This is a genomic window from Streptomyces sp. F63, assembly GCF_018070345.1.
In the GTDB taxonomy this organism is placed as follows: Bacteria; Actinomycetota; Actinomycetes; order Streptomycetales; family Streptomycetaceae; genus Streptomyces.
The window spans coordinates 55,584-113,254 of sequence record NZ_JAGPXX010000012.1; the positions used below are offsets into that span (position 1 = coordinate 55,584).

General features: G+C 74.7%; 48 protein-coding genes (2 of these 48 cut by a window edge). 30 read left to right on the forward strand and 18 right to left on the reverse strand.

The window, feature by feature from the left end:
• A protein-coding gene (locus tag KBZ10_RS15060; RefSeq protein WP_210988141.1) for a LysR family transcriptional regulator crosses the window boundary here: on the forward strand, window positions 1-790 show its 3' portion. The gene continues 95 nt to the left of window position 1, outside the view; 790 of the gene's 885 nt are visible here — the last part of the coding sequence; its start codon lies off the left edge, out of view; it ends in the stop codon at window positions 788-790.
• A 227-nt stretch (window positions 791-1,017) separates the two neighbouring features.
• Here the strand turns inward: KBZ10_RS15060 and KBZ10_RS15065 are convergent, their stop codons facing one another.
• Together KBZ10_RS15065 and KBZ10_RS15070 are read right to left on the reverse strand one after the other, a co-directional pair.
• Window positions 1,018-1,299, reverse strand: coding sequence for a CDGSH iron-sulfur domain-containing protein (locus tag KBZ10_RS15065; protein ID WP_374223357.1), 282 nt, complete (start codon window positions 1,297-1,299; stop codon window positions 1,018-1,020).
• Complete coding sequence (locus KBZ10_RS15070; protein WP_210988142.1) at window positions 1,283-1,936, reverse strand: HemK2/MTQ2 family protein methyltransferase; 654 nt, start codon at window positions 1,934-1,936, stop codon at window positions 1,283-1,285. Before KBZ10_RS15070 ends, KBZ10_RS15065 begins: the two co-directional genes overlap by 17 nt.
• Before the next feature lie 307 nt (window positions 1,937-2,243).
• Here KBZ10_RS15070 and mmpA point away from each other — a divergent pair, with 307 nt between their 5' ends.
• The 7 genes from mmpA (at window position 2,244) to KBZ10_RS15105 (ending at window position 10,352) form a co-directional block, all read left to right on the forward strand.
• Window positions 2,244-2,441, forward strand: coding sequence for a morphogenic membrane protein MmpA (gene mmpA, locus KBZ10_RS15075; RefSeq protein ID WP_210988143.1), 198 nt, complete (start codon window positions 2,244-2,246; stop codon window positions 2,439-2,441).
• A 228-nt stretch (window positions 2,442-2,669) separates the two neighbouring features.
• Window positions 2,670-3,377, forward strand: a complete 708-nt coding sequence (locus tag KBZ10_RS15080) for an endonuclease V (RefSeq protein ID WP_210988144.1) — start codon at window positions 2,670-2,672, stop codon at window positions 3,375-3,377.
• Between the two features lie 254 nt (window positions 3,378-3,631).
• Window positions 3,632-3,931, forward strand: a complete 300-nt coding sequence (locus tag KBZ10_RS15085) for a YciI family protein (RefSeq protein ID WP_210988145.1) — start codon at window positions 3,632-3,634, stop codon at window positions 3,929-3,931.
• Window positions 3,932-4,138: 207 nt separating this feature from the next.
• Window positions 4,139-5,338, forward strand: a complete 1,200-nt coding sequence (locus KBZ10_RS15090; RefSeq protein ID WP_210988146.1) for a CaiB/BaiF CoA-transferase family protein — start codon at window positions 4,139-4,141, stop codon at window positions 5,336-5,338.
• 244 nt (window positions 5,339-5,582) lie between these two features.
• Entirely contained in the window at window positions 5,583-6,725 is a 1,143-nt protein-coding gene (locus KBZ10_RS15095) for an acyl-CoA dehydrogenase family protein (RefSeq protein WP_210988147.1), read from the forward strand.
• 158 nt (window positions 6,726-6,883) lie between these two features.
• A complete protein-coding gene (locus KBZ10_RS15100) occupies window positions 6,884-8,098 on the forward strand; it encodes an acetyl-CoA C-acetyltransferase (protein WP_210988148.1) in 1,215 nt (404 codons plus the stop codon).
• A gap of 73 nt (window positions 8,099-8,171) precedes the next feature.
• A complete protein-coding gene (locus KBZ10_RS15105; RefSeq protein ID WP_210988149.1) occupies window positions 8,172-10,352 on the forward strand; it encodes a 3-hydroxyacyl-CoA dehydrogenase NAD-binding domain-containing protein in 2,181 nt (726 codons plus the stop codon).
• A 76-nt stretch (window positions 10,353-10,428) separates the two neighbouring features.
• Here the strand turns inward: KBZ10_RS15105 and KBZ10_RS15110 are convergent, their stop codons facing one another.
• From KBZ10_RS15110 to KBZ10_RS15120, 3 genes are all read right to left on the reverse strand, one after another.
• Window positions 10,429-11,916, reverse strand: a complete 1,488-nt coding sequence (locus tag KBZ10_RS15110; protein ID WP_210988150.1) for an ABC transporter substrate-binding protein — start codon at window positions 11,914-11,916, stop codon at window positions 10,429-10,431.
• A gap of 123 nt (window positions 11,917-12,039) precedes the next feature.
• Window positions 12,040-14,052 carry a hypothetical protein gene (locus KBZ10_RS15115; protein WP_210988151.1) on the reverse strand — a complete coding sequence of 671 codons (2,013 nt, stop codon included), beginning with the start codon at window positions 14,050-14,052 and terminating at the stop codon, window positions 12,040-12,042.
• 238 nt (window positions 14,053-14,290) lie between these two features.
• A complete protein-coding gene (locus KBZ10_RS15120) occupies window positions 14,291-15,019 on the reverse strand; it encodes a MerR family transcriptional regulator (protein WP_210988217.1) in 729 nt (242 codons plus the stop codon).
• A gap of 446 nt (window positions 15,020-15,465) precedes the next feature.
• On the opposite strand from KBZ10_RS15120, the gene KBZ10_RS15125 reads away from it, so the two are divergent.
• The gene (locus KBZ10_RS15125; RefSeq protein WP_210988218.1) at window positions 15,466-17,253 is read left to right on the forward strand and encodes a BCCT family transporter; all 1,788 of its coding nucleotides are present in this window, start codon (window positions 15,466-15,468) and stop codon (window positions 17,251-17,253) included.
• A 186-nt stretch (window positions 17,254-17,439) separates the two neighbouring features.
• Entirely contained in the window at window positions 17,440-19,119 is a 1,680-nt protein-coding gene (locus tag KBZ10_RS15130) for an ABC-F family ATP-binding cassette domain-containing protein (protein ID WP_210988152.1), read from the forward strand.
• On the opposite strand, the gene KBZ10_RS15135 is transcribed toward KBZ10_RS15130, so the two are convergent.
• The 5 genes from KBZ10_RS15135 to KBZ10_RS15150 form a co-directional block, all read right to left on the reverse strand.
• Complete coding sequence (locus KBZ10_RS15135; protein ID WP_210988153.1) at window positions 19,106-20,077, reverse strand: DMT family transporter; 972 nt, start codon at window positions 20,075-20,077, stop codon at window positions 19,106-19,108. The genes KBZ10_RS15130 and KBZ10_RS15135 overlap by 14 nt on opposite strands.
• A gap of 541 nt (window positions 20,078-20,618) precedes the next feature.
• Window positions 20,619-23,012, reverse strand: a complete 2,394-nt coding sequence (locus KBZ10_RS15140) for a Tex family protein (RefSeq protein WP_210988154.1) — start codon at window positions 23,010-23,012, stop codon at window positions 20,619-20,621.
• 111 nt (window positions 23,013-23,123) lie between these two features.
• Complete coding sequence (locus tag KBZ10_RS30050; protein WP_307847443.1) at window positions 23,124-23,249, reverse strand: LPFR motif small protein; 126 nt, start codon at window positions 23,247-23,249, stop codon at window positions 23,124-23,126.
• A gap of 417 nt (window positions 23,250-23,666) precedes the next feature.
• Window positions 23,667-24,536 carry a hypothetical protein gene (locus KBZ10_RS15145; protein WP_210988155.1) on the reverse strand — a complete coding sequence of 290 codons (870 nt, stop codon included), beginning with the start codon at window positions 24,534-24,536 and terminating at the stop codon, window positions 23,667-23,669.
• 110 nt (window positions 24,537-24,646) lie between these two features.
• Window positions 24,647-25,471 carry an enoyl-CoA hydratase/isomerase family protein gene (locus tag KBZ10_RS15150; RefSeq protein WP_210988156.1) on the reverse strand — a complete coding sequence of 275 codons (825 nt, stop codon included), beginning with the start codon at window positions 25,469-25,471 and terminating at the stop codon, window positions 24,647-24,649.
• Window positions 25,472-26,344: 873 nt separating this feature from the next.
• Here KBZ10_RS15150 and KBZ10_RS29450 point away from each other — a divergent pair.
• Window positions 26,345-26,761: an ATP-binding protein gene (locus KBZ10_RS29450; protein ID WP_307847445.1), complete on the forward strand. Its 417-nt coding sequence runs from the start codon at window positions 26,345-26,347 to the stop codon at window positions 26,759-26,761.
• A gap of 226 nt (window positions 26,762-26,987) precedes the next feature.
• Here KBZ10_RS29450 and idi read toward each other — a convergent pair whose 3' ends face one another.
• Both idi and KBZ10_RS15165 read right to left on the reverse strand, forming a co-directional pair.
• On the reverse strand, window positions 26,988-27,614 hold the full coding sequence (gene idi, locus KBZ10_RS15160) for an isopentenyl-diphosphate Delta-isomerase (protein ID WP_210988158.1): 627 nt from the start codon (window positions 27,612-27,614) through the stop codon (window positions 26,988-26,990).
• A 326-nt stretch (window positions 27,615-27,940) separates the two neighbouring features.
• Window positions 27,941-28,885, reverse strand: coding sequence for a cation diffusion facilitator family transporter (locus tag KBZ10_RS15165; protein WP_210988159.1), 945 nt, complete (start codon window positions 28,883-28,885; stop codon window positions 27,941-27,943).
• Between the two features lie 416 nt (window positions 28,886-29,301).
• Between KBZ10_RS15165 and KBZ10_RS15170 the strand changes: the two genes are divergently transcribed.
• From KBZ10_RS15170 to hpnH, 14 genes are all read left to right on the forward strand, one after another.
• Window positions 29,302-31,209 carry a DUF5941 domain-containing protein gene (locus KBZ10_RS15170; RefSeq protein WP_210988219.1) on the forward strand — a complete coding sequence of 636 codons (1,908 nt, stop codon included), beginning with the start codon at window positions 29,302-29,304 and terminating at the stop codon, window positions 31,207-31,209.
• Window positions 31,206-31,958, forward strand: a complete 753-nt coding sequence (locus KBZ10_RS15175) for a sugar phosphate nucleotidyltransferase (RefSeq protein ID WP_210988160.1) — start codon at window positions 31,206-31,208, stop codon at window positions 31,956-31,958. The genes KBZ10_RS15170 and KBZ10_RS15175 overlap by 4 nt, the downstream gene beginning before the upstream one ends.
• On the forward strand, window positions 31,946-33,007 hold the full coding sequence (locus KBZ10_RS15180; RefSeq protein WP_210988161.1) for an iron-containing alcohol dehydrogenase family protein: 1,062 nt from the start codon (window positions 31,946-31,948) through the stop codon (window positions 33,005-33,007). Before KBZ10_RS15175 ends, KBZ10_RS15180 begins: the two co-directional genes overlap by 13 nt.
• Window positions 32,985-33,764, forward strand: coding sequence for a CDP-alcohol phosphatidyltransferase family protein (locus KBZ10_RS15185; RefSeq protein ID WP_210988162.1), 780 nt, complete (start codon window positions 32,985-32,987; stop codon window positions 33,762-33,764). Before KBZ10_RS15180 ends, KBZ10_RS15185 begins: the two co-directional genes overlap by 23 nt.
• Window positions 33,765-33,775: 11 nt before the next feature.
• Entirely contained in the window at window positions 33,776-34,657 is an 882-nt protein-coding gene (locus KBZ10_RS15190; protein WP_210988220.1) for a glycosyltransferase family 2 protein, read from the forward strand.
• Window positions 34,658-34,767: 110 nt separating this feature from the next.
• Window positions 34,768-35,709 (forward strand): ABC transporter permease, encoded by a 942-nt coding sequence (locus KBZ10_RS15195; RefSeq protein ID WP_210988163.1) that lies wholly within the window; start codon window positions 34,768-34,770, stop codon window positions 35,707-35,709.
• The gene (locus tag KBZ10_RS15200) at window positions 35,702-36,505 is read left to right on the forward strand and encodes an ABC transporter ATP-binding protein (RefSeq protein WP_210988164.1); all 804 of its coding nucleotides are present in this window, start codon (window positions 35,702-35,704) and stop codon (window positions 36,503-36,505) included. Before KBZ10_RS15195 ends, KBZ10_RS15200 begins: the two co-directional genes overlap by 8 nt.
• Window positions 36,506-37,152: 647 nt before the next feature.
• Entirely contained in the window at window positions 37,153-38,049 is an 897-nt protein-coding gene (hpnC, locus tag KBZ10_RS15205; protein ID WP_374223358.1) for a squalene synthase HpnC, read from the forward strand.
• Entirely contained in the window at window positions 38,046-39,047 is a 1,002-nt protein-coding gene (gene hpnD / locus KBZ10_RS15210; protein ID WP_307847446.1) for a presqualene diphosphate synthase HpnD, read from the forward strand. Before hpnC ends, hpnD begins: the two co-directional genes overlap by 4 nt.
• On the forward strand, window positions 39,047-40,543 hold the full coding sequence (gene hpnE / locus KBZ10_RS15215) for a hydroxysqualene dehydroxylase HpnE (RefSeq protein ID WP_210988165.1): 1,497 nt from the start codon (window positions 39,047-39,049) through the stop codon (window positions 40,541-40,543). The genes hpnD and hpnE overlap by 1 nt, the downstream gene beginning before the upstream one ends.
• Window positions 40,544-40,847: 304 nt before the next feature.
• Complete coding sequence (locus KBZ10_RS15220) at window positions 40,848-41,906, forward strand: polyprenyl synthetase family protein (protein ID WP_307847447.1); 1,059 nt, start codon at window positions 40,848-40,850, stop codon at window positions 41,904-41,906.
• A gap of 177 nt (window positions 41,907-42,083) precedes the next feature.
• Window positions 42,084-44,267, forward strand: a complete 2,184-nt coding sequence (shc, locus tag KBZ10_RS15225; RefSeq protein WP_247702407.1) for a squalene--hopene cyclase — start codon at window positions 42,084-42,086, stop codon at window positions 44,265-44,267.
• The gene (locus KBZ10_RS15230; protein WP_210988167.1) at window positions 44,267-44,923 is read left to right on the forward strand and encodes a 1-hydroxy-2-methyl-2-butenyl 4-diphosphate reductase; all 657 of its coding nucleotides are present in this window, start codon (window positions 44,267-44,269) and stop codon (window positions 44,921-44,923) included. Before shc ends, KBZ10_RS15230 begins: the two co-directional genes overlap by 1 nt.
• Window positions 44,924-44,928: 5 nt before the next feature.
• On the forward strand, window positions 44,929-45,951 hold the full coding sequence (hpnH, locus tag KBZ10_RS15235) for an adenosyl-hopene transferase HpnH (RefSeq protein WP_210988168.1): 1,023 nt from the start codon (window positions 44,929-44,931) through the stop codon (window positions 45,949-45,951).
• A 66-nt stretch (window positions 45,952-46,017) separates the two neighbouring features.
• Here the strand turns inward: hpnH and KBZ10_RS15240 are convergent, their stop codons facing one another.
• Both KBZ10_RS15240 and KBZ10_RS15245 read right to left on the reverse strand, forming a co-directional pair.
• A complete protein-coding gene (locus tag KBZ10_RS15240) occupies window positions 46,018-46,833 on the reverse strand; it encodes a tyrosine-protein phosphatase (protein WP_210988169.1) in 816 nt (271 codons plus the stop codon).
• A gap of 267 nt (window positions 46,834-47,100) precedes the next feature.
• The gene (locus KBZ10_RS15245) at window positions 47,101-47,559 is read right to left on the reverse strand and encodes an ATP-binding protein (protein WP_307847448.1); all 459 of its coding nucleotides are present in this window, start codon (window positions 47,557-47,559) and stop codon (window positions 47,101-47,103) included.
• A 137-nt stretch (window positions 47,560-47,696) separates the two neighbouring features.
• On the opposite strand from KBZ10_RS15245, the gene KBZ10_RS15250 reads away from it, so the two are divergent.
• The 4 genes from KBZ10_RS15250 (at window position 47,697) to KBZ10_RS15265 (ending at window position 51,447) form a co-directional block, all read left to right on the forward strand.
• Complete coding sequence (locus KBZ10_RS15250; protein ID WP_210988170.1) at window positions 47,697-48,563, forward strand: helix-turn-helix transcriptional regulator; 867 nt, start codon at window positions 47,697-47,699, stop codon at window positions 48,561-48,563.
• Between the two features lie 3 nt (window positions 48,564-48,566).
• Complete coding sequence (locus tag KBZ10_RS15255) at window positions 48,567-48,812, forward strand: DUF397 domain-containing protein (protein WP_210988171.1); 246 nt, start codon at window positions 48,567-48,569, stop codon at window positions 48,810-48,812.
• Between the two features lie 100 nt (window positions 48,813-48,912).
• Window positions 48,913-49,779 carry an SAM-dependent methyltransferase gene (locus KBZ10_RS15260; RefSeq protein WP_210988172.1) on the forward strand — a complete coding sequence of 289 codons (867 nt, stop codon included), beginning with the start codon at window positions 48,913-48,915 and terminating at the stop codon, window positions 49,777-49,779.
• 402 nt (window positions 49,780-50,181) lie between these two features.
• Entirely contained in the window at window positions 50,182-51,447 is a 1,266-nt protein-coding gene (locus KBZ10_RS15265) for an MBL fold metallo-hydrolase (protein WP_210988225.1), read from the forward strand.
• Here the strand turns inward: KBZ10_RS15265 and KBZ10_RS15270 are convergent.
• Window positions 51,390-53,294 (reverse strand): TerD family protein, encoded by a 1,905-nt coding sequence (locus tag KBZ10_RS15270; RefSeq protein WP_210988173.1) that lies wholly within the window; start codon window positions 53,292-53,294, stop codon window positions 51,390-51,392. The two genes, KBZ10_RS15265 and KBZ10_RS15270, sit on opposite strands and share 58 nt — an antisense overlap.
• 69 nt (window positions 53,295-53,363) lie before the next feature.
• The gene (locus KBZ10_RS29455) at window positions 53,364-53,576 is read right to left on the reverse strand and encodes a hypothetical protein (protein WP_247702408.1); all 213 of its coding nucleotides are present in this window, start codon (window positions 53,574-53,576) and stop codon (window positions 53,364-53,366) included.
• Window positions 53,577-54,299: 723 nt separating this feature from the next.
• On the opposite strand from KBZ10_RS29455, the gene KBZ10_RS30575 reads away from it, so the two are divergent.
• Window positions 54,300-54,578 carry a transposase gene (locus KBZ10_RS30575; RefSeq protein ID WP_374223360.1) on the forward strand — a complete coding sequence of 93 codons (279 nt, stop codon included), beginning with the start codon at window positions 54,300-54,302 and terminating at the stop codon, window positions 54,576-54,578.
• Window positions 54,579-54,810: 232 nt separating this feature from the next.
• Here the strand turns inward: KBZ10_RS30575 and KBZ10_RS15285 are convergent, their stop codons facing one another.
• On the reverse strand, window positions 54,811-55,563 hold the full coding sequence (locus KBZ10_RS15285; RefSeq protein ID WP_210988175.1) for a uridine kinase: 753 nt from the start codon (window positions 55,561-55,563) through the stop codon (window positions 54,811-54,813).
• A gap of 282 nt (window positions 55,564-55,845) precedes the next feature.
• Window positions 55,846-57,671, reverse strand: the 3' portion of a protein-coding gene (locus KBZ10_RS15290) for an amidohydrolase family protein (RefSeq protein ID WP_307847449.1). The gene runs 1,327 nt beyond the window's last position; 1,826 of the gene's 3,153 nt are visible here — the last part of the coding sequence; its start codon lies off the right edge, out of view — the gene reads right to left on this strand; the stop codon is at window positions 55,846-55,848.

Below are 57,671 nucleotides of genomic sequence, written 5' to 3' on the forward strand. Positions count from 1 at the left end.
GTCCCGGCAGATCCGTCAGCTGGAACGCGAGCTCGGGCTGACGCTCTTCCGCCGCGGGGAGGGCGCCCTGCGGCTCACCCCCGCCGGCCGGGCGTTCCTCCCCGTCGCCCGGGACCTGATCGCCCGCAGCCGGCTGGCCAGGGACACCGCCCGGTCCATGGCCTCCGGCGCCGGTATCCCGCTGACCGTCATCGCGCCGCCCACCACGGTCACCGACGTGGTCGCCCCGTTCGTCGTCGCCAGCGGCCCGGCCGGGCAGATCGTGGACGTGGTGGAGGCCTCGCCGCACGGCGTGTACGCGGCACTGACCATCGGTCAGGCCGACTTCGCCATCGGCACGAGACCGCCCGGGTCCGACCTGGAGTACACCGTTCTGGGCCAGGCCCCCGTCTGGGCCCAGATGGCCCCGGACCACCCCTGGGCCGGCCGTGAGCACGTGGACCTGTCCGACATCAGCACCGGCCGTGTGATCGTGATGGACGAACTGCACGGGGTGCGCCGTGTCCTGGACGAGGCGGCAGCCAGGGCAGGGCTCGGCTACGACGCGGCCTACGTCGCCCGGGCACCGGCCGTCGCGCAGGCCCTGGCGGCGGCCGGCAAGGGCGTCTGCATCCTCTCCGACGACCCCCGCTTCGGCCTGCGGTCGCTGCCGATCCGGCTCACCGACGGGCCGCTGCACGTCACCCTCTTCGGCGCCTGGGACCCCACCCACTACGCGGCCTCACAAATCCGCGCCTGCCTGGACGACCTCGCCGGGTTCTGCCGCGGCCTCTTCGCCGCCGTCGGCTGACTCCTTCCCGGGCAGGCAGGACGAGTTGTCCCCGTCCCCGTCCCCGTCCCCGTCCCCGGCGGCCGGCGGGACCGGCGACACGGCCCGGTCCGCTGAGCGCGGCCGTCCCCCGGCGGGCGCGCGCCGGCCGGGCCCGCCCCGCATGCCCCGCGCGCCCGGCACGCCCGGCACGCCCCGCTCCGGGAGGTTCCATGGTGCCGCGGCCCTGCTCGCCGCCGGCGCCGTGCTCATCCCCCGGAGCCGCCGCGCCCCCCGGCCGGGGAGCCGGAGCACGCCGTGCCGGGGGAACCTCCCCGGCCGTCCGGGGCGCTGCGGACGCGGCGGCGGTGACTGGTGTCGCACCAGGGGAAGCGGCGGCTGCGGCGGCAGGTGCACAGCGCCACGGTGAACCGGTCCGACCGCTCCGTGCCGCCGTCCTCCAGCACCACCTCCACCGGGCCCTCCACCAGCATCGGGCCGCCCCGCACCAGCCTCACCCGGCGCGCCTCGCGCTCAGAGGGCGGCTTCACCGCGGATCACCACCAGCTCCTCCTTGTCCTCGCCGGGCGGCAGCAGCCCCCGCCGGCGCAGCCAGTCGGCCCGCTCCCGCAGCCGCGGCCCGAACGGGACGTACCGGCGCTCGGCCACCTGCGCGTCGAGACCGGCACGCACCAGCGCGTCCAGCGTGGGGGTGACGCCGCTGAGCGCCGACTGGACGAGGAGCAGGACGCCGCCGGGGCGCAGCCGCCGCGGCGCCTCCGCGCAGATCCGGTCGAGCAGCGCCCGCCCGTCGTGCCCCGCCTCCCAGGCCCGTGCCGAGCCGCGGCGGGGCAGCCGCGGACGCGGCGACGGCACGTACGGCGGATTGCTGAGGATGACGTCGAACCGCTCCCCTCCCACGGCCGACAGCAGATCGCCCCGGACCGCCCGGATCCGCACGCCCGCCAGCCGGGCGTTGAGGCGGCAGGTGAGCACCGCGCGGACCGAGGTGTCGACGGCGGTCACGCGGGCCCCGCGCCGGGCCGCCGCCACGGCGAGGGCCCCGGTGCCCGTGCACAGGTCGAGCACCCGGGCGCCCGGGGCGAGGGCCTCCTCGCGGAGAGCGGCGCTGAGGAAGGACGTATCGTCCTGCGGCGCGTAAACCCCTGGGGGCTTCAGAAACAACACGGCCACCGGGTACCCCAGCCGTTACGGCTAAACGTCAGGACGGGCGGGTGGCCGGTGGCCGGTGGCCGGTTCGCCGGACCCCGGACGACCTGGCCGTCCACCCGGACCGGGAGCACGCCCCCGCCGTCACGGTGGCACCGCCCTCCGTCGTCACCCGGCACGGAGCCCCCTTCCGCAGCCCGGTGACCGGGACCGCTCGCAGAGCCGTCCGCCCCGCGCGGGCACGTCCGGGCAGCCGCGGCTGAGTACCCCCGCTGAGTACGCGCACTCAGGTGTGTTGTCAGTGGCAGGGGACAGGATGTGGGGCATGGAGAAGATCGCGAACACCCGGGTCCAGCAGTTCCAGCCGCAGTGCCGAGCACAGGGCGGCGACGCCCTTCCGTACGCCGGCGGGCAGGCCGTCGCGGGCGCCATGAAGGCGGCCCTGGCGCTCGGCGGGGCCGCCGCGGTGCTCTGGGTGATCTCCATGGTCTACACCGTCACGCTGTGGACCCTGGGCGGCTGAGCGGCACACCCCGCCGCCCGCGGCGCGCCCCCGGCTGTACCGCGTCCCGCCCGCCCCGCCGCCCGCGCCCCGGCCGGACCGCGGCGCGCGCGCCCTGGCAGGATGCGGGACGGCGGACGGCGGACGGCGGACGGCCCCGGGGCGGGTCGCACCGTCCGTGCGGCCCCGCCGGGAACAGCCCCCGCCACAGGCCCGGCCGTGCCGGAGAACGAGCCGGAGGAGGGACCCATGCGAACAGCCACGACAGCCGGGAACTGGCCCGCCACGGAGGCCGAGGCGGTGGCCGAGCAGAACCGGCTGCGGGAACTGGCCGACACGGCCGGCCCGGGCCCGGCGCCGGGCGAGGTCCCGACGGTCGCGGGCGTCGACGTCGCCTATGACGAGGCCACCGGCCGGCTCGCGGCGGCAGCCGTGGTCCTGGACGCGGAGACGCTGGAGCCCGTCGCCGAGGCGGCGGCCACCGGGCACGCCGCGTTCCCGTACATCCCCGGCCTGCTGGCCTTCCGCGAACTCCCGCCGGTTCTGGAGGCGCTGGAACGGCTGCCGGAACCGCCCGCCCTGGTCGTCTGCGACGGCTACGGCCTGGCGCATCCCCGGCGGCTGGGTCTTGCCGCGCACCTCGGCGTGCTGACGGGCATCCCGGCCTTCGGCGTCGCCAAGACCCCGTTCGGCTTCGCCTGCGAGCCGCCCGGACCCGCGCGGGGCGCGAGTTCGCCGCTGCTCGACGGCGAGGAGGAGGTGGGACGCGCGCTGCGCACCCGGGAGGGCGTCAAGCCGGTCTTCGTCTCCGTGGGCCACGGGATCGGCCTGGAACACGCCGTCGCCCACACCCTCCGGCTGACCCCGCGCTACCGGCTTCCGGAGACCACCCGGCGGGCCGACTCGCTCTGCCGCCGCACGCTCGCCGCCGCCCTCGCGGGGGCCGGCCGGGGCTGAGCGCGGCCGCGGGCCCGCCCCCGCCCCGCCGCTCCACCCGGGCCGGCACGTCCCGCCCGCCGGGGCCGCCGCCTCCCCGGGCCTCACCGGTGCGGCGTCGCCGGGGCCGCCGTGCCCGCACTGCCGTCCGGGGGGCCGTCGGCCCGGGACGCCGGGACGCCACGGGACCGTCCCCGGCCCGCCGCCCCCGACCCCGCCCGCCGGCCCGCCCGGGGCACACCGTCGACCTGCCGCGGCGTGCGTAGGGTGAGTCCATGTTCGTACTGGAATTGACCTACTGCGCGCCCGCCGACCGGATCGAGGCCCTCCGCGAGGCCCATATGGCCTGGGTGGACGAGCAGTTCGAGGCGGGGGAGTTCATCGCCTCCGGGCCCAAGAAGCCGCGCGACGGCGGGGTGATCCTCGCGGTGGGGGCGGACCGCGACCGGGTGGAGGCCATCGCGGCGAGTGACCCCTTCGCCCAGGAGGAGGTCTGCGCGTACCGGATCACCGAGTTCACCGCGTCCCGCACGGCGCCTCCCCTGCGGGAGTACCGGCAGCCGGCGCGGAGCTGAGCCCGGTCCGCGCGGACCGGAGCCGGGTGCGGGCGGCGTGGGGCCGCGAGAGTTTTTCGTGGCCCGGAGGGCTTGTGCGAACTGGAACGTGTTCTTAGCATCGGTGGTGTTACATCGATGGTGTCACGTCAGCCGCCGCTCCGGTCACGACACCGCCGTGGCGGCACACCAGGGCGGCATCACCAAGGTTTGGGGTCTGAGGTCTCGATGGCAGTCACCGGGAACGGTCCGCTGGCGGGCGTGCGCGTGGTGGAGCTGGCCGGCATCGGCCCGGGCCCGTTCGCCGCCATGCTCCTCGCCGACCTCGGCGCCGACGTCGTGCGCGTCGACCGCCCCGGCGGTGCCGGGATCGGCATCGACCCGGCCCGCGACCTCACCAACCGGAACAAGCGCTCGGTCCTGCTCGACCTCAAGACCGAGGCCGGGCGGACGGCCGTGCTGGACCTCGCCGCCCGCGCGGACATCCTGCTGGAGGGCAACCGGCCCGGCGTCACCGAGCGCCTCGGTGTCGGCCCGGAGGACTGCCTCGCCCGCAACCCCCGCCTGGTGTACGGCCGGATGACCGGCTGGGGCCAGGACGGACCGCTCGCCCCGCGCGCCGGGCACGACATCGGCTACGTCGCCGTCACCGGAGCCCTCGGCATGATCGGCCCGGCCGGCGGCCCGCCCGCCGTGCCCGCCAACCTCCTCGGCGACTACGCGGGCGGCTCCCTCTACCTCGTCGTCGGCGTCCTCGCCGCCCTCCAGCACGCCCGGACCACCGGAACCGGGCAGGTCGTGGACGCGGCCATCACCGACGGGACCGCCCACCTCACCACGATGATCCACGCCCTGCTGGCCGCCGGCGCCTGGCAGGACCGCCGCGGCGCCAACCTGCTCGACGGCGGCACCCCCTTCTACGGCGTCTACGAGACCGCCGACGGCGGCTGGATGGCCGTCGGCGCCCTGGAGGAACGCTTCTACGAGGAGTTCACCCGCCTCCTCGGCCTCGGTGAGGACGCCCCCGACCGCGCCGACCCCGGCGCGTGGCACGCACTGCGCGCCGCCGTCGCCGACCGCTTCCGGACCCGCACCCGCGAGGAGTGGACGGCCGTCTTCGCGGATTCCGACGCCTGCGTCGCCCCCGTGCTGTCCCTGCGGGAGGCCCCGAACCACCCGCATCTCGCCGCCCGCGGCACCTTCACCGACCACGGCGGCATCACCCAGCCCGCCCCCGCGCCGCGGTTCTCGGCCACCCCCGGCGCCGTCCGCACCCCGCCCGCCCTGCCCGGCGCCGACACCGCCGGGGTGGCCGCCGACTGGGACCTGCCCGGCCTCACCGCCGCGGCCGCGCCGGCCGCCCCGGGAGCCCCGGGAGCCCCGGGAGCCACGGGGCACACCGCGGCCCCCGCCGGCACCACCGGCTGATGGAGCCGCGTGCCGTGCGGTCCGCCGCCGCCCCGGACCACACCGGGGGGCCGGCGGACGGCCGCTCCGCCCGGGACGGCGGGGCGGCGGCCCGGACCGTCCCGGCCGCGCCCCGGCCGTCCGCGCCGGCTCCCGGCCGTCTCCGCGGGCCGGCCCGTTCCCGCGTCCCCCTCCGCGGCCGTGGTGCCGCACGCGCCCGTGCCACCGCCCGTCCCGCTCCCACCATCCCGTCAGGAGGCGCGAGTTGAAGCGCACCGTCTTCACCGCCGAGCACGAGGCGTTCCGCGAGACCGTCCGCACCTTCCTGCAGAAGGAGGTGGAACCCCACCACGAGCGCTGGGAGCGGGAGGGCGTCGTCGACCGCTCCGCCTGGCTCGCGGCCGGCCGGCAGGGGCTGCTCGGCCTCGCCGTTCCGGAGGAGTACGGGGGCGGCGGGACCGCCGACTTCCGCTACAGCGCCGTCCTCACCGAGGAGTTCGCCCGGGCCGGTGCCTCCGGTCTGGCGGTCGGCCTGCACAACGACATCATCGGCCCGTACCTCACCGCCCTCGGCACCGACGAGCAGAAGCGGCGCTGGCTGCCCGGCTTCTGCAGCGGCGAGACCATCACGGCCATCGCCATGACGGAGCCCGGCGCCGGCTCCGACCTCCAGGGCATCCGCACCACCGCCACCGACGCCGGCGGCCACTGGGTGCTCAACGGCTCCAAGACCTTCATCTCCAACGGCATCCTTGCCGACCTCGTCATCGTGGTGGCCCGCACCACCCCCGAGGGCGGCGCCAAGGGCCTCAGCCTGCTGGTCGTCGAACGCGGCATGGCGGGCTTCGAGCGCGGCCGGAACCTCGACAAGATCGGCCAGAAGGCGCAGGACACCGCCGAGCTGTTCTTCCGTGACGTCCGCGTCCCCAAGGAGAACCTCCTCGGCGAGGAGAACGGCGCCTTCCTCCACCTGATGACCCATCTCGCCCAGGAGCGGATGAGCATCGCCGTCGCCGCCATCGCCGGCGCCGAGGAACTGCTGGAGATCACCAAGGCCTACGTCAAGGAGCGGGAGGCCTTCGGCCGGCCGCTGGCGAAGCTGCAGCACATCCGCTTCGAGATCGCCGAGATGGCCACCGAGTGCGCCGTCACCCGCGCCTTCCTCGACCGCTGCATCGAGGAGCACACGGCGGGGCAGCTCGACGCCGTGCACGCCTCGATGGCCAAGTGGTGGGCCACCGAACTCCAGAAGCGGGTCACCGACCGCTGCCTCCAGCTCCACGGCGGCTACGGGTACATGACCGAGTACCGGGTCGCCAAGGCGTTCACGGACGGCCGCATCCAGACCATCTACGGCGGCACCACCGAGATCATGAAGGAGATCATCGGCCGGTCGGTCCTCGGCTGAGGGCGGTGCCGTGCGGCAGCACCGCACGGCACCGCCCGGAACGCGCAGCGTGCCCCCGGCACCACCCGTACTACCCGTACCACTCGTACCACCCGCACCTCCCCACCGCCGTCCGCCCGGGCGGCACGGCAACGAACAGCACGGAAAGGCTGCCGACGTTGAGCACCGAAGCGTACGTCTACGAGGCGATCCGCACCCCGCGCGGCCGCGGCAAGGCCAATGGCGCCCTGCACGGCACCAAGCCCATCGACCTGGTCGTGGGCCTGATCCACGAGCTGCGCCACCGGTTCCCCGAGCTGGACCCGGCGGCCATCGACGACATCGTGCTCGGTGTCGTGAGCCCCATCGGCGACCAGGGCTCCGACATCGCCAAGATCGCCGCCATCGCCGCCGGGCTCCCCGACACCGTGGCGGGCGTGCAGGAGAACCGCTTCTGCGCCTCCGGCCTGGAAGCCGTCAACCAGGCCGCCGCCCGCATCCGTTCCGGCTGGGAGGACCTCATCCTCGCCGGCGGCGTCGAGTCGATGTCCCGGGTCCGCATGGGCTCGGACGGCGGCGCCTGGGCCATGGACCCGATGACGGCCTACGAGACCGGCTTCGTCCCGCAGGGCATCGGCGCCGACCTGATCGCCACCGTCGAGGGCTTCACCCGCCACGACGTCGACTCCTACGCCGCCCTCTCCCAGGAGCGCGCCGCCGAGGCCTGGAAGGACGGCCGCTTCCAGCGCTCCGTCGTCCCCGTCCGCGACCGCAACGGCCTCACCGTCCTCGACCACGACGAGCACATGCGTCCCGGCACCACCGCCGAGTCCCTGGCCGCCCTCAAGCCGTCCTTCGCGGGCATCGGCGAGATGGGCGGCTTCGACGCCGTGGCGCTGCAGAAGTACCACTGGATCGAGAAGATCGACCACGTCCACCACGCGGGCAACTCCTCCGGCATGGTGGACGGATCCGCGCTCGTCGCCATCGGCGGCGAGGAGGTCGGCCGCCGCCACGGCCTCACCCCGCGCGCCCGCATCGTCTCCGCCGCCGTCTCCGGCGCCGACCCGACGATCATGCTCACCGGGCCGGCGCCCGCCGCCCGCAAGGCGCTCGCCAAGGCCGGGCTGACCATCGGCGACATCGACCTGGTCGAGATCAACGAGGCCTTCGCGGCCGTCGTCCTCCGCTTCGTCCGGGACATGGACCTGGACATCGAGAAGGTCAACGTCAACGGCGGCGCCATCGCCATGGGCCACCCGCTGGGCGCCACCGGCGCCTTGATCCTCGGCACCCTCATCGACGAACTGGAGCGCCGCGGGCAGCGGTACGGGCTCGCCACCCTCTGCGTCGGCGGCGGCATGGGCATCGCCACCATCGTCGAACGCCTCTGAGCGCCGCCCGGCGCCCCGGGCGCCGCGGAACCGGCCCTCCCCGACCCCCTTCCACGGAGACTGCGAAAACACCATGAGCGAGCCCACCACCATCCGCTGGGAACAGGACGGCGACGGTGTCGTCACCCTCGTCCTGGACGACCCCCGGCAGTCCGCCAACACCATGAACGCCGCCTTCCGCGACTCCCTCACGGCCGTCGCGGACCGCCTGGAGGCCGAGCGCGACGCCGTCCGCGGCGTGATCGTCACCTCCGCCAAGAAGACCTTCTTCGCCGGCGGCGACCTGCGCGACCTCAGCCGGATCACCCCCGAACTGGCCCAGCAGGCCTTCGACTCCGGGATGCGCATCAAGCGCGACCTGCGCCGCATCGAGACCCTCGGCAAGCCGGTCGTCGCGGCCCTGAACGGCGCCGCGCTCGGCGGCGGCCTGGAGATCGCCCTCGCCTGCCACCACCGCGTCGCGCTCGACAACCCCAAGGCCAAGTTCGGGCTGCCCGAGGTGACCCTGGGCCTGCTGCCCGGCGGGGGCGGTGTCGTCCGCACCGTGCGGCTGCTCGGCATCACCGACGCCCTGCTGAAGGTGCTGCTGGAGGGCCGCCAGTACAACCCGGCACGGGCCCTGGAGGCCGGCCTCGTCCACGAGGTGGCCGGCAGCGAGGAGGACATGCTCGCGCGGGCCCGGGCCTTCATCGACGCCCACCCCGAGTCGCAGCAGCCCTGGGACGTCAAGGGCTACCGCATCCCCGGCGGAACCCCCTCCACGCCGAAGTTCGCCGCCAACCTGCCCGCCTTCCCGGCCAATCTGCGCAAGCAGCTGAACGGCGCGCCCTACCCGGCGCCGCGCAACATCATGGCCGCCGCCGTCGAGGGCGCCCAGGTCGACTTCGAGACCGCCCAGGTCATCGAGGCCCGCTACTTCACCGAGCTGGCCACCGGCCAGACCGCGAAGAACATGATCCAGGCGTTCTTCTTCGACCTCCAGGCCGTCAACTCCGGGGCCAGCCGCCCCGACGGCCCCGAGCCGCGCACCGTCCGCCGGGCCGCCGTGCTCGGCGCCGGGATGATGGGCGCCGGCATCGCCTACTCCTGCGCCCGCGCCGGCATCGAGGTCGTCCTCAAGGACGTCTCACTGGAAGCGGCCGAGCGCGGCAAGGCGTACTCCGCCAAGCTGCTGGAGAAGGCCGTCGCCCGCGGCCGCACCTCCGAGGCCGAGAAGGACGCGCTGCTGGCGCGGATCACCCCCGCCGCCGACCCGCAGGCGCTGGCCGGCTGTGACGCCGTCATCGAGGCCGTCTTCGAGAACCCGGAGCTCAAGCACCGGGTCTTCCAGGAGATCCAGGACGTCGTCGACCCCGGCGCGCTGCTCTGCTCCAACACCTCCACCCTCCCCATCTCGCTGCTCGCCGAGGGCGTGAAGCGCCCCGAGGACTTCGTCGGCCTGCACTTCTTCTCGCCCGTCGACAAGATGCCGCTGGTCGAGATCGTCAAGGGCGAGCGCACCGGCGACGAGGCCCTGGCCCGCGCCTTCGACCTCGTCCGGCAGATCCGCAAGACCCCGATCGTGGTCAACGACTCCCGCGGCTTCTTCACCTCCCGGGTCATCGGCCACTTCATCAACGAGGGCGTCGCGATGGTCGGCGAGGGCATCGACCCGGCCTCCGTCGAGCAGGCCGCGGGCCAGGCCGGCTACCCGGCCCGGGTGCTCTCCCTGATGGACGAGCTGACCCTCACCCTGCCCCGGAAGATCCGCGAGGAGACCCGCCGGGCCGTGGAGGAGGCGGGCGGCAGCTGGGAGTCCCACCCGGCGGACGCCGTCATCGACCGCATGGTCGACGAGTTCGGCCGCACCGGCCGCAGCGGCGGAGCGGGCTTCTACGCCTACGAGGACGGCAAGCGGGCCGGTCTCTGGCCGGGCCTGCGCGAGCACTTCACCCGGCCGGACGCGGAGATCCCCTTCGCGGACATGAAGGAGCGGATGCTCTTCTCCGAGGCCCTGGACACCGTCCGCTGCCTGGAGGAGGGCGTGCTCACCTCGGTGGCCGACGCCAACATCGGCTCCATCATGGGCATCGGCTTCCCCGCCTGGACCGGCGGTGTGCTCCAGTACATCAACGGCTACGAGGGCGGGCTCCCCGGCTTCGTGGCCCGCGCCCGGGAACTGCGGGAGACGTACGGCGAGCGCTTCGCGCCGCCCGCGCTGCTGCTGGAGAAGGCGGAGAAGGGCGAGACCTTCACCGACGGCCCGCGCGACTGAGCCGGCGCCGGTCCCGGGCAGGGGAGCGGCGCGGCCGGCGGGCCCGGTGGGATCCCCACCGGGCCCGCCCGGCGGTTCAGCGGGCGTCGCCGCGGATGACCTCGTCCAGGACGAAGTGCCCGTTCGGCCCCAGCTTCAGGACGGGGACGGCCCGGTCGATCGGATCGCCGTTGTTGCGGAAGGACAGGAAGCCGCTGGCCCCCTCCACCCCCTGGTCCCGGCCGCGCAGCTGACGGAACCGCCGCGCCACCGCCTCGCCCGTGAGCACGCTGCCGTCGAGTGAGGTCATCCGGATCGCGGTGATCGCGGTGAGCACCGCGTCGTGGGCCACCATCGCCTGGGCGTCGTCGCGCCGTTCGGAGGGGAACAGCCCGCTCAACAAGCCGCCCTCCTGGAAGAACGCGGCCGACGACCGCGACACCGCGGTCCGGTCCTTCTCCCACATGTCCGGGTGGGCCAGCCCCGTGTAGTACACCACGACGCCCTTCCCGGCGGCCTCCCGGAGCTGGTCGGTGGTGAGGTTGGTGGTGTCGTCCCCCGTCATCACCGTGAAGTCCCGCTGCTGGCACTTGCGGTTGGCGAGCTTGTTGATGAACGACATGAGGTGCTTGCCCCGGCCGGCGAAGTAGACCACGTCGGGTTCCTCACCGCAGAGGTTCTGGACGACCCAGCGGAGTTCGCCCTCCCAGCTGTCGGGCTGCGAGGCGTCGTACCCGGAGTTCTCCTCGGGCAGGGTGTGCTTCCTGTCGGGGAACACCGCGCGGAACTCCTCGGCGAGCGTGCGGGCGTAGAGGTTTCCCTCCGCCTCGTCCTGCACGATGACGGCGTCCTCGTAGCCCCGCTTCTTGAGGAACGCGGAGGCGGCCCTCGCCTCGTCCCGGTTGGTCGGCGCCACCCGGACGAGCCCGGGGATGTCGGTGAGGTTCGTGGCGCTCATGGTGCTGGCCACCATGGCGATCCCGTGCCGGGACAGCTTGAGCATGGCCGCCCGGTTCCGGCCGGTGCTGGGGCCGAGCCCCGTCACCGCCAGCAGCCGGTCCCCGCGCCGCTCGGACCGGCTCAGCGCGATGAGCCGGTCCACCGTGTACTCCCAGTGCTCGGCGCCGCTGCCGGTGTTGGCCACCAGCAGCCGGATCTTGGGGGAGCCGGAGAGATCGTCCCGGTTGGCCCGGTACTGGGCCAGATACGCACCCTGGAGCTGCCGCCGGACGGCGTCCTCGGAATTGCTGTCGTCCTTCTCGACGGTCAGCGAGGTCATGTAGGCGACGGTGACGTAGTTCTTCTCCTCCTTCATCACCCGCCGGTTCTCGGCACCGATCTTCCGCTGGATGCCTGTCAGATGCCCCGCGAAGGCGAACTTCGGGTCCGTCGCCCCGTCGGTCGCGCCGACGCACTCCTCGTCCGGGCCGCGCTTCTCCACGCCCTCCGCGCCCTCCAGGCACTGGGCCTCCCGCCGTTGCCACCAGCCGTACAGCTGCGGAACCCCGAGCCCCAGGAGCAGCGCCGCCACCAGGACGCCGACGGTCCAGTGCACCACCGGGCGGGTCGGCCGCCACATCTCCATGTTCCCACTCCCCGTCGTCCCCGTTGTCTTCGCCGTCCCCGCCGGCCCCGCCGTCCTCCTCGTCCCGCCGCGTCCCCGCCCGTGACGGCCGGCGGCGGGCCGCCCGCCGCCCCGGGGCGGGTGTCACTCGTCGCGCCACTGCCGGTAGCGCACCGCCTCGTCGTAGAGCGGGACGATCCCGGAGCTGCGCATCGCGGCGAGATGGTCGAAATTGCTGGCGATCACGGCGTTGAGCCGCCGGCCCGGGTCGCTCAGCGGATCGCTCCAGATCCACCGGGCCACCACCAGCCGCCGGACCACCGCCTCCGGGGACATGGCGGGGGCGTGGCTCCCGGTGGTGAGCGAGTCCAGCAGCCGCAGCGGCGGGACCGTCTTGTCCAGCCGGTTGGGCGCGGAGGTCACCAGGTCGAGGTCCCGGATGAAGTCCTCGCTGCCGCTCTCCGCGAACCGGCGGGCCAGCAGGCCGGCGACCGGTTCCGTCTCGCCCAGCGCCAGCCGGTGGTACATCTCCTCCAGCTCCGGGTCCCCGCCGGGCGTCCGCTCCGCGGTCCGCTCGCGCACGGTCCGGTAGTGCGCGGCCAGCCGTGCGTGACTGTCCCGCCACATCTCCTCGTCCGCGGCCAGCTCCCACAGCAGCAGCCGGCGCAGCCAGGGGTGGAGGACGAGCCGGCCGTCCTCGGCGGCGAGCAGCCAGCGTTCCCGGAGCAGGCCCGGCAGCGGCTCGCCGTGATCACCGGCCCCCGTCCCGAACACCTGGGCGCAGACGGAGAGATCACGGGCGGCGGACCAGCGCACGAGCGTGGCGCGGCGGTCGCTCCCCGGCTCGTCCGCCAGGTCCTCCAGGAGGTAGCCCAGCGACGCCCGGGCGAGAGTGGGGGCCCCGGGATCGGGGCCGGGCACCGGGGGAGCCGGCGGCAGCCCCGGCACCCGGCGCAGCAGGGCGTAGGGGTCCTCCTCGGGCGCGGGGTGCTCCCGGGCGGCGCGGAGCAGGGCGCCCACCGCGTGCCGGACGGCCCACGGCAGCCCGCCGGTCAGCCGCTGCACCCCGGGGACGATGTCGGGCCGGCGGGGCGCCCCGGCGCAGAGCACCCGGGTGTCGGCGAGCCGCAGCGGCCGCAGCTCCAGGGGGTACCACCAGAACTCGTCGGAGCTCTCACCGCCCCGTCCCGCCTCCCAGTGCGCGAGCGAGGCCAGATCGGAGTCCTGCGGGCGCAGCGCCCACTGCACGCCGGTGGCGGGGCCCCACTCGGGCAGCCAGCGGTGCACACTGGCGAGGGTCACCAGCGGATCGCAGCCGCGCCGGGCGGCCTTGTCCTCGTGCCGCGCCTCCAGCAGCAGTTCCAGGAACCTCCGCCCGGTCTCCGTATGGCAGTTGTCGAGCAGCAGCAGGAAGGCGCGGTGGTTGAGCCACCCCTTGGCGTGCTCCCGCAGATCGGCCAGGAAGGCGCGGAAGAGGACGCGCTCGACGTCCCGCGGGCCGTTCTCCCGGCCGTCGTCGGAGCGGTGCTGCCACGAGTTGAGCTCGACCAGCGCGTCCGCCGGGTCCGCGCAGGGCGGGATGCGCCCGTCGCCGTACCAGCCGATGCCGCGGTTGAGGGCCCGCCACGGGAGCTGGCCGGTGCGCGGGGTGACGGAGGACAGCACGGCGGCGGCGGCGTCGGAGACCCCGGGCGGGGCGTCCAGCGCCTCCGCCAGGGCTTCCGCCAGCTGGCCGAGGAAGCTGCCGTAACGGCCCTCGAGGGTGCGGAGTTCGTCGCGGATCAGCCGGGGCAGCCTGCGCCGCGAGTGGGCGCGGAGCAGGTCCTCCATCGGTGTGCCGGTCGTCAGCAGGCCGACGATGAAGCGCGGGAAGCCCGGCTCCTTGTAATTCGTCAGCTTCCGTTCGAGTTCCCGGGCCAGACCGCCCAGGACGGTCCGGATGTCGAGTCCGGCCGCCGCGTCGAAGTTGAGGTACGCGCACGGGGTGTCCGGGGCGAACCTCTCCTTGACGTAGGCGTGCAGATCGGTGGCGCCGATCCCCGTCGGCCCCAGCAGTACGGTCACCGGCCGGTCCGCACCGGGAGGCAGCGCCAGGCAGTCGTGGATGAGTTCCCGCACCGGTTCGCGGCCGCGCAGACCGCCCGGCAGTTCCGGCATGTGCGTCCCCCGTGTGTCGGCGCGTGTCCCACGGCTCTGCCCGCGTCGTGCCGACGGCAGTCTTTCCCGCCCGCACCACCCGGCGACCGCGGAACGGGAAGGTCGTAACGCAACGGATATGAACTGTGCGACCGCGTGAGCGGATCCGGACGCCTGTACGGGCCCGGCCGGCCCGGCCGGGCCGGTGGGGTCGGTGCGGGGTGCCCGGGCGGGAGGAGGCGGCCCCGGAGCACCCGCCTCACTCCTCCGGGAAGGAGTCCCGCAGTTCCTCCCGCATCGACCGCTGAAAGGCCGTCACCAGGGCCTGCACCACCATGGGCTGCATATGGGCGGACAGCGCGCGCACCGTCTCCACCCGCTCCGGGTCCTCCTCCCGCTCCCGGTACGGCTCCCAGACCTCGTCCCGGAAGAGCCGGCTCAGCTCCCGCGCCGCCTCCCGGGTGTGCTCCAGGACGACGGAGCGGGCCGCGAGGATCGTCTCCAGGCTGATCGGCACCTCGAGCAGCCGGACGCCGAGGTGCAGCATCGGGGGGTCGACCCGGAAGACGTCCGGGTCCTCCGTCCGCACCGCCACGTTCATCGCGGCGAGCCGGTCGATGTCGTTCTCCTCCAGCGGCCGGCCCGCACGCCGCTCCAGCTGCTCGCGGGTGGCCTCCTCCGCGGTGTCGGGGGCCCAGGACGCCACCAGCGCCCGGTGGATGGCCAGGTCCTGGGCGCTGAGGTCGTCCGGGAGCCGGCGCAGATAGCGCTCGATGGCGGCCAGCGTCATGCCCTGGTGCTGGAGTTCCTCGATGAGCGCCAGCCGGGACAGATGCTCCTGGCCGTACCGCCCCACCCGGCGCGGGCCGATCTCCGGGGGCGGCAGCAGCCCGCGGGTGCTGTAGAAGCGGATGGTGCGGACGGTCACCCCCGCGCGGGCGGCCAGCTCGTCGACCGTCAGTCCGTGGGCGGTCAGCTCCTGGGGCATCGGCGGCGCCTCGCTCTCTCGTTCCTCCGTGGCCAACGTGTTCAACAGTATTGCTGTCTCACCGTTCGTGTGGAACCTCGGCGGCGTCGCCGCTTCGGACGGGGCCTGAGAGATCTGTGGTGCGGGAGGTGTCACCGTCCCGGCCGCCGGGCCGTGGCCCCCGTTCCCGGAGCGGTCCCGCTGTCCGCCCCTGGCGCGCGGCGCGCCGCGCCGCCCGGCGGAACGCCCGGCGCCGGGCGCGGCACGGTACCTGACCGGCCTGACCTCCGGTGCGGGAGAGGCCACGGGGAGTCATACCGCCGCCGGGATGACTGCGACGGGCGCCGGGCGGGTAGCGGACACCGCGTTCGCCCCGTGGGGAAAGCCGAGGAAAGGTGCAGCCGGTGCCGGAGAAGGAACAGGGCGCGGAGGAGGCCAACGGAGCCCACCCCGCTCCCGTGCACGAAGTGGTGGCCCTGCTGCCGGGCAGCCCCCACCTCACCCGCCCCCCGCGGACCGACCGCTTCGTCTTCGGCGTCAGCGCCGTACTCGCCCTCGCCTTCGTCCTCTGGGGCTCGCTCGCCACCGAAACCCTGAAAAGGGTCTCGGGCTCGATGCTGGACGGGCTGATGCACAACGCGGGCTGGGCGTTCGTCCTGGCCGCCTCCGGCTTCGTGGTCTTCGCCCTGTGGCTGGCCGTCAGCCGCTACGGCCGGATCCCGCTCGGTGCCGAGGACGAGGAACCCGAGTTCCGCACCGTCTCCTGGGTCGCGATGATGTTCAGCGCGGGCATGGGCATCGGCCTGATGTTCTACGGCGTGAACGAGCCGCTGGCGCACTTCACCGACCCCCCGCCGGGCACCGACCCCGCCGACGCGGCCGCCGCGATGCGCACCGCGATGTCCACCACCCTCTTCCACTGGACGCTCCACCCCTGGGCGATCTACGCCGTCGTCGGCCTGGCCATCGCCTACAGCACCTTCCGGCGCGGCCGCCGGCAGCTGATCAGCTCCGTCTTCAAGCCGCTGATCGGGTCCCGGTACGCGAACGGCTGGGGCGGCCGGATCATCGACATCCTCGCCATCTTCGCCACCCTCTTCGGGTCGGCCACCTCCCTGGGCCTCGGCGCCCTGCAGATCGGCAGCGGCCTCACCGAACTCGGCTGGATGGGGCAGGTGGGCACCGGCCTGCTGGTCGCGATCATCGCCGTGCTGAGCGTGGCGTTCATCGCGTCCGCCGTGTCGGGCATCGCCAAGGGCATCCAGTGGCTGTCGAACATCAACATGGTGCTGGCCGTGGTGCTGGCCCTCTTCGTCTTCGTGGGCGGACCGACCGTCCTCATCCTCGACCTGGTGCCGACCTCCGTCGGCGGCTACCTCCGCGACCTGCCGCAGCTCGCCGGGCGGACGGAGGCCGCCAGCGGCGAGGACGTCGCCGGCTGGCTGTCCTCCTGGACGGTCTTCTACTGGGCCTGGTGGATCTCCTGGACGCCGTTCGTGGGCATGTTCATCGCCCGCATCAGCCGCGGCCGCACCATCCGGCAGTTCATCGGCGGGGTGATCCTCGTCCCCAGCACCGTCAGCCTGGTCTGGTTCGCCGTCTTCGGCGGCACGGCCATGCGGTTCCAGGAACTCGGGCGGCTCGGGGACGAGAAGACCCCGGAGGGCCAGCTCTTCGCCGTGCTGCGGGAGTTCCCCCTCGCCACGGCGGCCGCCGTGCTCGTCATGGTGCTCGTCGGCATCTTCTTCGTCTCCGGCGCGGACGCCGCCTCCGTGGTGATGGGCACCCTCTCCCAGAGCGGATCCATCGAACCCCACCGGATGGTCGTGATCTTCTGGGGTGTGGTCACCGGGGCCGTCGCGGCCGTCATGCTGCTCGTGGGCGGCGGGGGAGGCGACGCGCTCTCCGGCCTCCAGCAGATCACCATCCTGGCCGCCGCGCCCTTCACCCTCGTCATGATCGGTTTGTGCGCGGCCCTGCTGCGCGATCTGCGCCGGGACCCGCTGATCGTGCGCGGGGAACGGGCCGAAGCCGCCATCGAGACAGCCGTGATCGCCGGCCACGAGCAGTACGCCGGGGACTTCGCCCTCCACATCGGACCGGGCGAGGGCGAGAGCGGCGCGGCCGCCGAGGACGGTCCGCGCGGTGCGGACGGTACGGCGGGCGGTGCCGCGGGCCCGGCCGGTTCCCCCGCGCCGGACAGCGCCCCGCACCGCCCCGGCGGCTCCCCGCAGAAGCCCGCTGACGGGACCTGAGTCCCCGGGCGGCCGGGACCGGGGGCCGGCCGGGACCGGGCGGGCGGGGGCGGCCGGGACCGGGCGGGCGGACGGGGGCGGCCATCCGCCGGACGGGCCGCGCGGCCCCGGGCCGTCCGGCGGACGACTGCCACCGCCCCGGCGGGCCCGGCCCGCGCCGTACCGGCCCCTAGAATCGGCACCCTCATGAACGCCACCCTCGTCGCCAAGAATCTCGCCGCCGGCCACGGCGAACGCTCCCTGTTCTCCGGGCTCGACCTGGTCGTCGCCCCCGGCGACGTGATCGGCCTCGTCGGCGTCAACGGCGCGGGCAAGTCCACCCTGCTCCGGTTGCTCGCCGGGCTCGACACCGCCGAGGACGGGCAGGTGCGGCTCAGCCCGCCCACCGCGACCGTCGGCCACCTCCCGCAGGAGCCCGAGCGCCGGCCCGGCGAGTCGGTACGGGACTTCCTCGCCCGCCGTACCGGCGTCGCGGCCGCCCAGACCGCGCTGGACGCCGCGACGCAGGCCCTCGTCGAGGAGAAGCCCGGCGCCGACGACGCCTACGCGACCGCTTTCGACCGCTGGCTCTCCCTCGGCGCGGCCGACCTCGACGAGCGCGCCGGGGAGGTCACCGCCTCCCTCGGCCTCGACACCGGCCTCGACCGGCCCATGACCACCCTCTCCGGCGGCCAGGCCGCCCGCGCCGGCCTGGCCTCCCTGCTGCTCAGCCGGTACGACGTCTTCCTGCTCGACGAGCCCACCAACGACCTCGACCTGGACGGACTCCAGCGGCTGGAGTCCTTCGTCCGCGGCCTCCGCGCCGGCACCGTCCTCGTCAGCCACGACCGCGAGTTCCTCACCCGCACCGTCACCAAGGTCCTCGAACTCGACCTGGCGCAGCAGCAGGTGAACCTCTTCGGCGGTGGCTACACCGCCTATCTGGAGGAGCGGGAGACCGCCCGCCGCCGGGCCCGCGAGGCGTACGAGGAGTACGCCGACACCCGCGCCGGCCTGGAGGCCCGGGCCCGGACCCAGCGCGCCTGGATGGAGAAGGGCGTCAAGAACGCGCGGCGCAGGATGAGCGACAACGACAAGATCGGCCGCAACGCCCGCACTGAGACCACCGAGAAGCAGGCCGCCAAGGCGCGGCAGACGGAGCGGCTCATCGAGCGCCTGGAGACGGTGGAGGAGCCGCGCAAGGAGTGGGAGCTGCGGATGGAGATCGCCGCCGCGCCCCGCTCCGGTGCCGTCGTCGCGACCCTGCGCGCCGCCGAGGTGCGGCGCGGGGACTTCCGCTTCGGCCCGGTCGATCTCCAGATCGACTGGGCGGACCGGGTCGCCATCACCGGCGCCAACGGCTCCGGCAAGACCACACTGCTCGCCGCCCTCCTCGGCCGCCTCCCGCTCGACGCCGGGCAGGCCGCGCTCGGCCCGGGCGTCGTCGTCGGCGAGGTGGACCAGGCCCGCGGACGGCTCTTCGGCGGCGCGGACGGCGCGGGCGGCGCGGGTGACACGGACACGGGCGGCGCCCCGCTGCTGGAGACCTTCCGCGCCGCCACCCCCGAACTGGACCCGGCCGGGGCCCGGACGCTGCTCGCCAAGTTCGGCCTCGGCGCCGCCCACGTCCTGCGCCCCGCCGTGACCCTGTCGCCGGGGGAGCGCACCCGCGCGGCCCTCGCCCTTCTCCAGGGCCGGGGCGTCAACCTGCTGGTCCTGGACGAGCCGACGAACCACCTCGACCTGCCCGCCATCGAGCAGCTCGAATCGGCCCTCGCCTCGTACAACGGCACGCTGCTGCTCGTCACCCACGACCGCCGGATGCTCGACGCGGTCCACGTCACCCGGCGGATCGAGGTCGCCGCCGGGCGCGTCACGGAGCGCTGACGGGCGGCGTGCGCGAGGCGCTGACGGGCGGGGTGCGCGGCGCCGGGGGAGTGAGCACCGCGCCGATGCTGGCCGCCACCACCAGCCCGATGGCCAGCCCGGTGACCGGCGACAGGGCCTGGCCGAGGACCAGGAACCCGGCCGCGGCCGCCACCGCGGGCTCCACGCTCATCAGCACGGCGAAGGTCGCGGCGGGCAGCCTGCGCAGCGACGCCAGCTCCAGGCTGTACGGCAGCACCGACGAGAGCAGGGCCACCGCCGCGCCGAGCCCCAGCGTCACCGGGTCCAGCAGCGTCCGTCCCGCACTCGCCGCACCCAGCGGCAGGCTGAGCACGGCGGCCACGACCAGGGCCAGCGCCAGCCCGTCGCTGCCGGCGAAGCGGCGGCCGGTGCGGGCCGACAGCAGGATGTAGAGGACCCACATCGCGCCCGCGCCCAGCGCGTACGCCACTCCGGCGGCGTTCAGTTCGTCGAAACCGCCGCGTCCCAGCAGCAGGACGCCGCCGAGCGCCAGCACCGCCCAGAGCCAGCTGACGGCACGCCGGGACGCCACCACGGACAGCACCAGCGGGCCCAGCACCTCCAGGGTCACGGCCGCGCCCAGCGGGATCCGCTCGATCGCCTGGTAGAACAGCGTGTTCATCCCGCCGAGGGCCAGCCCGAACGCGGCCACCAGGCCCCAGTCGGCCCGGCTGTGGCCACGCAGCCGGGGCCGGCACAGCACCATCAGCACCACGGCCCCGAACAGCAGCCGCAGCGTCACCACCCCCAGCGCGCCCGCGCGCGGGAACAGCAGGGCCGCCACGGCCGCGCCGAACTGCAGCGACAGGGCACTGCCCAGGACGAGCCCCGATGCCCGGACTCTCCCGCCGGCCCGCGGCCCGGACGGGGGCCGGCCGGTGCCGGTGGCTGCGGCGGGCCTGGGGGAGGTGTCGTGAACTGCGAGGTCGTCGGGCATGAGCCCACGCTAAACGGCCACCGCCGTCCTCCCGAAACCGGATTCCGGAGCCGGCGCACCCGGTCCGCCGCGGCGTTCGGCGGCCGAGCGCGGACCCGCGCGAGATCCGCCGCGCCGCGGCGCGAGTCCGGTCTCGCGGGTTCCCGCGCCGGTCCGCGCGCCGCTCTGCCGGCGGACGGGCGGGTCACGGTGCCGCTCCGGGCGCCGCCGAACCGGACGGCTCCGGCGGGCACGGACGATCCCCACGCCCCGGAGCCGCCGTCCGCCCCGGGCGGCGGGCGACGTCCGCGATGTCGGCGTCGTCGGGCCGGCCGAGGGGCGGACCGGCGGGCACATCCGGCCGGGGCGGCCGAGCGGTTCACCGGGCCGCCCTTCCGGACCGCACGGCGGACGGCCGAGGACCCGGCACGATCGTCGCGGGAGCCGCGGGAGCCGCGGGAGCCGCGGGAGCCGCGGGAGTCGCGGGAGTCGCGGGAGTCGCGGGAGTCGCGGGAGTCGCGGGGCCGGGGCACGGCGGCCGGGACCGCCGTGCCCTCGGCCGCTACGAGCGGCCGCCGCCCTCAGGCTTCAGCAGGCCCGCACGGCGCAGGGCGTCGGCCATCGCGCCGTTCGCCGGGGCCGCCTCGCGGGCGCCGCCCCGGTTCCCGCCCCGTCCCGCGCCGCGCCCGCCCTGACCCGGCCGGCCCTGCCGGGGCTGGGGCGCGCGCCCGGTCCGCCGCTCCCCGCCGGCCCCGGCGGGGGCCGCCGCGCCGGGCGCCGGCACCTCGTCCTCCAGCCGCAGCGTGAGCGAGATCCGCTTCCGCGGGATGTCCACGTCCAGCACCTTCACCCGGACGATGTCACCGGGCTTCACCACGTCCCGCGGGTCCTTGACGAAGGTCTTCGACATCGCCGAGACGTGCACCAGGCCGTCCTGATGGACGCCGACGTCCACGAACGCGCCGAACGCGGCGACATTGGTGACGACGCCCTCCAGCAGCATCCCCGGCCGCAGGTCGCCGATCTTCTCGACGCCCTCCTTGAACGCGGCCGTGCGGAACGCCGGCCGCGGGTCGCGCCCCGGCTTCTCCAGTTCCCTGAGGATGTCCGTGACGGTCGGCAGCCCGAAGGCGTCGTCGACGAACTCCTCCGGACGGAGCCCGCGCAGCACGGCCGTGTTGCCGATCAGGCCCCGTACGTCGCTGCCCGCCGACCGCACGATCCGGCGCACCACCGGATACGCCTCCGGGTGCACGCTGGAGGCGTCCAGCGGGTCGTCCCCGTCCTGGATCCGCAGGAAGCCCGCGCACTGCTCGTACGCCTTCGGCCCCAGCCGGGCCACGTCCTTGAGCTCCTTGCGGGTCGTGAAGGGGCCGTGGGCGTCGCGGTGGGCGACGATGTTCTCGGCGAGCCCGGCGCCGATGCCGGAGACCCGGCCGAGGAGCGGCGCGGACGCGGTGTTGACGTCCACGCCGACGCCGTTGACGCAGTCCTCCACGACCGCGTCCAGCGAGCGGGAGAGCTTCACCTCGGAGAGGTCGTGCTGGTACTGGCCGACGCCGATCGACTTGGGGTCGATCTTCACCAGCTCCGCCAGGGGGTCCTGCAGCCGGCGGGCGATGGACACCGCCCCGCGCAGCGATACGTCCAGCTCCGGCAGCTCCTGCGAGGCGAACGCGGAGGCCGAGTACACGGACGCGCCGGCCTCGGAGACCATCACCTTCGTGAGCTTCAGCTCCGGCTCGCGCGCGATGAGGTCGGCCGCCAGCCGGTCCGTCTCCCGTGAGGCCGTGCCATTGCCGATGGCGATCAGCTCGACGCGGTGCTCGCGGGCCAGCCGGGCCAGGGTGGCGAGGGAGGCATCCCACTTCTGCTGCGGGACGTGCGGGTAGATCGTCTCGGTGGCGGCGACCTTGCCGGTCGCGTCCACCACGGCCACCTTCACGCCGGTACGGAAACCGGGGTCGAGCCCCATGGTGGCGCGGGAACCGGCCGGCGCGGCCAGCAGCAGATCGCGCAGGTTCGCCGCGAACACCCGCACGGCCTCGTCCTCCGCGGCCTGCCGCAGCCGCAGCCGCAGATCGATGCCGAGGTGGACGAGGACCCGGGTGCGCCAGGCCCAGCGCACGGTGTCGGCCAGCCAGCGGTCCGCCGGGCGGCCGCGGTCGGCGATCCCGAACCGCCGGGCGATGGCGGCCTCGTAGGCCGTCGGCGCCCCGGCCGGCTCCGGCTCCTCCGGTTCCAGGACGAGGTCGAGGACGTCCTCCTTCTCGCCCCGGAACATGGCGAGGACCCGGTGCGAGGGGAGCTCGGTGAACCCCTGGGAGAAGTCGAAGTAATCGGCGAACTTGGCGCCCGCCTCCTCCTTGCCCTCCCGGACCTTCGCCGTCAGCCGGCCCCTGGTCCACATCCGCTCGCGCAGCTCGCCGATGAGGTCGGCGTCCTCGCTGAAGCGCTCGGTGAGGATCGACCGGGCGCCGTCCAGCGCCGCGGCGGCGTCCGCGACGCCCTTCTCCGGGTCGGCGAAGGCCGCCGCCGCGGCCTGCGGTTCCACGGAGGGGTCGGCCAGCAGGCCGTCCGCCAGGGGCTCCAGCCCGGCCTCGCGGGCGATCTGCGCCTTGGTGCGCCGCTTCGGCTTGAAGGGCAGATAGATGTCCTCCAGCCGGGCCTTGGAGTCCGCGGCCAGAATGCGCGCCTCCAGGGCGGCGTCGAGCTTGCCCTGGCTCCGCACCGACTCCAGGACGGCGGTGCGCCGCTCCTCCAGCTCGCGCAGATAGCGCAGCCGCTCCTCGACGGCGCGCAGCTGCGCGTCGTCGAGCGTCTCGGTCGCCTCCTTGCGGTAGCGCGCGATGAACGGCACGGTCGAGCCGCCGTCGAGCAACTCGACGGCCGCTCTGACCTGCCGTTCCCGTACGCCGAGCTCCTCGGCGATCCTGCCCTCAATCGACGTCGTCACGATCCCGTTCCGCCTTGTCGTCGTGCTGGAGACTGCATTGTGGCAGGCGGCACGGACAGCGGGGCCGGTGACTCGTCGGGCGGGCGCGGACGAGCGGCGCGGCGGGCCGCGTCAGACCCGGCGGGTGGAGCGGGAGGCGCCGCCGAACAGCTTGCCCAGGACCCGGAAGGGCAGGGTGACGACGGTGGCCAGGGCGCCGCCGACGGCCCGGAGTGCGTCTGCGATGGCACGGAACACGTGGTCCTCCTCTGGTCGGGCGTGCTCGGACGGCGGTGTCCGCCGCACGGACGTGTGCCCGGATCCTCCGGATCCGCGCTGCCGTACACCGCGTCTGACCGGACGCGGCCGGTCCAAACGAGCCGCCGGGGAACCGCCGGCCGGAGCGGGGAGCGGGCACCGGCCGGCCCCGGCGCCCGGGAGGGGCGCCGGCACCGGCCGGCGCGTGCGCCGGCGCGGGAGGAAAGGCCGGGGGCCGATGGGCTGTGGCGGAGCCGGGGGGCGCGTTCCGGCCGGAGGTCCGCGCCGGGCGCGCGACGGCCCGTCCGGTGTTCCGCCTCCGCCGCCCCGCGCTTCCCCGCGTGGCCCGTGCACCGCCGGGTCCGCGGGCGCTCACCCCTTGCCGGATCAGCCCTTGCCGGACCACCCCTTGCCGGATCAGCCCTTGCCGAAGAGGTCCGGCGGGTAGGCCCCGGCCATGACAGCCTTGTTCCGCCACTCGGTCGCCAGGGCGGTCAGCCGCTCGACACCGGCCGCGCCCAGATGCTCGTACGGGGCCCGGTCCAGCCGGTCCGTCTCGTCCTCCAGGGTCTTCCGCAGCTCGGTGCCGGCGGCGGTCAACTCCCCGGCCGCGTCGAGCAGTTTGCGCTCCCGCAGCCGGTCCTGGGCCGCCGACCAGTCCGCCTCCGTCCAGCCGCGCGTCCGCAGGGCCCAGGCGGGCGTCATGCCCCGCCCGCTGGCCGTGTGGCTGACGAGGGCCTCCAGCGGGTCCAGTTCGGCGCCGACGAGCAGCGCGATGTGGCCGTCGCCCCGGTGCTCGCGCAGCAGGGTGGCCGCGTGCCAGAAGGCGAGGTGCGGCTCCTCCGGTACGGGAAGGTCGGCGTGCGCCGCGTACAGCGGCCGCCCGGACCGCCCGCAGGCCTCCGTGGCGCGCAGCGCCAGCTCCGCGCCCTCGGCCATCTCCGGTGAGGCGAGGACGTCCTCGCCCAGCAGCCGGCGCAGGGTCGCGTCGACGGCCCGCAGCCGGGCGTCGAGCACGGCCGCGGGAGAGGCGGTCCCCCAGACGGCGGGGACGTGCCGGGCGACCAGTTCATGGCTGAAGTTGTGGAAGGTGGCGGTGACGGTGCCCGCTCCGACGGCGCCCATCGGGGCGGAACGGCCCGCGAAGTAGGCGGCGCGGGGATGGGTGAGGCCGAGAGCCTCCATCTCCCGGCCGAGGTCCGGGGAGAAGTAGAGGGCCGAGTGGAGCGGGTTGACCGCGTTGTGGCAGTGCCGTCCGGCGCGCGGGGGCAGGGTGGTCGTCGTCATGCCCGGCAGGCTACGTGCCGGTAACGACGCCGGGGAAGGGAGGCCGTCCACGCTGCCCGGCCGACCGGGCGGTGTGCCCCGACGGTCCGCCGGCCGGCGGCCGCGGGCGTTCAGCCCGGCCAGGTGAAGCGCGGCGGGCGGCGTTCCAGGAAAGCGGTGACGCCTTCGGCGGTGTCGGCGCTGCCGCGCGCCTGCTCCGCCCAGTGGGCCACCCGCTCCGGCCCGGCCGGGCCGTTCGCGAACTCCTTGGCGGCGGCCTGGGTCAGCAGCGACCGGGAGGCGAGGGTCCGGGCGAAGTCCGCGACCCGCGCGTCCAGGTGCTCCGGCGGCAGCAGTTCGTCCACCAGACCGGTGCGCAGGGCGCGGCCCCCGTCGATCAGCTCGGCGGAGAACAGCAGGAACTTGGCGGTGGCCGGGCCGACGAGACCGGTCAGACGGCGGGTGGACGTCGCCGGGTAGACGATGCCCAGCCGGGCCGGGGTGACGCCGAAGGAGGATCCCTCGGCGGCGAAGCGCAGATCGCAGGCCGCGGCGAGCTGGCAGCCGCCCCCCACGCAGTAGCCGCGGACGGCGGCGAGGGTCGGCCGGGGGAAGGCGGCCAGGGCCTCCTCGGCGGTGACCGCCAGGCTCTGCGGTCCGTCTCCGTCGGACCCCCGGTGCCCGTCCCCGGCGCCGCTCAGCTCGGCGATGTCGGCGCCCGCGCAGAACGTGCCGCCCGAGCCCGTCAGCACCAGGACGCGCACGGAGGCGTCGGCCGCGAGCCGCTCCAGCAGGACGGGCAGCTCGCGCCACATGGCGGCGGTCATCGCGTTGCGCTTCGCCGGATGGTGGATGGTGACGGTGGCGACACCGTCGCGGACGTCGCACAGCAGGGTGCCGGCGGGGGCCGCGGGGCCGGTGCCCGCGGCGGAACCGGCGGAGGGGGAGAGCGCCATGCGCCGGATGCTATCCGGGTCCTCCGGGCCGGCGGACGAGGAGGTGGCCGAACGGTGCCGGGACGCCCGAGCCGCCCGGGACGGCGGCCTCCCCCTCCGCTGCGCGGCTTCCTCCGTCCGGCGTTCCCGGGCGGGGGCGAGGGCGCGGGGATGCGGGTGCGGCCGCCGGGACTGTTCGTAGCGGACGAGAGCGCTCAGATTCCGTCGATAGACGCACACTTCCGGGCAGCCGACCGGATCGGACCGTTCCGTTGCCAGCATCGGTCCGGCGAGCGGGAGCGGGAGCAGCCGTGACGCGGGTGCGCTCGCTGTCCCGGCAGAGGAAGCGGGACCAGCCGGAAAGCTGCACGAACCGGAGGGGGCGGACAGATGGAGAACCGGGGGGACGGACCGCCGGACCGGTCCGGAACCGCCGACGGGCGGCCGGCCGCGGACGGGCCGGCCCCCGGGCCGCGGCACCGGAAGTCCCCGGAGACCTTGGCCGCTCCGGGCCCCGGAGCACCGCACGAGCGACCCGCCGGCCACCCCCGGCCCGGGCCCGGACGGTCCTTCGGAGGGCCGGAGCACCAGCGGGCCGGGGAGACACCCGCCGCCTCGCGCCCCGCGGTGCCCTCCGTCCCCTCGGCCGCCCGGCCCCCGGGTCCGCGGCACGAGCCGTCCCCGGGGGCGGGGAACGGCCCGACGCCGGAGAGGCCGCGGGAACCGGAGGCGGGACGGGGGCGCCCGGCGCCGCCGGAGCCGGGACCGCCGCGCCGGCGGGTCCCGGGCGGGCCCCGGGAGGAGCAGCCGCCGCAGCCGCCGCGGACGGAGCGGGAGAGGGAAGAGCCGGAGGAGCCCCCGTACGCGGGCGTCTGGCGCTTCACCGCACCGTGCGTGGAGTCCACGGCGCCCCGGGCCCGGCACGCGGTCCGCGATCTGCTGGTGCGCCGCGGAGTGCCTTTGCGCGGTGAGCTGATGGACACCGTGCTGCTGATCGTCACCGAACTGGCCGCCAACGCCGCGCGGCACGCCGCCCTGCTGTCCCCGGAGATCGGGATCGAGGTGTCCGCCGGCGCGGGGTGGGTCGAGGTGGCCGTCGAGGACGGTCATCCCTATCAGCCGGCGGCCCTGCCGGCCGGCCCGCACGACACCGGCGGGCGGGGCCTGCTGCTCGTCACGGCCCTCACCCGGGAGGCGGGTGGCCGCTGGGCCGTCGACCGGACCGCGAACGGCGGCAAGACGGTCTCGGTCAGGCTGCCGCTCGGTGGCGGTGGCGGTGGCGGGGAGGGACGCCGGGCGCCGGGCGGCTGAGCCCCGCCCGCGGGGACCCGGGGCCGGCCGCCCGGAGCGCCGCTCCGCGGAGTCCGGCCCGGGGGGAGCGGTGCGGGCTGCGGTGCGGGCGGCACGGGCGGCCCCCGAAGCTCCCGCCGCCGTCCGCCGTCCGCCGCCCGCCGTGCGCCGCCAAGGGAGGGGAGCTGCCTCCGGGACCGGGGCTGCCCCCGTCCCGGGCCCGGGCGGGGGTCGCCGCAAGGCGGCCCTACCAGCCGGCCGACGGCCCGGTCAGCTCCCGTACGGCCGGACGGGCGGTGTCGAGAACGGTGGGGAACCAGGCGGAGAACGTCCGCTCCCGGTGCAGCCGTTCCAGTTCGGCCGCGGTGACGAACGCCGTCTCGCCGACCTCCTCCGGGTCCGGCCGGAGCTCGTCCCGGACGAGGCCGACGAAGAGGTGGTTGAACTCCTGTTCCACCAGGCCCGAGGCCGGGTCCGGGTGGTTGTAGCGGACCGTGCCCGCCGCGCACAGCAGCGACGGGGAGACTCCCAGTTCCTCGGCCGTGCGCCGGGCGGCCGCGGCGAACGGCGACTCCCCGGGGTACGGGTGGCCGCAGCAGGTGTTCGACCACACGCCGGGGGAGTGGTACTTCCCCAGCGCCCGCCGCTGGATGAGCATCCGCCCGGCGGAGTCGAAGAGGAAGACCGAGAAGGCCCGGTGCAGCCGGCCGGGCGGCAGATGCGCGGAGAGCTTCTCCGCGGTGCCGGTGGTCACGCCGTTCTCGTCGACCAGTTCAAGCATGATCGGTTCAGCGGCGCCCCCCGGTACCGGTCCCGCTTCCCCGGCGGGGAGCGGGGAGCGGGTGTCCGCCGTCGTGGCTGGTGTGGTCGGCATGGCCATCCTTCGGTTCGGCTACGACGAACCAGTCTGCCGTACGGACCGGGTGGCCCGCTTCGCCGGATATCGGGAGGTACACCCGAATGGTGCCCACAAGAAATACCTGGGTGTCCTCTGGTGCGGAATGCCGGCATGAGGTGTGCGCTTCCGGCGCCGCTGAACACGGCACCGGCCCGGAGACGGGAAAGCCCCCGGCCCCCGCCGCCCCCGGCAGCCGACGCACCCGGACCGGACCACACCGGGCGTGGCGCGGCCGGGCAGGACGGAGTACGGCGCGCCCCGCCGGAACGGGCGCCCTCCGCCGCGGCGGACCGGCGGCGGCCTCAGTGGCACAGGCCCGTTTCGTGCTCCGCGTGCCCGCCCGGCTCCAGCTGGAAGGTGCAGTGCTCCACGTCGAAGTGCCGGTCCAGGCAGCCCTGCAGCTCGTGCAGCAGTTTCTCGTAGCCCAGCGCGTCCAGCACCTCCGGGCTGACCACGACGTGCGCCGACAGCACCGGCAGTCCCGAGGTGATCGTCCACACGTGGAGGTCGTGCACGTCCCGCACGCCCGGCTGGGCGAGCATGTGCTCCCGTACCGCGGCCATGTCCACATGGCGCGGCGCCGCCTCCAGCAGCACGTCCAGCGCCTCCCGCAGCAGCTTCCACGCCCGCGGCACGACCATGAGGCCGATCACCAGCGACGCCACCGCGTCCGCCCGCTGCCACCCCGTGACCGCGATCACCAGTGCGGAGACGATCACGGCCACGGAGCCCAGGGTGTCCGCCAGCACCTCCAGGAAGGCCCCGCGCACGTTGAGGCTCTCCCGCTGCCCGCGCATCAGCACCAGCAGGGATATGACGTTCGCCACCAGGCCGACCCCGCCGAACACGACGGCGAGCCCGCCCTCCACCTCCGTGGGCCGGAAGAGCCGCCCCACGCCCTCGTACAGCACGAAGCCGCCGACGCCGAAGAGCAGCAGGCAGTTGGCGAGCGCGGCGAGGATCTCGGCGCGCGCGTAGCCGAAGGTGCGCTGCTCGCTCGCCGGGCGGCCCGCGAAGTGGATGGCGAGCAGGGACATGGCGAGTCCGACGACGTCCGTGGCCATGTGCCCCGCGTCCGCCAGCAGGGCCAGGGAGCCGGTGAGCAGCCCGCCCGCCAGCTGGGCGAAGAGCACCGTCAGGGTCAGCCCGAGGGCGATCCGCAGCCGGCCCCGGTGCGCCGCCGCGGCGGTGCCGCCGGCCGCCGGCGAGGCACCGCGGGCATGTCCGTGGCCGTGTCCTGCCCCCATGGATCAGCCCTCCGTCTCCGCGCCGCGGCCTGCTGTCCCCCCGCGCCGCCAGGCCAGTGAACTACGGTCCGGGGGTATCTGCAAACACGGCAGTGAACACCGTTGTCATCCCCTCTGACCTGTGCCTTCGCCGCTCGGCTCCGGTCGCCGGAGGGACGGCCGAGGGCGGTGTCCCCGGCCGGGGAGAACGGCGCGGGCCGGGGGCCCGGGCGAGGGTGGCCGGCGGCTCCCTGAGATCAAGATCTCCGGCGGCGCCTGCCCCGCTCCGACAGCGGGTAAACGGCCGATGAACGGCGGCTTCCGGGGATCGGATAGCCTCTGCCGACGTGCCAGCAGCGGTGCGAAGCCGGGTGGGCCCTGCCCGTGGCCCCGTGTGCCGCGCCTCGGTCATGCCAGTTGCCAAGGAGTGAGTTCGTCTGTCGACCGCCATCCTCACCGGTCCGCCGGTCGCCGGGGAGCACCTGCTCAGTGACCTCCGCGCGCTGGGCTTCACCGTGGTCGCGGCGGAGGACGACGATGTGGCCGCCCGCGTCGGCGCCGTCCCCGCCGGGGAACGCGTCGCCCTGGTGGACACCCGTCTCGTCGCCCACCGGCACGCGCTGCGGCTGGCGCTGACGGACCCGCGCTTCCCCGCCGCCGCGGTTCCCGGCGCCGTCACGGCGCAGCCCGCGGCCCGGGCGGCGCTGCTCCGCGCCCTCGCCGCGGCCCCGGCCGGAGCCGCCGCCGGGGAAGGCCCCGCCGGCCGGCCGGCCGGAACCCCCGGGCCGCACCCCGGTACCGGCGCCACGGCCACCGGCGCCACCGGCACCCGCCCGGCCCCCGCGGCCCGGACCGCCGCCGGCCCCGTCCCGGACGCGGCCGCCGCGGCCCTCCTCGCCGCCGGAGAGCCGGTCCACCGGCCCGAACTCGGCGTGCTGACCGCCACCGTGCCCACCGGCCCCGCCGAACGCGAACGGGCCCTCGCCGCCGTCGCGGAGACCGACGACGAGAAGGTGCGGCTGCGTACCGCCGTGAAGGCCCGCGACGGCTTCTTCACCACCTTCTTCGTCAGCCCCTACTCCCGCTACCTCGCCCGCTGGTGCGCCCGCCGCGGCCTGACGCCGAACCAGGTGACCACCGCCTCGCTGGTCACCGCGCTGATCGCGGCCGGCTGCGCCGCGACGGGCACCCGCCCCGGCTTCGCCGCCGCCGGGCTCCTGCTCCTCCTCTCCTTCGTCCTCGACTGCACCGACGGCCAGCTCGCCCGCTACTCGCTGCAGTACTCCACGCTCGGCGCCTGGCTCGACGCCACCTTCGACCGGGCCAAGGAGTACGCCTTCTACGCGGGTCTGGCGCTCGGCGCCGCCCGCGGCGGGGACGACGTCTGGGCCCTCGCCCTGGCCGCGATGATCCTGCAGACCGTGCGGCACGTCGTCGACTTCGCCTTCACCGAGGCGGACCACGACGCCCCCGGCAACACCAGCCCCGCCGCCGCCCTCTCCGGCCGGCTCGACAGCGTCGGCTGGACCGTCTGGGCCCGCCGCATGATCGTGCTGCCCATCGGCGAGCGCTGGGCGCTGACCGCCGTGCTGACGGCGCTCACCACGCCCCGCACCGTCTTCTACGCCCTGCTGATCGGCTCCGCGCTCGCCGGCTGCTACACCACCGCCGGCCGGCTGCTGCGCTCCCTCGCCCGCCGCGGCCCCCGCACCGACCGCGCCGGAAGGGCGCTGGCCGACCTCGCCGACTCGGGCCCGCTCGCCGAGGCCGCCGCCCGCGCGCTGCGGTCCCCGGCCCGCACGCTGCCCGCCCTCCTCGGGGCGCCCGCCGCGGCCCTGCTCGCCACGGCGCTGATCCTGCTCACGGCCGCGCTCACCCCGTTCGGCGGCCCCTGGCCGGCCGTCGCGGCCCTCGGCTACGCGGCCCTGTCCGGCCTCGCCGTCGCCCGGCCGCTCACCGGCCCCCTCGACTGGCTCGTGCCACCGCTCTTCCGCGCCGCCGAGTACGGCACCATCCTGGTGCTGGCGGCCCGCGCGCAGACGGACGGCGCCCTCCCCGCGGCGTTCGGGCTGGTCGCGGCCGCCGCCTATCATCATTACGACACGGTGTACCGCATCCGCGGCGGCACCGGGGCCCCGCCGGCCTGGCTGGTCCGGGCGGTCGGGGGACAGGAAGGACGGGTCCTCGCGGTCACGGCCGCCGCCCTCCTCCCCGCCTCAGGTTTCACCATCGCGCTGACCGCCCTGGCCGCGGTCGTCGCGCTCGCGGTGCTCGCCGAGAGCGTCCGCTTCTGGGTCTCCTCCGGAGCACCCGCCGTACACGACGAATCAGGAGAACCCGCATGATCGGCCTTGTGCTGGCAGCCGGCGCCGGACGGCGTCTGCGCCCCTACACCGACACCCTGCCCAAGGCCCTGGTGCCGGTGGGTCCGGCGGACAACCCCGAGGCCACCACCGTCCTCGACATCGCCCTGGGCAACTTCGCCGAGGTCGGCCTGACCGAGGTCGCCATCGTCGTCGGCTACCGCAAGGAAGCCGTGTACGAGCGCCGTGAGGCCCTGGAGAAGAAGTACGGCCTCAAGATCACCCTGATCGACAACGACAAGGCCGAGGAGTGGAACAACGCCTACTCCCTCTGGTGCGCCCGTGACGTCCTCGCCCAGGGCGTGATCCTCGCCAACGGCGACACCGTGCACCCCGTCTCCGTCGAGAAAACCCTGCTCGCCGCCCGCGGCCGGGGGCAGAAGATCATCCTCGCCCTCGACACGGTGAAGAACCTCGCCGACGAGGAGATGAAGGTCATCACGGACCCCGAGAAGGGCGTCCGGCGCATCACCAAGCTCATGGAGCCCGCCGAGGCCACCGGCGAGTACATCGGCGTCACCCTGATCGAGGCCGAGGCCGCCGCCGAGCTGGCCGACGCCCTGAGGACCACCTTCGAGAAGGACCCCGACCTCTACTACGAGGACGGCTACCAGGAGCTGGTCAACCGCGGCTTCACCATCGACGTCGCCCCGATCGGCGACGTCCAGTGGGTCGAGATCGACAACCACGACGACCTCGCCCGCGGACGGGAGATCGCGTGCCGGTACTGACCCGTCTCATTCCGTCCCCGGTCGTCGTCGACATCAGCGCCGGCGCACTGGACGACCTGGCGGGCCTCCTCGTCGACCAGCGGATCTCCGCCTCCGGCAAGCTGGCCATCGCGATCAGCGGCGGCTCCGGGGCGGCGCTGCGCGAGCGGTTCGCGCCGGCGCTGCCCGGAGCGGCCTGGTTCGAGGTCGGCGGCGGCACCCTCGACGAGGCGATCAAGCTGGCCGACGCCATGAAGTCCGGCCACTACGACGCGGTCGTCGGCATGGGCGGCGGCAAGATCATCGACTGTGCGAAGTTCGCCGCGGCGCGGATCGGCCTCCCGCTGGTCGCCGTCGCGACGAACCTCTCGCACGACGGCCTCTGCTCGCCGGTCGCCACCCTCGACAACGACGCGGGCCGCGGCTCGTACGGGGTGCCGAACCCCATCGCGATCGTCATCGACCTCGACGTGATCCGCGAGGCCCCGATCCGCTTCGTCCGCTCCGGCGTCGGCGACGTCATCTCCAACATCTCCGCCGTCGCCGACTGGGAGCTGTCCCACCGGGAGACCGGCGAGCAGATCGACGGCCTGGCCGCCGCCATGGCCCGGCAGTCCGGCGAGGCGGTGCTGCGCCACCCCGGCGGCTGCGGGGACGACGACTTCCTCACCGTGCTCGCCGAGGGCCTGGTCATGACCGGCATCTCCATGTCGGTCGCCGGGGACAGCCGCCCGGCCTCCGGCGCCTGCCACGAGATCAACCACGCCCTCGACCTGCTCTACCCCAAGCGCGCCGCCGCCCACGGCGAGCAGTGCGGACTCGGCGCCGCCTTCGCGATGCATCTGCGCGGCGCCCGCGAGCAGTCCGCGCACATGGTCGAGGTGCTGCGGCGGCACGGCCTGCCGGTGCTGCCGGGCGAGATCGGCTTCAGCGACGAGGAGTTCGTCAAGGCCGTGGAGTTCGCCCCGCAGACCCGCCCCGGGCGCTACACGATCCTGGAGCACCTGAACCTCTCCACCGACCAGATCAGGGACGCTTACGCCGACTATGCCAAAGCCATCAGTAGCTGAACTCCGCCCGGTCGTTCACCCCCCGGGCGTGAAGGACCGGCGGAGCGGCGAGCACTGGGCCGGCCGGCTCTACATGCGCGAACTCTCGCTGCGCGTGGACCGGCACCTGGTGAACACGCGGGTCACCCCCAACCAGCTGACCTACGTGATGACCGTCTTCGGTGTCCTCGCCGCCCCGGCCCTGCTGGTGCCGGGGATCACCGGGGCGGTGCTCGGTGTGCTGGCGGTCCAGCTGTACCTGCTGCTGGACTGCGTCGACGGCGAGGTCGCCCGCTGGAAGAAGCAGTTCTCCCTCGGCGGGGTCTACCTCGACCGGGTCGGCGCCTATCTGTGCGACGCCGCGGTCCTGGTGGGCTTCGGGCTGCGCGCCGCCGACCTGTGGGGCGAGGGGCGCATCGACTGGCTGTGGGCGTTCCTCGGCACCCTGGCCGCCCTCGGCGCCGTGCTGATCAAGGCGGAGACGGACCTCGTCGGCGTCGCCCGCCACCAGGGCGGGCTGCCGCCGGTCAAGGAGGCGGCGTCCGAGCCGCGCTCCTCCGGCATGGCCATGGCCCGCCGGGCGGCCGCGGCGCTGAAGTTCCACCGGCTCGTCCTCGGCGTCGAGGCGTCCCTGCTGATCCTGGCGCTGGCGGTGCTCGACGCGGTCCGGGACGACCTGTTCTTCACCCGGCTCGGGGTCGCCGTCCTGGCCGGCATCGCCATGCTGCAGACGCTGCTGCACCTCGTGTCCGTCCTGGCCTCCAGCAGGCTGAAGTGAGCGCCGCCGCGATGAGGCTCGGGGCGGTGGTCCTCACCATGGGCAACCGCCCCGAGGAGCTGCGCGCGCTGCTCGACTCGGTCGCCAAGCAGGACGGCGACCCGGTCGAGGTCGTGGTCGTGGGCAACGGCTCGCCGCTGCCCGAGCTGACGGTGCCCGACCTGACCGTGCGGACCATCGAGCTGCCCGAGAACGTCGGCATCCCCGCCGGGCGCAACGTCGGCATCGAGGCCTTCGGGCCCGGCGGCCGCGACGTCGACGTCCTGCTCTTCCTCGACGACGACGGCCTGCTGCCGAACACCGCCACCGCCGAGCTCTGCCGGCGGGCCTTCGCCGCCGACCCCGAGCTGGGCATCGTCAGCTTCCGCATCGCCGACCCCGAGACCGGGGTCACCCAGCGCCGCCACGTCCCCCGGCTGCGCGCCTCGGACCCGATGCGCTCCTCCCGGGTCACCACCTTCCTCGGCGGCGCCAACGCCGTCCGCACCGCCGTCTTCCAGCAGGTCGGCGGCCTCCCGGACGACTTCTTCTACGCCCACGAGGAGACCGACCTCGCCTGGCGGGCCCTGGACGCGGGCTGGATGATCGACTACCGCTCCGACCTGGTGCTCTTCCACCCCACCACGGCCCCCAGCCGGCACGCGGTCTACCACCGCATGGTGGCCCGCAACCGGGTCTGGCTGGCCCGCCGCAACCTCCCGCTGCCGCTGGTGCCGCTGTACCTGGGGGTGTGGCTGCTGCTCACGCTGGTGCGCCGCCCGTCCGCTTCCGCCCTGCGCGCCTGGTTCGGGGGTTTCGCGGAGGGCTGGCGGTCACCCTGCGGACCGCGCCGTCCGATGAAGTGGCGTACGGTATGGCGCCTGACCCGACTGGGCCGGCCTCCCATCATCTGACAAGCTCTATCCCTGAGAGCATCGGACGTGTCCCCGGAACCGGGCCCGGACCGGCCCGGTACGGCTGCGTTCCCTATGGCTGCGTTACATGAGGACGAAAGCTTCCACTTGTGAGTGAGACGACATCCCCCAACGGTGCGGTCACGGTGAGCGCCCCGCCATCCCCCGACGACGGCCTGTCCCCGGCCGAGCTCGCCGCGAAGTACGGACTGACGGTGAGCGGGGCCCGGCCCTCTCTGCTGCAGTACGTCCGGCAGCTGTGGGGGCGGCGCCACTTCATCCTCGCCTTCTCGCAGGCCAAGCTGACCGCCCAGTACAGCCAGGCGAAGCTGGGCCAGATCTGGCAGGTGGCGACACCGCTGCTGAACGCGGCGGTGTACTACTTCATCTTCGGCATGTTGCTCGGCGCGCGGGGCGGACTGGACGACGAGGTCTACATCCCCTTCCTGGTGACCGGGGTCTTCGTCTTCGCCTTCACCCAGAGCTCCGTGATGGCCGGGGTACGGGCGATCTCCGGGAACCTCGGGCTGGTCCGGGCACTGCACTTCCCCCGGGCATCGCTCCCGATCTCCTTCTCGCTCCAGCAGCTCCAGCAGCTTCTCTTCTCGATGATCGTCCTGGTGGGGATCCTGGCCGCCTTCGGGAACTTCCCCCGGCTGTCGTGGCTGCTGGTGCTCCCGGCCCTGCTGCTGCAGTTCGTCTTCAACTCCGGTCTCGCCATGATCATGGCCAGGATGGGCGCCAAGACCCCGGACCTCGCCCAGCTCATGCCCTTCCTCACCCGCACCTGGATGTACGCCTCCGGCGTGATGTTCCCGCTGAACCACATCCTGGAACGGGCCGAGCGGATCCCCGGCTGGTTCGGCGAGGTGATGATGGCCAACCCCGCCGCCGTCTACATGGACCTGATGCGGTTCGCCCTGATCGACGGCTACGGCGACAAGTACCTGCCCAACCATGTCTGGGCCCTGGCCCTCGGCTGGGCGCTGCTCGCCGGCATCGGCGGCTTCATCTACTTCTGGAAGGCTGAGGAGCGTTACGGCCGTGGCTGAGCAGCAGAGCGAGAACCACGCCGGCGGCGCCCCCGCAGCGCGCGTCCCCACCGTCATCGCCGACGACCTCCACATCGTCTACCGGGTCAACGGCGGCCCGCGCGGCAAGGGCAGTGCCACGGCCGCCCTCAACCGGATCGTCCGCCGCAAGGCCCCGGCCGGGATGCGGGAGGTGCACGCCGTGAAGGGCGTCTCCTTCACCGCCTACCGCGGCGAGGCCATCGGCCTGATCGGCTCCAACGGCTCCGGCAAGTCCACCCTGCTGAAGGCCGTCGCCGGGCTGCTGCCCGCCGAGCGCGGCAAGGTCTACACCGACGGCCAGCCCTCCCTGCTGGGCGTCAACGCGGCCCTGATGAACGACCTCACCGGTGAGCGGAACGTCATACTCGGCGGCCTGGCGATGGGCATGTCCCGCGAGCAGATCCGCGCGCGCTACCAGGACATCGTCGACTTCTCCGGGATCAACGAGAAGGGCGACTTCATCACCCTGCCGATGCGCACGTACTCCTCCGGCATGGCGGCCCGGCTGCGCTTCTCCATCGCCGCGGCCAAGGACCACGACGTCCTCATGATCGACGAGGCCCTGGCCACCGGCGACCGGAAGTTCCAGAAGCGCTCCGAGGCCCGCATCCGCGAGCTGCGCAAGGAGGCTGGCACGGTCTTCCTGGTCAGCCACAACAACAAGTCCATCCGCGACACCTGCGAGCGGGTGCTGTGGCTGGAGAGCGGCAGGCTCCGCATGGACGGGCCGACCGACGAGGTGATCAAGGCGTACGAGAAGGAGTCCGCGAAGTAGCCCGGCCTCCGCGCCCGTAGGCGGAAGCGGCCCGGACAAGGCGCCGGCCCGCACACCACGGGGCTCCGCCGGACGGTTCCCCGGCCCTGGGGTCAGCGGTCCTCGCAACACCCGCGGTCCGTGGGGTTGCGGGGACCGTGGGCGTTGGGCGTGGTGATCGTGCGGGGTTGCGGGAGCGTTTCCCCGCACGGTGGATGGCGGGGGGAACGTGACCGCGGTGGCGCGTGAGCTGGGGGCGAACCGGAACACCGCTTTCCGCCGGGCCCGGAAGGCCGGACGGCGTTCGGAGCGCTTGCCGCGCACCCCTCGTGCGGAGGTCCCGGATGCCGGTCCCGGCACGGCGGACCGGCGAAACGCCCGGCACCACCCGCACCGGCGCCCGCCGGTGGCCCGCATCGCCTAGGCTGGGCGCCGCCGATTCAGGGGCAACTCCTCCCAAACGCGGCGGCATCGGCGTGCCCGGGGGCCGTGGAGCGGGTCCCGCATGCGGCGTGTCCGAAATCGTATGTTCTGGGTGGACGGTGTAGAACAGGGGATGTGACGGCCATGGCTACGGGAACCCCTCAGCTCCGGGACGCCGCCGTCCCGCGGCGCACCCCGCCGCCGGCCGCCCGCGCCGCCGCACGCCGGTCACCGGGCGGGCCCCGGTGACCGCCGGCACGGAACCGCACGCCGGTGCCGTGCTCGCCAAGGCCGCGCACGAGAACTTCCCCGTCGCCCCGTTCTTCCTGCCGCGCCCCTGGCGCACCGACCTCATGGCCGTCTACGGCTACGCGCGCCTGGTCGACGACATCGGCGACGGCGACCTCGCCCCCGGCGGCACCGACGCCGCCCTGCTCGGCGCCGCTCCCGAGGCCGCCGGGGACCGGCTCGCCCTGCTCGACGCCGTCGAGACCGACCTCCGCCGCGTCTTCACCCCCGGCGGCAGCCCGCGCCACCCCCTGCTCGCCGCGCTCACCCCGGCCGTGCGGCGCCACCGGCTCACCCCCGGCCCGTTCCTCGACCTCATCGCGGCCAACCGCCGCGACCAGCACGTCCACCGCTGCGCCCGCTACGCGGACCTGCTCGCCTACTGCGAGCTCTCCGCCAACCCCGTGGGCCGGCTCGTCCTCGCCGTCACCGGCACCACCAGCCCGGAACGCGTCCGCCGCTCCGACGCCGTCTGCACCGCCCTGCAGATCACCGAGCACCTCCAGGACGTCGCCGAGGATCTCGCCCGCGGCCGCGTCTACCTTCCCGCCGAGGACATGGAGCGCTTCGGGGTCCGGGAGGACGATCTGCGCCGCCCGGCCGGAAACGCCCGGGTGCGCGCCCTCGTCCGCCACGAGGCCGACCGCGCCCGTGCCCTGCTGGACGAGGGCGCCCCGCTCGTGGGGAGCGTCTCCGGACGGCTCAAGCTGCTGCTCGCCGGATTCGTGGCGGGCGGCAGGGCCGCACTGGCCGCCATCGCTGCCGCCGGCCACGACGTGCTGCCCGGACCGCCCAGGCCCACCCGAACCGCCCTTCTGCGCGCGGCGGCCGCCACACTGCGAAGAGAGGGGTGAGCCGGACCGTGACCCCGTCCGCACCCGCGTCCGCACCCGCGTCCGTCCCGGCGCCCGTGCTGGCCGCGTACCGCTACTGCGAGGCCGTCACCGGGCAGCAGGCCCGCAACTTCGCCTACGGCATCCGTCTGCTGCCGCCCGGGAAGCGGCAGGCCATGTCGGCCCTGTACGCCTTCTCCCGCCGTGTCGACGACATCGGCGACGGCGACCTCCCTCCGGCCGTCAAGCTCGCCCGCCTCGACGAGACCCGCGCCCTTCTCGCCCGGGTGCGCGACGGCGGCGTCCGCACCGACGACACCGACCCGGTGGCCGTCGCCCTCGCGCACGCCGCCGAGCGCTTCCCGATCCCCCTGGCCGCGCTCGACGAACTCATCGACGGCGTCCTGATGGACGTGCGCGGTGAGACCTACGACACCTGGGACGACCTCCGGACGTACTGCCGCCGCGTCGCCGGCACCATCGGTCGGCTGTCCCTCGGCGTATTCGGGGTCACGGACCCCCACGGCCACAGCGCGCGCGAGACCGAACGCGCCCCCGAGTACGCCGACACCCTCGGTCTCGCCCTCCAGCTCACCAACATCCTCCGCGACCTCCGCGAGGACGCCGCCCACGGCCGCCTCTACCTCCCCGCCGACGACCTCGCCAAGTTCGGCTGCGCCGCCGGCTTCCACACCCCCGTGCCGCCGCCCGGCGCCGACTTCACCGGCCTCGTCCACTACCAGGCGCGGCGCGCCCGCGCCCTGTTCACCGAGGGCTTCCGGCTGCTGCCGCTCCTCGACCGGCGCAGCGGCGCCTGCGTCGCCGCCATGGCCGGCATCTACCGGCGGCTGCTCGACCGCATCGCCCGGGACCCCGAGGCCGTCCTGCACGGCCGGGTCTCCCTCCCCGCCCCCGAGAAGGCGTACGTCGCCGTGCGCGGCCTGTCCGGCCTGGACGCCCGGCACATCACCCGCCGCACCGCCCGCCACCGCCCCGGACCGGCCGGGGGACGCGGCTGATGCGCCCGCCGGTCCCGGAACCGTCCCCGCCCCGCCCCGGCCCGGCCGTGCCCGGCCCGGCCCGGGCCGCCGGGCACACCGCCGTGGTCGTCGGGGGCGGCATCGCCGGCACGGCCGCCGCCCTGGCCCTCGCCGACGCGGGTGTGCGCGTCACCCTCACCGAGGCCCGGCCGCGCCTCGGCGGGCTCGCCTTCTCCTTCCACCGCTCCTCCCCGGCCGGGGACCTCACCGCCGACAACGGGCAGCACGTCCATCTGCGCTGCTGCACCGCCTACCGCGCACTCCTGGAGCGCATCGGGGCGGCCGGCCTCGCGCCCGTGCAGCGCCGCCTCGACGTGCCCGTCCTGGACGCCGGCCGGCGCCGCGCCGGGCGGCTGCGCCGCTCCGCGCTGCCCGTACCGCTGCACCTCGCGGGCTCCCTCGCCCGCTATCCGCACCTCTCCCTCGCCGAACGCGCCGCCGCCGCCCGCGCCGCGCTCGCCCTCCGCCGTCTCGACCCCGCCGATCCGGCGCTGGACGGCACCGACTTCGGCGGCTGGCTCCGCCGCCGGGGCCAGTCCCCGCGGGCCGTCGAGGCGCTGTGGGACCTCATCGGCGTCGCCACCCTCAACGCCCCCGCCGACCGGGCCTCCCTGTCCCTGGCTGCCATGGTCTTCCGGACGGGACTGCTCTCCGCGCCGGGGGCGGCGGACATCGGATGGTCCCGCGTGCCCCTCGGCGACCTCCACGACACCCGCACCCGCCGGGCCCTGGAGGGCGCCGGGGTCCGCGTCCTCCTCCGCACCCGCGCCCGCGCGCTCCACCGCCCGGACGCCCGGTCCGGCGGCTGGCGGGTCACCGTCACGGGCGCCCCGGCGGGCCCGGAGACCCTGCGCGCCGACACGGTCGTCCTCGCCGTACCGCAGGACGAGGCCCACCGGCTGCTGCCCGACGGGGCCCTGGACGACCCCGGGCGGCTGCTGGACATCGGGACCGCGCCGATCCTGAACGTCCACGTCGTCTACGATCGCAGGGTGCTGCGCCGCCCCTTCCTCGCCGCGCTGGGCAGCCCCGTCCAATGGGTCTTCGACCGGACGGAGCCCTCCGGACTCACCGGCGGCGCCCAGTACCTCGCCCTGTCGCAGTCGGCCGCCGGAGACATCATCGACCTGCCCGTCGCGGAACTCCGCCGCCGCTTCCTGCCCGAGCTGGAGCGGCTGCTGCCCGGCGCCCGCCACGCCCGGGTCGCCGACTTCTTCGTCACCCGCGAGCGCGCCGCGACCTTCGACCCCGCACCCGGCACCGGACGGCTCCGCCCACCGGCCCGCACGCGGGCCCCCGGTCTCCAGCTCGCCGGGGCATGGACCGCCACCGGATGGCCCGCCACGATGGAGGGCGCGGCCCGCAGCGGCGCCACCGCCGCCGCCGCTGCCCTGCGCCACCTCCGCACCGTCCGCACCCGCCCGGACTCGTCTCCCGGCCCCGGCCGGGTGGACCCCCGGCAGGAGGCTTCCTGATGCCGACACCACGCCACGGGACGGCGCGCCGGCACCGCACGGCACCCCGCCCCGCACCCCGGCGCCCGGGGCCGTCCCGGGCGGCCGGCACCGCAGCCGCCACCGCCCCACCGCCCCGTCCCCGGGGTGCGCGCGCCCCGCGGGGGCGCACCCAGGAAGGCAGGGCCGTATGACCAGCACGTCCCACGCCGCGACCGCCCGGCCCGCGCATCCCGCGCCCGCCCCGGAGGCGCGGTCGACCGAGACAGCGCGGGCCACGGCGCGGCCCGGCACCCATGGCTGCAGAAGAACCGGAGGAGAGACAGTGAACACGGCGCAACCCGCCATCGACACCGCGGACGTCGCCGCGCTGCTGCTGCGCGGACGGACGCTCGCCACGCCGGTGCTGCGGGCCGCCGTGGCCCGGCTCGCACCCCCCATGGACACCGTCGCCGCCTACCACTTCGGCTGGATCGACGCCGAGGGCCGCCCCGCCGACGGCGACGGCGGCAAGGCGGTCCGCCCGGCGCTCGCGCTGCTCTCCGCCGAGGCGGCGGGGGCTTCCGCGGAGACCGGTATCCCCGGTGCCGTCGCCGTCGAGCTGGTGCACAACTTCTCCCTGCTCCACGACGACCTCATGGACGGCGACGAGCAGCGCCGCCACCGCGACACCGTCTGGAAGGTGCACGGGCCCGCCCTCGCCGTCCTCGTCGGCGACGCCCTCTTCGCCCTGGCCGGGGAGATCCTGCTGGAGATGGGCACAGCCGAGGCGGCCCGTGCCGCCGGACGGCTGACCACCGCGACCCGCAAGCTCATCGACGGCCAGGCCCAGGACATCTCCTACGAGCACCGGGAGCGGGTCACCGTCGAGGAGTGCCTGCGCATGGAGGGGAACAAGACCGGCGCCCTGCTCGCCTGCGCCACCTCCATCGGCGCCGTCCTCGGCGGCGCCGACGACCACCTCGCCGACAGCCTGGAGTCCTACGGCTACCACCTCGGCCTCGCCTTCCAGGCCGTCGACGACCTGCTGGGCATCTGGGGCGACCCGGAGGCGACCGGCAAGCAGACCTGGAGCGACCTGCGGCAGCGGAAGAAGTCCCTGCCGGTCGTCGCCGCCCTCGCCGCCGGCGGGGCCGCCTCCGACCGGCTCGCCGCGATCCTCGCCGTCGACGCCAAGAGCGACCGCACCGAGGACTTCGACGAGACCGAGTTCGCCGAGCGCGCCGCGCTCATCGAGGAGGCCGGCGGCCGCGCCTGGACCTCGGAGGAGGCCCAGCGGCAGCATGCCGCCGCGATCGGCGCGCTGGACCGGGTCGATCTCGATCCGCGGGTCCGCGAACAGCTCGTCGCCCTCGCGGACTTCGTGGTCGTGCGGCGGAAATGACCGGGCGCGCACCGGGCGGGACGACCACGGCACCGGCCGGTGCCGCGTCCGCACGCGGAGAGAACCGCCGGCACATATAGGCGTGGCCGCCGGCCGCCGCCGCACGCCCTCCCGGGCGGCGCGGTGCGGCCGGTGCACCCCAGCACAGCAGGACGTCCACTGCACGAAGGGGAAGCCATGACAGCGACGACCGACGGCGGTTCGGGGCCCCGGCCCCCCGCCACCCCGGCCGGCGGCCCGCCCGGCGCGCTCCCGGCCCCGCCCACCGCCCCCGACGCGGAAGCCGCCCTCCCGGGTGCCGCATCCCCCGGCACCGCATCCCCCGGAGCCGCGTCCCCGGGCACCGCGTCGCCCGGAGCCGCGTCCCCCGGCATCGCGTCCCCCGGAGCCGGACTCCGCGCCGCCGGGCCGGGCCGGCCCGCCCCCGGGCCCCGCGACACCCCCGCCGCCGCCGGGCGGGCCGCCGCGCGGGCGGTCCGGAACCTCCTCGGCCGGCAGCACGACGAGGGCTGGTGGAAGGGCGACCTGGAGACCAACGTCACCATGGACGCCGAGGACCTGCTGCTCCGCCAGTTCCTCGGCATCGGCGACCGGCGGACCACCGAGGCCGCCGCCCGCTTCATCCGCTCCCGCCAGCTCCCCGACGGCACCTGGGCCACCTTCCACGGCGGTCCCGGCGACCTCTCCACCACCATCGAGGCGTACGCCGCCCTCCGGCTCGCCGGCGACGCCCCCGCGGACGCGCACATGGCGGCCGCCTCCGCCTGGGTGCGCGAGCACGGCGGGATCGCCGCCTCCCGGGTCTTCACCCGGATCTGGCTCGCCCTCTTCGGCTGGTGGCCCTGGGAGCGGCTGCCCGAACTGCCGCCCGAGATGATCTACCTGCCGAAGTGGTTCCCGCTCAACATCTACGACTTCGGCTGCTGGGCCCGGCAGACCATCGTGCCGCTCGCCGTCGTGTCCGCCCTGCGCCCGGTGCGTCCCGCGCCCTTCCCGCTCGGCGAACTCCACCCGGATCCGGACGCGGCACCGCCGCGGCACGCCAAGGCCCCCGCCACCGGCTGGGACCGCGTCTTCCGGCGCCTGGACCGGGCCCTGCACGCCTACCGCCGGGTGGCACCGCCCCCGCTGCGGCGCGCGGCGCTGCGGGCCTGCGCCCGCTGGATCACCGAACGCCAGGAGAACGACGGCTGCTGGGGCGGCATCCAGCCGCCGGCCGTCTACTCGGTCATCGCCCTCCACCTGCTCGGCCACGACCTCGGCCATCCCGTGCTCCGCGCCGGGCTGGAGTCGCTCGACCGGTTCGCCGTCTGGCGGGACGTGCCCGGCCCCGGCGGCGGCCCCAGCCGCATGATCGAGGCCTGCCAGTCCCCGGTCTGGGACACCTGCCTCGCCACCATCGCCCTCGCCGACGCCGGACTGCCCGCCGACCACCCCGCTCTCGTGAAGGCCGCCGACTGGATGCTCGGCGAACAGGTGCTGTGCCCCGGCGACTGGTCCGTCCGCCGGCCCGGACTGCCCCCGGGCGGCTGGGCGTTCGAGTTGCACAACGACAACTACCCGGACACCGACGACACCGCCGAGGTCGTCCTCGCCCTCCGCCGCACCGCCCACCCCGATCCCGGGCGGGTCGACCGGGCCGTCCGCCGCGCCGTCCGCTGGACCCTCGGCATGCAGTCCGCGGACGGCGGCTGGGGCGCGTTCGACGCCGACAACACCAGTGCCTTCCCGAACCGGCTGCCGTTCTGCGACTTCGGCGAGGTCATCGACCCGCCGTCCGCCGACGTCACGGCGCACGTCGTGGAGATGCTCGCCGCCGAGGGCCTGGCCGGCGACCCGCGCGTGCGCCGCGCCGTGGCCTGGCTGCTCGCCGAACAGGAGCCCAGCGGGGCCTGGTTCGGCCGCTGGGGGGTCAATTACCTCTACGGCACCGGCTCCGCCGTCCCCGCCCTTGTCGCCGCCGGTGTCCCCGCGGGCCACCCCGCGATCCGCCGCGCCGTCGACTGGCTCACCGGCGTCCAGAACGAGGACGGCGGCTGGGGCGAGGACCTGCGCTCCTACCCGGACCCGGAGTGGATCGCCCGCGGCGCGTCCACCGCCTCCCAGACCGGCTGGGCCCTGCTCGCCCTCCTCGCAGCCGGGGAGGAGGACGGGAAGGCCGTCGAACGCGGCGTCGGCTGGCTCGCCCGCACCCAGCGCGCCGACGGCTCCTGGGACGAACCCCAGTTCACCGGCACCGGCTTCCCCTGGGACTTCTCCATCAACTACCACCTCTACCGGCAGGTCTTCCCGCTCACCGCCCTCGGCCGCTACCTCACCGCCGTGGGCCGGCCGCCCCGTCCCGGCCCGCTGGACGCCTGATGCCGGCGGACGGCGGCTCCCGGGCGCTGCTGATCGCCTGCGCGCTCGGCATCGAACGGCTCGCCCTGCGCGGCGGCGACCGGAACGGAGCACCCGGTGCCCTGACCGTCCTGCGCACCGGCATGGGACCGCGTTCCGCGGAGCGCGCCGTGCTCCGCGGCCTGAGCCGCGGGGGCCCGCACACGGCCGGTACCGCCGTCCTCGCCACCGGCTTCTGCGCGGCGCTCGCCCCGGGGATGCGCCCCGGCGACCTGGTCGTCGCCGCCGAGACCCGCGACGGGGACGGCAGCGTCCCGTGCACGGGCACCGCCGTGCTGGCCGCCGCCCTGGCCCGGCACACCCGCGCCCGTCCCGGCACGGCCGTCCGCACCGGCCCGCTGGCCGGCACCGACCACCTCGTGCGGGGCGCCGAACGCACCCGGCTGCACGCGAGCGGAGCGATCGCCGCCGACATGGAGTCCGCCGCCGTCCTCCGCACCGCGCTGGCCGCGGGGCCGCGCCCCGTTGCCGCCGTACGGGTGGTCGTGGACACCCCGGAGCGCGAACTGGCCCGGGGCGGCACGGTGCTCGGTGGAATATCGGCCTTCCGCGTCCTGCGGACCGTCCTGCCGGCTTTCTACGAATGGCACCGTTCCCTGCCGCTCCCCAGGAGGTGAGCCAGATGGCCATGCCGCTCCGCCAGTCCATCCGGGTCGGAACCTATCTCTTCGCCCAGAAGCTCCGCCGCCGGGAGAAGTTCCCGCTGATCGTCGAGCTGGAACCGCTCTTCGCCTGCAACCTCAAGTGTGAGGGCTGCGGGAAGATCCAGCATCCGGCCGGCGTGCTCCGGCAGCGGATGCCCGTCGCCCAGGCCGTCGGCGCCGTCCTGGAGTCCGGCGCGCCCATGGTGTCCGTCGCGGGCGGCGAGCCGCTGATGCACCCGCAGATCGACGAGATCGTGCGGCAGCTCACCGCGCGCAGGAAGTACGTCTTCCTCTGCACCAACGCCGTGCTGCTGCGCAAGCACCTCGACAAGTTCGAGCCCTCCCGCTACTTCGCCTTCGCGGTGCACATCGACGGGCTGCGCGAGCGGCACGACGCCTCCGTCGCGAAGGAGGGCGTGTTCGACGAGGCCGTCGAGGCGATCAAGGAGGCCAAGCGGCGCGGCTTCCGGGTCACCACCAACTCGACCTTCTTCAACACCGACACCCCGCAGACCGTGATCGAGGTCCTCGACTACCTCAATGACGAGCTGCGGGTGGACGAGATGATGATCTCGCCCGCCTACGCCTACGAGAAGGCCCCCGACCAGGAGCACTTCCTCGGCGTCGGCCAGACCCGCGAGCTGTTCGCCAAGGCGTTCGCGGGCGGCAACCGGCGCCGGTGGCGGCTCAACCACAGCCCGCTCTTCCTGGACTTCCTGGAGGGCCGGGTGGACTTCCCCTGCACGGCCTGGGCCATCCCCAACTACTCACTCCTCGGCTGGCAGCGGCCCTGCTACCTGATGAGCGACGGCCACGTCCCCACCTACCGGGAGCTGGTCGAGGAGACCGACTGGGAGGCGTACGGGCGGGGACGCGACCCGCGCTGCGCCAACTGCATGGCGCACTGCGGCTACGAGCCGACCGCCGTCCTGGCCACCCTCGGCTCGCTGCGGCAGTCGCTGCGCGCGCTGCGCGAGACGGCCGGCGGGCACAGGAGCTGAGGGCGGCACGGCGGGGCCGCCGCCCCGGCCGGCGGAAGCGCCGGGCGGCCGGCGGCCCCGCGCGGGTCAGCCGTCGAGCATCCGCTCGCGCAGCCGCTCCCGCCGGTCCGGCCCGAAGGCCAGCCCGTGGGTGAGGTACGCGTCGACCGTGCCCCACTCCTCCTCGATCGTGGAGAAGGCGGCGGCGAGGTATTCGCGCCGGGCGTCGAAGAGCGGGCTGAGCAGATCCTCGACCTCCGGTGTCAGGGCGGCGGGGGAGTCGTCCGAGCGGCGGAACCGGTAGCGGCGGTGCGGGGCGGCGCTCGCCAGGTAGTCCGCCTCGATCGCGTCCCGCTCCACTCCCAGCGCGAGCAGGGTGACCGCGACGGACAGCCCGGCGCGGTCCTTGCCCGCCGCGCAGTGCATCAGTGCGGGCACGCTGTCCTCGGCGAGCGCGTGCAGCACCCGGCTGTGCTCGGTGGTGCGGGTCTTGACGATGACGCGGTAGGTGCTCGACATCCGCAGAGCGGCCTTGCCGTCGCCCAGCGCGGTCCGGAGCTGGGCGAGGTCGCCGTCCCGCACCATCCGCCAGAACTCCGCGCCGTCGGCGGGGTCGGTCAGCGGGATGTTCACATGGCGTACGCCGTCCAGCTCGACGTCGTGGCCGTCGAGGGCCACATCCGCGTCGTTGCGGAAGTCGAAGATCGTGTGCAGCCCGAGGGAGGAGAGGAACGCCGCGTCCTCGGCGGTGGCCTTCGCCAGATGCCCGCTGCGGTAGAGCACCCCGCGCCGGACGGTCCGGCCGTCGCCGGTCGGCAGACCGCCCACGTCGCGGAAGTTCCGCACACCCGAGAGCCGGGGTTCGGCCTGCCCGGTCTGTGGAACCTGAGGCGTCTGCGTCACGGGCGCTCCTCGGTGTCGGCCGCCGGCTCCGGGCCGGCGAGGCGGTCCTCCTGATGCTTGCGACCCTACGATATGGATTACCCGGGCAACCGGTTCCCCGGTGCCTTCCGCTCTCCGGCGGACCGCGTGCCACCTGGTCTTTCCCGGTGCGCGCGGGCCCGCGGTGTGGGACGCGTCACGGACTCCCGGGCCCGAGCCGGGCGGCGGGCGGCGAGACGGCGGGCGGAGAGACGGCGAGCGGGGCGGCGCGGGCGCGGGCGCGGCGGTTCAGCGGAGGGTTCTCCCGTAGCGCAGGCAGGCCCAGACCACCTGGCCGCGGCCGGTGTCGTCCGGCCGGACCCCCCACTCCTCCGCGAGGGCGCCGACCAGCATCAGCCCGCGCCCGCCCTCCTCGTCGGCCCCGGAGAACCGCGCGCGCGGCTCGGTCTCCGCGCAGCCCTGGTCGGCGACCTCGACCCGCAGCCGGGGCCCGATCAGCCGGATCTCGCAGGTCACCTTCACGCTGTCGGTGTGCCGCACGGCGTTGGTGAACAGCTCCGACACCACCAGCTCGGCGTCCGCCCGGCAGCGCTCGTCGACGCCCCACTCGGACAGCACCGTGAGGACGCGCCGCCGGGCCTTGGAGACCGAGGCGCTCATCGCCGGCAGATGGAACACGTCCTGCGGATACCGGGCGGCGATGCCGCCGCGGCGGCTCAGCCGGAGCGCGTCATGGGAAGGAGCCACGCTGTAACTATGCGGCTTGTCACTCACGCATGGCAAGGATCAGTCTGTAAATCACAAAAGGCAGACGACAGCCTGGCCCGTGCAACTGACTGCGTGACACACTGCGCCCGGGTCAAGGTTGTTGGAGGGGATGTGCGGTGAAGGACGCGCGGTCGGGAGGTGCGCCGACCGTCCTGAGACTGGTGCTCGGCAAGCGCCTGCAGGACCTACGGGAGAGAGCCGGACTGTCGTACGCGGAGGCGGGCCGCGCCCTCGACGTCACCCACGCCACGGTCCGCCGGATGGAGAAGGCCGAAGTCGGACTGAAAATCCCGTATGTGGAGAAACTCCTCCGGGTCTACGGGATCACCGACCAGAGCGAGATCGACACCTTCGTCTCCCTGGCCAGGGAGGCCAACCAGCCGGGCTGGTGGCACCGCTTCCGCGACGTGCTCCCCGAGTGGTTCAGCGCCTTCGTGGCCCTGGAGGGCGAGGCCAGCGTCATCCGCGCCTACGAGCCGCACTACGTACCCGGGCTGCTCCAGACCGAGGCGTACGCACGCGCCGTCCTCCGTGCCGGGATGCCGCACGCGCCCGCGGCGGAGGTGGAGCGCCTCGCCGCGCTCCGCGCCGAGCGCCAGTCCCTGCTGACGAAGGACGACCCGCCGCTGCTGTGGGTCGTCATGGACGAGACGGTCCTCCGCCGCCCGATCGGCGGCCCGGAGGTGATGCGCGCGCAGATCGACCGGCTCATCGAGGCCACCGAGATGCCGCGGGTCAGACTCCAGCTCATGCCCTTCTCCGCGGGACCGCACCCGGCCATGTACGGTCCCTTCCACATCTTCCGGTTTCCGCTTCCGGAACTGCCGGACGTCGTCTACTCCGAGAGCCTCGTGGGGGCCGTCTACGTCGACCAGCGGGACGACGTGTCGGCGTTCCTGGAGGCTCTCGACCGGATGTGCGCGCAAGCCGCGCCCGCACACACCACCCGGACGGTGCTGGGTGGGATTCGCAAGGAGATCTGAACCATGGATCGCAGGAAACGTATTTACAACGGGATGCCCTCCACGGAGCTCGGCTCGGAGGGCTGGCACAAGCCGTGGAGCGGGGGGAACGGGGGCAGTTGTGTAGAGGCCATGAAGCTGGGTGACGGAAGGGTGGCGCTGCGGCAGTCCACCGATCCGGAGGGCCCGGCGCTGATATACACCCATCACGAGATCGCGACCTTCATCCGTGGCGCGAAGGACGGCGAGGCGGACTTCCTGCTCGCCTGACCTCGCTCGACGGAGCCGGCGCCGCGACCGAGCGGCCGGCTCTCGCACGGACAACGGGGGACGCGGGGGGACACCCCGCGGACAGGGGGAAGAGACGGAAATGGAGACCGGTGTGACCGACCAGGGTTTCCCTGCCGAACGTATCGACACCAGCAGACCGCATCCGGCCCGGATGTACGACTACTACCTCGGGGGATGGGACAACTACGAGGTCGACCGCGCGGCCGCCGAGGAAGTGATGAAGCTGGCCCCGGACACGCGGGCGACCGCGCGGGCCAACCGGGCCTTCATGCAGCGGGCCGTGCGGACCGTCGTCCAGGCGGGCGTCCGGCAGATCATCGACATCGGCACGGGCATCCCCACCTCGCCCAACACCCATGAGATCGCGCGGCGGATCGCGCCCGACACCCGGGTGGCGTTCGTCGACAACGACGTCATCGTCGGGGCGCACGCGGAGGCCAAGCTGACCAACGAGGGCAACGCCGCCTTCGTCCACGCCGACATCCGCGAACCGCGGTCCGTCCTGGACCACCCGACCATCCGCCGGCTCATCGACTTCGACCAGCCGGTGGCGCTGATGCTGGTCGCCGTCCTGCACTTCATCGACGACGCCTCCGACCCGGAGGGCATCCTCGCCACGCTCGGCGAGGACCTGCCGAGCGGGAGCCACCTCATCCTCAGTCACGTCACCGCCGATTTCCACGGCGAGGAGCGGCGGCGGGCGGAGGGGGAGGACGTCCGGAAGATCTACGACCGGAGCACGGCCCACCTCACCCTGCGCGACCACGCCCGCATCCTGCCGTTCTTCAAGGGCTTCGAACTGCTCGACCCCGGACTGGTCCAGGCCACGGCCTGGCGGCCCGAGGAGGAGAACGGGGAGACCGGGACGGCGGGAGAGACCGGGAAGGGGGAGACCGGGGAGGGGCGTACCGTCGCCTGCTACGGGGGCGTGGGCCGCAAGCCCTGAACGGACGGACGGGGGGAGCCGGGCCCGGCACGCACGGTAACCCGGCCCCGCGCTGCCCCGCCGTCGGGGCCGCCGCGCGTGCGGGCTCCGGCGCGCGCACCGGCTGCCGCCCGTGCCGTGCCACCGCCCCGCACGGCGCGGACGCCGGGCCCGCACCGCCGTTCCCGGGGACGGCGGACCCGGTGATGTCCGCACGGCGGGCATTTTGCGGACGGCCCCACCGTTGTCCTGGGGAGCACAGCGCCGGCGGCACAGCCGGCGGACACCACCCGGGCGCCGGGGCGAGGGCCGCGGCGTACCGGGCAGCCGTCCCACGGAGGTCCCGTGCCCGAACCCGTCTCCAGCTCCGCGTCCCGCCCCGAGCCCCGTTCCGGCCGCTCCCGGCGTTCCGCAGCCGGGCCGCTGCGCTCCCTCGCCGCCCGGCTGCGGCCCGCCGCCTTCGGCGCGGACCCGGCCGGCGAGCGGCTCGAACGCATCCGCAGATCACCGCAGTGGGCGGACGGACAGTTCCGCAACCCGGTGCCGACCCGCATGATGCTGCCGGGCTCCGCCCGGGCGCTGCTGCGCGCCCAGTTCGACCGGGAGGCGCGCCGGCGGCGCGCGCCCGCCGGAGCCGTACCCGTACAGCGGCCCGCCCCGCGGACCCGGGACGCCCCGACGCCGACCCCGCCCCCGTCGGGGCTCCGGCTGACGTGGATGGGGCACGCCACCGTGCTCGTGGAGATCGACGGTCACCGGGTGCTGTTCGACCCGGTGTGGAGCGAACGCTGCTCGCCGTTCCCCTTCGCCGGGCCGCGCCGGCTGCACCCCGTGCCGCTGCCGCTGGAGCACCTGGCGCCGGTCGACGCGGTCGTCATCTCGCACGACCACTACGACCACCTGGACATGGCCACCGTCCGCGCACTCGCGGCCACCGGCACCCGGTTCGCCGTACCGCTGGGCGTCGGGGCGGACCTCGAACACTGGGGCGTCGACCCGGCGCGCATCGACGAACTGGACTGGCACGAGTCGGCGCGCGTCGGGGAGCTGACGCTCACGGCCACGCCCGCCCGGCACTTCTGCGGCCGGGGCCTCGTCCGCGGGATGCGGACCCTGTGGGCCTCCTGGGTCGTGACCGGCCCCGGGCACCGGGTCTTCCACAGCGGGGACACCGGCTACTACCACGGGTTCGCCGAGACCGGCGCCGCGTACGGCCCGTTCGACGCCACGATGATCCAGATCGGCGCGTACTCGGAGCACTGGCCGGAGATCCACATGACCCCGGAGGAGGGGGTGCGGACGCATCTCGACCTCTCCGGCGGTACCCCGGCCGGGGTTCTGCTGCCCGTCCACTGGGGCACCTTCAACCTCGCACCGCACGCGTGGGCGGAGCCGGGGGAGTGGATGCGGGACGCCGCCGGGGAGGCCGGCCAGGCGGTGGCGTTCCCCCGGCCGGGTGAGCCGTTCGAGCCGGCGGGGAGGCTGCCGGTCGAGCCGTGGTGGCGGGCGGTCTCCGGTCCGGTCGCCGGTCCGGTCGCCCGTCCGTGGCGGCGTCCCCGGAGTGCCGAGAGTGCGGCCGAGCCGAGCAGGGGCGATCCGTGCGGGTCCCGGTGGTCGGATACGCGCACCCTTCACTCGGCGATGTCGACTCCGTATCCGCGTGCGAGTGCGTCCAGGGCGTGGTCGTAGCCCTGGCCCACGGTACGCAGGCGCCACACCGGGCCCCTCCGGTAGATCTCCGCGAGGAGCATCGTGCGTTCGGTGGTGGCGGCGTCCAGGGTGGCCCGTGCGAGCGGTGGCCCGCTGTTGCCGGGGGCTGCGCTGATCTGCATCGCGCCGACCGTTCCAAACGTTTCGCTGCCGTCGATGGCTGCGGCTACGACGACCTTGCGGATTGTGGGCGGCAGTGAGGCCAGGTCGAGGGTGATCGTCTGCTCGGCTGGGCCACCGGTCAGCAGGCGTACCGTTCCGGCGGGGCTTTCCGGGGCTCCGTAGAAGATGAAGTCCTCGTCGAAGGTGACTTGTTCGTCCTCGTCGAGGAGGAAGGCGACGACGTCGACATCGAAGCGGGATTGCGGGGTCCAGCCGGCGGTGATGTGCCACACGGGGAAGGGTGCTCCGGGCGGCATGGGCAGATCGATGACACCTCCTCTGGGCAACACGGCCGGCTCTTGAGGACGGGGAGTCCTCGGAGGCTGAGCAGCGGCTGTCGGAGTGGTGAGCCAGTCCGGTGCGTGTACGGGGAGCGCGAGGGCCCTGATCCGGGTCATGCGCCGGTCGCGTTCCCCGCCGGGCAGGACCACGACATCGGTGACGCCGGCGGACAGGTTGATCGCGGCGGAACCGCCGAGAGCGACGACGCGGGTGCGGGCCGCCGCGGCGTCGGTGTGGACGCCACCCAGGACCAGGACCCTGTGTCCGGCCAGCGCTCTGCCCGGTACGGCATCTGCGGCCGGCTCCGCGCGGCGTATCCGTGCCGCGGTCGCCGTCGAGGCAGCTGGTGCGCGCGGTGTTGCTGTCCGGCGGTTGGGGGCGGCGTCCGCTGCGGGAGCGCCTGGTGGTGCGGGGGCAGGTCGCCGGGCTTCGGACCCGGTGACGGCCGTCGCTGCCGTGGCGATCGCCGTCCCCGGTCGCACGTCCGCGAGCAGGCGCAGGAAGGTGTGCTCGTCGATCACCGGTACGCCTTCGGTACGGGCGCGACGTGCCTTGGCCGAGTCCGACGCCGGTTCGTTGGTGACCAGCACACTGGTGTGCCGGCTGACGGAGGTCATCATGTTCAGTCCGGCGGCAACGGCTCGCCCGGTCAGCTCCGCACGGGCGTGGGCGGTTTCGCCGGTGATTGCGACCTTCATGCCTTGCCGGAGCGGTCCGCCGGGAGCCATGGGGCCGGGGTTGCGGTAGGCGCACGGAGTCTTGGGTGGCTGCGGCGTGAACTGTGACGCGGCCCGGGGCGGGCAGGTCACGAGGGGCAGGGGGAGCGCGAGCCGGGCTGCCTCGCGCAGGGAGGCCCGCAGGATTCCGGCCAGTACACGGGTATCGTCCAGTGCGTCGTGAGCACGTTGCTGGGGGACACCGTAATGGGCGGCGAGCGTGCCCAGTTTCAGATCGCCGGTCGGCGGGTCGACCTGGCGATTGAGGGCCAGGGTGCACAGCCGCTGCGAGACCGGAAGCCACATCCGGGCCCGCGCGAACTCGTGGGCGAGGAAGTCGTAGTCGAACTGGGCATGGTGGGCCACCAGGACCCGGTCCTGAAGCATCGCCCCGATCCGCCCGGCGACCTGGGCGAAGGTCGGAGCACCCCGCAGCCGCTCGGCGGTGAGCCCGTGGACCTCGACTGGCCCCGGGTCGCATCCCGGGTCGAGCAGTGTTGAGAACTCTCCGGTCTGTTCACCCTCCGGGCTGATCGTCATCACCGCGACGGACAGCACTCGGTCCCGTCGGGGTGTGAGTCCTGAGGTTTCTACATCGATCAGCGTCCAGTCGTGGGCGTAGTCACCGGCCGTTGGTACGTCCAGGCCGGGAGAGACGAGACTCATCGCGTGGGTTGCCCAATCAACTCGGTGATGTACATGGCCTGGTGTGTCCTACCGCAGCCGGACCGACGGTCAAGGGCAGGACTCATCGAACTCGACCGCCTTGAGCGTGACCGGCCGCCCAGTGAGCGATGCACCGGCGGCCGGCTCCGGCGCGCGCACCTTCCCAGGCGATTCGACCAGCACCCAGCGGTCGTCCGGCGGGGCATCCTCCACCGCGAGGGAGACACCGGAGTCCAGGGCGGAACGCGCGGCCTTTGCCGACTCGCCCGCGAAGTTCGGCATTGCCGCTCTTGCCGTTCTTGCCGCTCTTGGCGGTCGGAGGCTTCCCGTTCTCCCCCGGGCAGCCCTCCTCCAGCTTCACCGCCCCGAAGGCCAAGGTCGGTGCCGGTCGGCCAGGAGGCGCCGGCCTCTACGTTCCGACGGCACACTTTCCCGTTCCGGTCGAACGTCCGCATACGTTCCCGGCCCCGTGCGTCGTGCGAAGCGAGCCCGCAGAAACCGGCTTCCCGCGCCTTGTCCCGCGCCGACTGCAGGCCCATCCCCACGAAGCCGGGGACGGTCGCCCTCTCGGGCACGTCCGCAGTCGGCCTGCCGCCGGGCTGTACGGGCGGCCCGGCCGGTGGCCCGGCGAACTGCGGCTCTGCGGGCGGCAACTGGCTGTACGACATGCGTCCCCCGTGAAGCGATGGGTGCCAGATGACCGTAAGGGGTGTGATGTGCCGACGGGGTGATCGCGAGAGGCAAGTGACGGGATCGTGATGGAAAGGTGAACGCTCTGCGGTTCTCTGCGCTCCGGACCCGAGTCCGCCTGCGACGACGGCCACGCCGTTCCCGGAGGCCGGCACGGCATCGCCCGGTCGGCTACCGCTTCGTCGACGTGGCCCCTCTGTCCGGGACCTCCCAGGGAAATGATCGTCGAGGTGGCCGGTCACTCTGGGACCGGTGATCCGGGGGTACGGGGTGGCTCGGCCGAAGCCGTGGGAAACCGGTGACGAGCTGTGGGCGGTGACCGAGCCACTGCTTGCCCGGGATCGAGCGCCGGACCCGGCATCCGGGACGAAAGAGCGGCATCCGGACCGGTTGGTGTTCCCAGGCGTTCTGTTCGTGCTGCACACGGGGATCGCCCGGGACCTTCCGCAGGAACTCGGCTTCGGGCCGGGCATGACCTGCCGGCGCCGGCTGGCCGGGTGGACCGAGGCTGACGTGTGGCCCCGGCTGCACGAGGTCCTCCTCGCGAAGCTGCGCCGCGCGAACGCCCTGGACCTCTCCCGGGCCCGCGGTTGACGGCTCTCACGTGCGGGCGTCGCAAAGGGGCTCCACGACAGGACGAAAGCCCTGTCGACCGGGCGGGCGGGACGGGCAGCGCACACCATCTGATCACCGACGCCACCGGCATCCCACTCGCCGCCGCCTTGACCGGCGGCAACCGCAACGACGTCACCCGGCCCGCCCTTCCCGGAGGCGGTACCGCCGGTGCGGGGCCGGCGCGGTCGGCCCAGGCGCCGCCCGCCCCCGCTCAGAGCCGCAGGACCGCCGGGTCCTTCACCACCCGCGGGTCGGTGAAGTCCGTGTTGTCGATGACCACATCCGTCCCGGGAAGGGGATCGGCCTCCCGGAGATAGATCCGGTGCGCCGCCAGGTAGCGGTCGCGGTGGATCGATTCCGCGTCCGTGCCGGCCCGGTCCCGGTCGCGCTCGGCGCCCCGGCGGACGGAGACCTCCGGGTCCACGTGGAGCCAGATCCGGAAGTCCCAGTAGGCGTTGATCTCCGGCCGGAAGGCGAAGACGCCGTCCACGATCAGCACCGTGTCCGGTGCGAGTGGCGTGGACCGACCGGAGTGGTCCCGCTGGCTGAGCGGGTCGATGGAGCAGAGCACGGCGGAGGTCTCGTCCGGCCTGCGGCAGCGGCCGAGCAGCAGCCGTTCGGCCGACTCGTAGTCGTACGCGTTGCGGTAGTAGCCCTCACCGGACTCCCGGTCGTACAGGTGCCGGTCGTGCCACGGCTTCTTGAAGTCGTCGAGCGTCGCGCGGAGGACCGGGCGCCCGGTGGCGGCGACGTGCTGGGCCAGTTCGTGCCCGAAACTGGTCTTGCCCGCGGCGGTGAAGCCGTCGATCCCGACGAGGAGGCGCCCGCCGCCCAGTCCCGCGACGCGTCGTGCGAGCAGCGCGGTGAGGGCGTTCCGCTGCGGTGAGGCGGCGGCTGGGGTGGGCTGCCGCCAGGTGGAGACGGAGTGCCGCACGTCCGCGTGTCCCGGGGGTCGCAGTTCCATGGGGTGAATCTATCGAGTGAACGTGTCAGATGTGTTGACGGGGTGAAGATCGTTGCCGACGGGCCGGAGCGGGTGACGGCTCGCGGCCCTCGCGCAGGGCGCGCGGCACGGCTGCGCTCCCGCGCGTCGGGTCGCGCGCCCTGGCGGATGGTGCGGCCTCACCCGCGCCCGGAGGCGGCCCGTCCGGCACCGTGCCCCGCACCGGCCGCGCCGCCCTCCAGCGGCGCGTCACGCCTTCCGCGGCGCGTCACCCCTCCCGCCGCGTCCCGCGCGGCGACCGCGTCACCACTCCGGACCGGTGTCACAGCAGCCGTCCCGGCGCATCTGCCGGCCGACCGCGCTCCAGCCGGTCTCCGCCGCCCCGGCGGCGGACCCGCCCGGTTCCGCGGCGGACCGCCGGTCCGCCTCTCCGGACGCCGCGAACCCCTTCACCAACCCGGCCTGTTCGTACGGCACTCCGCCCCGCACCACCGACACCGTCCGCACCAGCGTGTCGAAGTCCGTGAACGGGTCACCGTCGACGACCGTCATGTCCGCCAGCTTGCCCGGCTCCAGCGTGCCCAGATCCCGCTCCGCGCCGAACACCCGCGCGGGCAGCGCGGTCGCCGTACGCAGCGTCCGCGCCGCCGACAGCCCGCTGCGGTGCAGGGCGCGCAGCGCCAGATGCAGATGGAGGCCCACCGGCGTCAGCGGCGCGTCCGTGCCCATGGCGACGAGCCCGCCCGCCGACAGCACCCGCCGGTACACCTCCATCTCCCTTCCCAGCGTGGCCAGTTGAGCGGAGGACGGCGGGAGGCCCGCCTGCTCCGTCACGACGGTCACGTCCCACGGCGGCATGAGCGCCGTCACCCGCGGATCGCGCGCCAGCTCCGGGGCCGTGCCGAGCAGCCACAGCGCGGTGAACGGCGTCGCGATCAGATGGAAGTCGCCGCCCGCCGAGTAGACCTCGGGGACATCGGCGTACACGTGCCCGGCCGCGGTCGTCGCGTGCCCGTACTCCAGCCGCTGCGTCGCCTGCAGATGCGTCGTCAGGTCCTGGCCGAGCTGGACGCCCGGAGTCAGCAGATGGCTTCCGCTGCGCACCCCGAGCCGGTCGTGCGCGAACCGCGCGGCCTCCTCCATCACCCAGCCCGGCGCCCGCACATACGTCTTCACGAAATCCCAGTCGAGCGCCGCGGCCCGCTCCAGCGAGCGGCGCAGCCCGGCACGCGTCCGGTGGCAGCGGCCCATGCTGTACGCGACGCGCGCCCCGTCCAGCAGCTCGCCCGTCGCCAGCAGCCGCGGCCCGGCCAGCGCACCGGCGTTGACGGCTTCCCGCAGCCGCGCCTGCTCGTGGGCGAAGCCGCCGAGCGAGACGGCGGTGGTGATGCCGTAGGCGAGCTGGGTGACCGTCTGGCGGCCGCCGTAGGTGCTCTGCCAGGGGTGGGTGTGGGCGTCCCAGAGGCCGGGGAGGACGGTCCGCTCCGAGGCGTCGATGCGGCGCCGGGCCCGGCGCCCCGCGCGGTGCGGCTCGACGGCGGTGATCCGCCCGTCCCGTACGAGGAGGTCGGCGTCCTCGCGGACCCGTTCGCCGGTGCCGTCCCAGAGCAGCCCGGCGTGCACGACGGCGCTGCCGGCCGCCGGCCGCCGGTGTTCCAGCGGCACGTGCACCGTACGGGGCGTGCCGCCGTGCACGTCGAGCAGGCGCAGCCGGTCGCCGGAGAGGTAGAGCAGAGTGCGGGAGTCGCCGGACCAGGACGGGTGGTCGGCGGCCTCGTCGGTCAGCCGGCGCGGCTCACCGCCGGGGCTCCCGTCCGGCCGTACGGGCAGCAGCCACAGCGCCGACTCCACGATCACCGCCATCGAACGCCCGTCCGGGGACCAGGCCGGGCCCGAGGCGTAGCGGTCCGAGAGGGAGGCGTGCGGGGCGACGGGATGCAGCCGGGCCGCGCCCGTCTCCGCGTCGACCACCCGGATCAGGTTGTAGCCCTCGCGGAACCGCTGGTTCAGCCGGTTGCGGTCGCAGAGGGCGACAAACCGGCCGTCCGGGGACCAGCTCGGCCGGCCGGGCAGTCCGCCGCTCCCCAGCGGAGCCGCGAGGACCCGCTCCGCACCGCTGCCGAGCTCCG

What these genes read in the sequence shown, in the direction of transcription:
- mmpA (WP_210988143.1), top strand. Translation starts at nt 2,244, where the DNA reads ATGGAGAAGATCGCGAACACCCGGGTCCAGCAGTTCCAGCCGCAGTGC.
- KBZ10_RS15080 (WP_210988144.1), top strand. Translation starts at nt 2,670, where the DNA reads ATGCGAACAGCCACGACAGCCGGGAACTGGCCCGCCACGGAGGCCGAG.
- KBZ10_RS15085 (WP_210988145.1), top strand. Translation starts at nt 3,632, where the DNA reads ATGTTCGTACTGGAATTGACCTACTGCGCGCCCGCCGACCGGATCGAG.
- KBZ10_RS15090 (WP_210988146.1), top strand. Translation starts at nt 4,139, where the DNA reads ATGGCAGTCACCGGGAACGGTCCGCTGGCGGGCGTGCGCGTGGTGGAG.
- KBZ10_RS15105 (WP_210988149.1), top strand. Translation starts at nt 8,172, where the DNA reads ATGAGCGAGCCCACCACCATCCGCTGGGAACAGGACGGCGACGGTGTC.
- KBZ10_RS15110 (WP_210988150.1), bottom strand. Translation starts at nt 11,916, where the DNA reads ATGGAGATGTGGCGGCCGACCCGCCCGGTGGTGCACTGGACCGTCGGC.
- KBZ10_RS15115 (WP_210988151.1), bottom strand. Translation starts at nt 14,052, where the DNA reads ATGCCGGAACTGCCGGGCGGTCTGCGCGGCCGCGAACCGGTGCGGGAA.
- KBZ10_RS15120 (WP_210988217.1), bottom strand. Translation starts at nt 15,019, where the DNA reads ATGCCCCAGGAGCTGACCGCCCACGGACTGACGGTCGACGAGCTGGCC.
- KBZ10_RS15130 (WP_210988152.1), top strand. Translation starts at nt 17,440, where the DNA reads ATGAACGCCACCCTCGTCGCCAAGAATCTCGCCGCCGGCCACGGCGAA.
- KBZ10_RS15135 (WP_210988153.1), bottom strand. Translation starts at nt 20,077, where the DNA reads ATGCCCGACGACCTCGCAGTTCACGACACCTCCCCCAGGCCCGCCGCA.
- KBZ10_RS15145 (WP_210988155.1), bottom strand. Translation starts at nt 24,536, where the DNA reads ATGACGACGACCACCCTGCCCCCGCGCGCCGGACGGCACTGCCACAAC.
- KBZ10_RS15150 (WP_210988156.1), bottom strand. Translation starts at nt 25,471, where the DNA reads ATGGCGCTCTCCCCCTCCGCCGGTTCCGCCGCGGGCACCGGCCCCGCG.
- idi (WP_210988158.1), bottom strand. Translation starts at nt 27,614, where the DNA reads ATGCCGACCACACCAGCCACGACGGCGGACACCCGCTCCCCGCTCCCC.
- KBZ10_RS15165 (WP_210988159.1), bottom strand. Translation starts at nt 28,885, where the DNA reads ATGGGGGCAGGACACGGCCACGGACATGCCCGCGGTGCCTCGCCGGCG.
- KBZ10_RS15175 (WP_210988160.1), top strand. Translation starts at nt 31,206, where the DNA reads ATGATCGGCCTTGTGCTGGCAGCCGGCGCCGGACGGCGTCTGCGCCCC.
- KBZ10_RS15185 (WP_210988162.1), top strand. Translation starts at nt 32,985, where the DNA reads ATGCCAAAGCCATCAGTAGCTGAACTCCGCCCGGTCGTTCACCCCCCG.
- KBZ10_RS15190 (WP_210988220.1), top strand. Translation starts at nt 33,776, where the DNA reads ATGAGGCTCGGGGCGGTGGTCCTCACCATGGGCAACCGCCCCGAGGAG.
- hpnE (WP_210988165.1), top strand. Translation starts at nt 39,047, where the DNA reads ATGCGCCCGCCGGTCCCGGAACCGTCCCCGCCCCGCCCCGGCCCGGCC.
- shc (WP_247702407.1), top strand. Translation starts at nt 42,084, where the DNA reads ATGACAGCGACGACCGACGGCGGTTCGGGGCCCCGGCCCCCCGCCACC.
- KBZ10_RS15230 (WP_210988167.1), top strand. Translation starts at nt 44,267, where the DNA reads ATGCCGGCGGACGGCGGCTCCCGGGCGCTGCTGATCGCCTGCGCGCTC.
- hpnH (WP_210988168.1), top strand. Translation starts at nt 44,929, where the DNA reads ATGGCCATGCCGCTCCGCCAGTCCATCCGGGTCGGAACCTATCTCTTC.
- KBZ10_RS15255 (WP_210988171.1), top strand. Translation starts at nt 48,567, where the DNA reads ATGGATCGCAGGAAACGTATTTACAACGGGATGCCCTCCACGGAGCTC.
- KBZ10_RS15260 (WP_210988172.1), top strand. Translation starts at nt 48,913, where the DNA reads ATGGAGACCGGTGTGACCGACCAGGGTTTCCCTGCCGAACGTATCGAC.
- KBZ10_RS15270 (WP_210988173.1), bottom strand. Translation starts at nt 53,294, where the DNA reads ATGAGTCTCGTCTCTCCCGGCCTGGACGTACCAACGGCCGGTGACTAC.
- KBZ10_RS29455 (WP_247702408.1), bottom strand. Translation starts at nt 53,576, where the DNA reads ATGCCGAACTTCGCGGGCGAGTCGGCAAAGGCCGCGCGTTCCGCCCTG.
- KBZ10_RS15285 (WP_210988175.1), bottom strand. Translation starts at nt 55,563, where the DNA reads ATGGAACTGCGACCCCCGGGACACGCGGACGTGCGGCACTCCGTCTCC.